This window comes from Flavobacterium sp. BFFFF1 (genome assembly GCF_002256285.1).
In the GTDB taxonomy this organism is placed as follows: domain Bacteria; phylum Bacteroidota; class Bacteroidia; order Flavobacteriales; family Flavobacteriaceae; genus Flavobacterium.
Genome location: NZ_NKJE01000026.1, coordinates 1 through 40,645 on the forward strand (window position 1 = coordinate 1; position 40,645 = coordinate 40,645).

36 protein-coding genes and 2 tRNA genes are annotated in these 40,645 nt (G+C 43.6%); 18 read left to right on the forward strand and 20 right to left on the reverse strand.

Annotated features, from left to right (window positions below; genetic code table 11):
• The 3 genes from CFE23_RS13595 to CFE23_RS13605 form a co-directional block, all read left to right on the forward strand.
• Positions 1-269 (forward strand): T9SS type B sorting domain-containing protein (locus CFE23_RS13595; protein WP_291088944.1); only part of this gene is annotated, 269 nt, incomplete at its 5' end.
• Positions 270-273: 4 nt separating this feature from the next.
• On the forward strand, positions 274-1,263 hold the full coding sequence (locus CFE23_RS13600; protein ID WP_291088947.1) for a type IX secretion system membrane protein PorP/SprF: 990 nt from the start codon (positions 274-276) through the stop codon (positions 1,261-1,263).
• Positions 1,264-1,322: 59 nt separating this feature from the next.
• Positions 1,323-1,841 (forward strand): gamma carbonic anhydrase family protein, encoded by a 519-nt coding sequence (locus CFE23_RS13605; RefSeq protein WP_291088950.1) that lies wholly within the window; start codon positions 1,323-1,325, stop codon positions 1,839-1,841.
• A gap of 5 nt (positions 1,842-1,846) precedes the next feature.
• Here the strand turns inward: CFE23_RS13605 and murI are convergent, their stop codons facing one another.
• The 8 genes from murI to CFE23_RS13645 all read right to left on the reverse strand — a co-directional run bounded on the left by murI (position 1,847) and on the right by CFE23_RS13645 (position 10,229).
• Positions 1,847-2,623, reverse strand: coding sequence for a glutamate racemase (gene murI / locus CFE23_RS13610; RefSeq protein ID WP_291088953.1), 777 nt, complete (start codon positions 2,621-2,623; stop codon positions 1,847-1,849).
• Positions 2,624-2,688: 65 nt separating this feature from the next.
• On the reverse strand, positions 2,689-3,189 hold the full coding sequence (locus tag CFE23_RS13615; RefSeq protein ID WP_291089068.1) for an OmpH family outer membrane protein: 501 nt from the start codon (positions 3,187-3,189) through the stop codon (positions 2,689-2,691).
• Positions 3,190-3,229: 40 nt separating this feature from the next.
• Entirely contained in the window at positions 3,230-4,261 is a 1,032-nt protein-coding gene (locus CFE23_RS13620; protein ID WP_291088956.1) for an OmpH family outer membrane protein, read from the reverse strand.
• Between the two features lie 33 nt (positions 4,262-4,294).
• On the reverse strand, positions 4,295-7,063 hold the full coding sequence (locus CFE23_RS13625) for a POTRA domain-containing protein (RefSeq protein ID WP_291088959.1): 2,769 nt from the start codon (positions 7,061-7,063) through the stop codon (positions 4,295-4,297).
• Positions 6,996-7,736 carry an isoprenyl transferase gene (locus CFE23_RS13630; RefSeq protein WP_291088962.1) on the reverse strand — a complete coding sequence of 247 codons (741 nt, stop codon included), beginning with the start codon at positions 7,734-7,736 and terminating at the stop codon, positions 6,996-6,998. Before CFE23_RS13630 ends, CFE23_RS13625 begins: the two co-directional genes overlap by 68 nt.
• A gap of 3 nt (positions 7,737-7,739) precedes the next feature.
• On the reverse strand, positions 7,740-8,423 hold the full coding sequence (locus CFE23_RS13635; protein ID WP_291088964.1) for a DUF6089 family protein: 684 nt from the start codon (positions 8,421-8,423) through the stop codon (positions 7,740-7,742).
• Between the two features lie 170 nt (positions 8,424-8,593).
• Positions 8,594-9,478 carry an NAD kinase gene (locus CFE23_RS13640; RefSeq protein WP_291088967.1) on the reverse strand — a complete coding sequence of 295 codons (885 nt, stop codon included), beginning with the start codon at positions 9,476-9,478 and terminating at the stop codon, positions 8,594-8,596.
• 91 nt (positions 9,479-9,569) lie between these two features.
• Positions 9,570-10,229: a CBS domain-containing protein gene (locus CFE23_RS13645; RefSeq protein WP_291088970.1), complete on the reverse strand. Its 660-nt coding sequence runs from the start codon at positions 10,227-10,229 to the stop codon at positions 9,570-9,572.
• A gap of 106 nt (positions 10,230-10,335) precedes the next feature.
• Here CFE23_RS13645 and CFE23_RS13650 point away from each other — a divergent pair, with 106 nt between their 5' ends.
• From CFE23_RS13650 to clpX, 6 genes are all read left to right on the forward strand, one after another.
• On the forward strand, positions 10,336-11,049 hold the full coding sequence (locus tag CFE23_RS13650) for a pyridoxine 5'-phosphate synthase (protein WP_291088973.1): 714 nt from the start codon (positions 10,336-10,338) through the stop codon (positions 11,047-11,049).
• 198 nt (positions 11,050-11,247) lie between these two features.
• On the forward strand, positions 11,248-12,012 hold the full coding sequence (locus CFE23_RS13655) for an alpha/beta fold hydrolase (protein ID WP_291088976.1): 765 nt from the start codon (positions 11,248-11,250) through the stop codon (positions 12,010-12,012).
• Positions 12,013-12,015: 3 nt separating this feature from the next.
• Positions 12,016-12,381, forward strand: coding sequence for a phage holin family protein (locus tag CFE23_RS13660; RefSeq protein ID WP_291088978.1), 366 nt, complete (start codon positions 12,016-12,018; stop codon positions 12,379-12,381).
• A 74-nt stretch (positions 12,382-12,455) separates the two neighbouring features.
• Positions 12,456-13,781 (forward strand): trigger factor, encoded by a 1,326-nt coding sequence (tig, locus tag CFE23_RS13665; RefSeq protein ID WP_291088981.1) that lies wholly within the window; start codon positions 12,456-12,458, stop codon positions 13,779-13,781.
• A gap of 142 nt (positions 13,782-13,923) precedes the next feature.
• A complete protein-coding gene (gene clpP / locus CFE23_RS13670) occupies positions 13,924-14,628 on the forward strand; it encodes an ATP-dependent Clp endopeptidase proteolytic subunit ClpP (RefSeq protein WP_291088984.1) in 705 nt (234 codons plus the stop codon).
• An 82-nt stretch (positions 14,629-14,710) separates the two neighbouring features.
• Positions 14,711-15,943, forward strand: a complete 1,233-nt coding sequence (gene clpX, locus CFE23_RS13675; protein WP_291088987.1) for an ATP-dependent Clp protease ATP-binding subunit ClpX — start codon at positions 14,711-14,713, stop codon at positions 15,941-15,943.
• A 105-nt stretch (positions 15,944-16,048) separates the two neighbouring features.
• On the opposite strand, the gene CFE23_RS13680 is transcribed toward clpX, so the two are convergent.
• The 3 genes from CFE23_RS13680 to CFE23_RS13690 all read right to left on the reverse strand — a co-directional run bounded on the left by CFE23_RS13680 (position 16,049) and on the right by CFE23_RS13690 (position 20,365).
• On the reverse strand, positions 16,049-18,502 hold the full coding sequence (locus CFE23_RS13680; RefSeq protein WP_291089014.1) for a TonB-dependent receptor: 2,454 nt from the start codon (positions 18,500-18,502) through the stop codon (positions 16,049-16,051).
• A 150-nt stretch (positions 18,503-18,652) separates the two neighbouring features.
• Positions 18,653-18,805 carry a hypothetical protein gene (locus tag CFE23_RS13685; RefSeq protein ID WP_291089017.1) on the reverse strand — a complete coding sequence of 51 codons (153 nt, stop codon included), beginning with the start codon at positions 18,803-18,805 and terminating at the stop codon, positions 18,653-18,655.
• Between the two features lie 51 nt (positions 18,806-18,856).
• Positions 18,857-20,365, reverse strand: coding sequence for a GH3 auxin-responsive promoter family protein (locus CFE23_RS13690; RefSeq protein ID WP_291089020.1), 1,509 nt, complete (start codon positions 20,363-20,365; stop codon positions 18,857-18,859).
• 135 nt (positions 20,366-20,500) lie between these two features.
• On the opposite strand from CFE23_RS13690, the gene CFE23_RS13695 reads away from it, so the two are divergent.
• Entirely contained in the window at positions 20,501-21,295 is a 795-nt protein-coding gene (locus CFE23_RS13695; protein WP_291089023.1) for a DUF2797 domain-containing protein, read from the forward strand.
• A 27-nt stretch (positions 21,296-21,322) separates the two neighbouring features.
• On the opposite strand, the gene CFE23_RS13700 is transcribed toward CFE23_RS13695, so the two are convergent.
• Together CFE23_RS13700 and sppA are read right to left on the reverse strand one after the other, a co-directional pair.
• Positions 21,323-23,926: an AsmA-like C-terminal region-containing protein gene (locus CFE23_RS13700; protein ID WP_291089026.1), complete on the reverse strand. Its 2,604-nt coding sequence runs from the start codon at positions 23,924-23,926 to the stop codon at positions 21,323-21,325.
• Positions 23,927-24,219: 293 nt separating this feature from the next.
• A complete protein-coding gene (sppA, locus tag CFE23_RS13705) occupies positions 24,220-25,983 on the reverse strand; it encodes a signal peptide peptidase SppA (protein ID WP_291089030.1) in 1,764 nt (587 codons plus the stop codon).
• A 159-nt stretch (positions 25,984-26,142) separates the two neighbouring features.
• On the opposite strand from sppA, the gene folK reads away from it, so the two are divergent.
• Positions 26,143-27,285, forward strand: a complete 1,143-nt coding sequence (folK, locus tag CFE23_RS13710) for a 2-amino-4-hydroxy-6-hydroxymethyldihydropteridine diphosphokinase (protein ID WP_291089071.1) — start codon at positions 26,143-26,145, stop codon at positions 27,283-27,285.
• Here folK and CFE23_RS13715 read toward each other — a convergent pair.
• The 3 genes from CFE23_RS13715 to CFE23_RS13725 are packed head-to-tail and all read right to left on the reverse strand — an operon-like array spanning position 27,269 to position 30,458.
• Positions 27,269-29,335, reverse strand: a complete 2,067-nt coding sequence (locus tag CFE23_RS13715; protein WP_291089033.1) for a T9SS type B sorting domain-containing protein — start codon at positions 29,333-29,335, stop codon at positions 27,269-27,271. The genes folK and CFE23_RS13715 overlap by 17 nt on opposite strands.
• Before the next feature lie 48 nt (positions 29,336-29,383).
• A complete protein-coding gene (locus CFE23_RS13720) occupies positions 29,384-29,908 on the reverse strand; it encodes an RNA methyltransferase (protein WP_291089036.1) in 525 nt (174 codons plus the stop codon).
• Positions 29,909-29,966: 58 nt separating this feature from the next.
• Positions 29,967-30,458 (reverse strand): DUF1573 domain-containing protein, encoded by a 492-nt coding sequence (locus CFE23_RS13725; RefSeq protein WP_291089039.1) that lies wholly within the window; start codon positions 30,456-30,458, stop codon positions 29,967-29,969.
• 164 nt (positions 30,459-30,622) lie between these two features.
• Between CFE23_RS13725 and mutS the strand changes: the two genes are divergently transcribed.
• The 4 genes from mutS (at position 30,623) to CFE23_RS13745 (ending at position 33,970) form a co-directional block, all read left to right on the forward strand.
• A complete protein-coding gene (mutS, locus tag CFE23_RS13730; protein WP_291089042.1) occupies positions 30,623-33,229 on the forward strand; it encodes a DNA mismatch repair protein MutS in 2,607 nt (868 codons plus the stop codon).
• A 138-nt stretch (positions 33,230-33,367) separates the two neighbouring features.
• Positions 33,368-33,440, forward strand: a tRNA-Gly gene (locus tag CFE23_RS13735).
• A gap of 11 nt (positions 33,441-33,451) precedes the next feature.
• Positions 33,452-33,540, forward strand: a tRNA-Leu gene (locus tag CFE23_RS13740).
• A gap of 85 nt (positions 33,541-33,625) precedes the next feature.
• Entirely contained in the window at positions 33,626-33,970 is a 345-nt protein-coding gene (locus CFE23_RS13745) for a DUF1508 domain-containing protein (RefSeq protein WP_291089044.1), read from the forward strand.
• Between the two features lie 69 nt (positions 33,971-34,039).
• Here CFE23_RS13745 and CFE23_RS13750 read toward each other — a convergent pair whose 3' ends face one another.
• The 4 genes from CFE23_RS13750 to CFE23_RS13765 form a co-directional block, all read right to left on the reverse strand.
• A complete protein-coding gene (locus CFE23_RS13750; protein WP_291089047.1) occupies positions 34,040-34,246 on the reverse strand; it encodes a hypothetical protein in 207 nt (68 codons plus the stop codon).
• A gap of 194 nt (positions 34,247-34,440) precedes the next feature.
• Positions 34,441-36,582, reverse strand: coding sequence for a S46 family peptidase (locus tag CFE23_RS13755; RefSeq protein ID WP_291089050.1), 2,142 nt, complete (start codon positions 36,580-36,582; stop codon positions 34,441-34,443).
• A gap of 18 nt (positions 36,583-36,600) precedes the next feature.
• Positions 36,601-37,047 carry a GNAT family N-acetyltransferase gene (locus CFE23_RS13760; RefSeq protein ID WP_291089054.1) on the reverse strand — a complete coding sequence of 149 codons (447 nt, stop codon included), beginning with the start codon at positions 37,045-37,047 and terminating at the stop codon, positions 36,601-36,603.
• Positions 37,040-38,275, reverse strand: coding sequence for a glycosyltransferase N-terminal domain-containing protein (locus tag CFE23_RS13765; RefSeq protein WP_291089056.1), 1,236 nt, complete (start codon positions 38,273-38,275; stop codon positions 37,040-37,042). The genes CFE23_RS13760 and CFE23_RS13765 overlap by 8 nt, the downstream gene beginning before the upstream one ends.
• Before the next feature lie 101 nt (positions 38,276-38,376).
• Between CFE23_RS13765 and CFE23_RS13770 the strand changes: the two genes are divergently transcribed.
• The 3 genes from CFE23_RS13770 to galE form a co-directional block, all read left to right on the forward strand.
• Positions 38,377-39,510 carry a DegT/DnrJ/EryC1/StrS family aminotransferase gene (locus CFE23_RS13770; RefSeq protein WP_291089059.1) on the forward strand — a complete coding sequence of 378 codons (1,134 nt, stop codon included), beginning with the start codon at positions 38,377-38,379 and terminating at the stop codon, positions 39,508-39,510.
• 1 nt (position 39,511) lies between these two features.
• Complete coding sequence (locus CFE23_RS13775) at positions 39,512-39,943, forward strand: hypothetical protein (RefSeq protein ID WP_291089062.1); 432 nt, start codon at positions 39,512-39,514, stop codon at positions 39,941-39,943.
• A gap of 5 nt (positions 39,944-39,948) precedes the next feature.
• Positions 39,949-40,645 (forward strand): UDP-glucose 4-epimerase GalE (gene galE, locus CFE23_RS13780; protein WP_291089065.1); only part of this gene is annotated, 697 nt, incomplete at its 3' end.

The window sequence follows — 40,645 nt, forward strand, 5'->3', positions numbered from 1 at the left end:
TTGACTATCCTAAGTATTTTACACCAAATGGTGACGGAATCCACGATACTTGGAATATTTCTGTATTAAGTAATCAACCTAACGCAAAAATTTATATATTTGACCGGTTCGGAAAATTGTTGAAGCAGATAAGCACAACAAACCCGGGTGGCTGGGATGGAACTTACAACGGACAACCGATGATAGCAGATGATTATTGGTTTGTGGTAAAGTATCAGGAACAGGGAGTCAATAAAGAATTTAGAGCACATATTACATTAAAACGTTAACCAAATGAATTTTAAAAAGAGATATTTAGTATTAATCTTATTGTTAATATCAAAATTTTCATTTTCACAAGAGGGAATTGCAGTTTACTCGGACTATTTATCAGACAATTATTATTTGATACATCCATCGATGGCCGGTGCTGCAAATTGCGCCAAGATCAGGTTAACAGCACGTCAGCAATGGCTTGGCCAGGAGGATGCGCCCGCATTGCAAACGTTGAGTTTTAATGGTAGACTGGGAGATAAGACTGGTGGGGGTTTGATTGTTTTTAATGACAAAAATGGATATCATTCACAAAAAGGTTTTAAAGCAACATTCGCTTATCATTTGATGTTTTCCAGGAGCGAAGTGGATTTGAACCAGCTTTCATTTGGTATTAGTGCTGGCCTTGTGCAGCAGGAACTTGACGAGACAAAATTCGTGGATTACGACCCGGTTATTGGAGGTGTAATACAGAAAGATTCCTATTTCAATGTAGACATCGGTGCTTCATACAACTACCTTGAGTTTTATGCACATCTTACCGTTAAGAACGCTTTGGCAAGCAAAAGAGATATTTACTCCGATGTTGAATCGGATAACCTAAGGAAGTTGTTGCTAAGTGCAGGTTATGTTTTCGGAGATAGCGAGCGCATTCAATGGGAACCATCATTCCTTTTTCAATTGGTTGACCAAACCAAAGAGAAAACAATCGATTTGAACTTAAAAGCCTATAAAGATTTTAATTTTGGAAAGCTTTGGGGTGGACTTTCATATAGAAGGAGTTTTGATGCCGCGCAATATGAGACGAATGGTGACGTGGCAACACAAAGGCTGCAATACATTACTCCAATCATTGGTCTAAACTATCAAAACTATATGTTCTCCTATACTTACACACATCTCGTAGGTGATGTTAAATTCGATCAGGGTGGTTTTCACCAAATTACTTTGGGAGTTAACCTGTTCTGTACCAGGGAGAAATATGATTGTAATTGTCCCGCTATTAATTAATTTTAGAGTTGATATTAATTCAGTCCCGATTTTATATCGGGACTTCTTTTTTTTAAGATATGCTGATAAAATCTGTAAATGGAAAGACACCTTCATATCCTGATGATTGTTACATCGCGGAGAACGCGACGATCGTTGGGGATGTTACGCTCGGAGATTCTTGTAGTGTTTGGTTTAACGCCGTTGTAAGGGGCGATGTCAATGCCATCATCATTGGCAATAAGGTCAATATACAAGATGGTGCTGTTATTCATTGCACCTATGAGAAGCATGCCACAATTATTGGAGACAATGTGTCCATAGGGCATAATGCCATTGTGCACGGTTGCACCATTCATAACAATGTATTAATTGGAATGGGCGCGATCGTGATGGACGGCTGTGTGGTAGAAAGCAATGCGATCGTTGCCGCTGGGGCTGTGGTGACACAAAATACCAGGATTGAATCGGGCACGATTTATGCCGGGGTTCCAGCAAAGAAAGTCAAAGACATTGATCAGTCGGATTTCGCAGGAGAAATTGCCCGCATTTCTAATAATTATGTGATGTACGCCGGTTGGTTCAAAGACGATGAATAAACTTCTTAAAAGTCCTTAAATAGCACTTCGTAGCTATTGTTCAGAATGTCGTTCAAAACCTTTGGAGCGGCATTGGTGTAGAATACGTTTTTAACCACTTTAGCATTACTGAATCCCACTTTCTCCTGGAGAATATTTCTGGTTTGGCGGGCAACTGCTTCTCCTGAATCAATGATTTTAATGTGGGCGGGAAGTATTTTTTTTATCTGAGGAATCAGATAAGGGTAATGACTGCATCCCAGTACAAGATAATCGATGTTTGCTTCAATCATCGGCGTGAGATAGGTTTGAAGCAGTTCATTCATCTCTGGCGAATCGATGTCGCCGTTCTCTATCAACTGTACCAATCCATGCCCAACCTGTTCAATGATTTTAGTCTGGTGATGTACCGCGACTGCTTTATTAAAAAGGTCGCTGCTTAGCGTGCCCCTCGTGGCCAAAACGCCAATCGTCTGCGTTGTGGAGTTCAATGCGGCCGGCTTAATTGCTGGTTCAATTCCGATGAAGGGTACGTCATATTTTTCGCGCAGTTCCTTTATTGCATTTGTTGTGGCTGTATTGCAGGCTACGACAATAAGCTTTGAATTCATATTGAGGAGATACTCGGTATTTTTTTCGCTTAGCGCAATAATCTCTTCTTTCGATTTCTGGCCATATGGCGCATTTTTACTATCTGCCAGGTAAATCGTACTTTCACCCGGTAGCAGGTGGTGTATCTCCTGCCAAATGGAAGTTCCACCAATGCCTGAATCAAATATGCCGATCGGATTATTATTTTGCATAAACAAATGTAAAAAAAAACTGCTCAGGAAAAATTGAGCAGTTTTGTATAATTCTGTTGGAAATTTTAGAATCCAAGTTCTTTTTTCACATCCGGTGTAATGTCCGGGCCGTCCGCCAAAAGTAGGCCTGCCGCGTTGAATACATATTGAAAGCCTTTTGCTTTTCCTACCTTTTGGATAGCCGCTTTTACTTTTTCTTCAATAGGTTTCATCAGGTCAGCCTCCTTGGTTTGCAGTTCTTTCTGCGCAGTCTGACCGAATTCACCGATTCTTTTCTCCATGTCGGCAACTTCTTTCTGGCGCTCTTCATTCATTTTTTGTGAAACCGAATCTACTTCAGCCGCATATTTTTTTAACTTGGCATTGTATTCGTCCCCCATGGTTTTATAATCAGCCTGGTAGGTCTGGCTTAATTTTTCCAGTTGTTTTTGCGCCTCAAGCATTGCAGGCATTTTCGACATCAATTCACTAACATCCACATGTGCTGATTTTGCCTGTGCAGAAGCGGCTTGCCCAGCGCTTAAAAATAGTACAGCAGCGATTAGTAAAGCTTTCAATTGTTTCATCATTTTAAAATATTAAGTAAGTAATTATTTGTTATTAGTGTTATTGTCCGGGTGCCGATGGCACCGTATCGTTCTTTTTCTTTTTATCTTCTCTTGCTTTTTTTGTGGCTTCGCGGTCAGCGAGTGCTTTTGCTTTTTTGTCGTCCAGCGCTTTTTTCCGATCTTCCAATGTTTTCGCTTTTGCTTCTGCTGCCGCCTGCTTAGCAGCCTCGCGGTCTGCAGCATTGGCATCGTTTGCCGCGTTCTTTTTTGCGGTGTCGGAAGTTACAGCGTCTTTTGTTTCATCCGTTGATGCTGGCTTTTCGGTGGAAGCTGTGGTTTTCTTGCCCGCTTTTGCGTCAAGCATATCCTGCCTTTTTTTTGCAGCTTCAGCTTTTTTCGCATCTGCAGCGGCTTTACGGTCGGCGATTAATTTCTCGCGGGCAATCTTCCGTTCATCAAGTTTTTTTTGCCGATCAGCAAGGGTGGGGTTGTCTTCAAGGCTTTCCTTGTAGTCCTGGATTTCCTCCTCTTTAAGTTCCTTTTTTGTTTTTTTATCGCGGGTCGCAGCCCTTGATAGTTTTCGAATGACCTGGTCGCTGATGTCAAATCTTTTGGCGGAGAAAATCATTGTCATGTCAGAGGATTTATCAAATACAAAATCGTATTTTTTGGCTTCGGCAATATCCTGTACTGCTGTAAAAACCTGATCCTGAATTGGTTTTACTAACACAGCTTTTTGAACCACCAATTCACCTGTTGGGCCAAATTTCTTTTGTTGGTAATCAGACAATTCTGTTTCCAAAAAAGCGATTTCCTCTTCGCGTTCCGCCAGAAGTTCCTTTGTAAGGAGTGCTCGCTCTGTTTTTAAATTCTCTTTTTGCTTATTGATTTCATTTTTTTTGGTCTCCATTTCCTGCTTCCATTTCTGGGCTTTTAGCTCCAGTTGGTTTTTGGCTTCAAGGTAGTCGGGAACATTTTGCAGGATGTATTCCATATCGATATAGCCGATTCGAATGCCTCGTGATCCTTGAGCATTCAAAGTGGTTGAAATCGTAAGAAGTAAAATCAATACTAAAAAATGTCTTTTCATAGTTTTAGTTGTATTAATTAAATGACTGGCAAATTAGAATTGCTGGCCAATGATAAAATGCGTTTCCCATCCATTTTTACCCGTTCCGCCTTCGACAGCATCAAAGCCGTGTCCGAAATCGATTCCAAGCAGTCCAAACGCAGGCATGAAAACCCGAAGTCCAAATCCTGCAGAGCGCTGCAGCACGAAAGGATTGTATCGCTTTCCGGCTTGTTTGTCATATCCTGCACCTGCTTCAAAAAACGTCAGCGCATAAATGGATGCCTGATTTTTCAAAGTTAATGGATATCGTAACTCAAACGAAAATTTATTATAAATTGTTGCACCGTTCTGGTTGCCATCTTTGTCAATCGGTGTAAGAGACTGATTTGGATACCCTCTTAACTGGATGGTTTCCCGTCCGTCTAAGGCAAAATTCGCCAATCCATCACCGCCAATATAGAAGCGCTCAAAAGGAACATTCCCCCTTTCGCTGTTGTAATTTCCTAAGAAACCGAATTCAGCCAATGAACGAAGTACTAATTTACCATAAATTTTGGTATACCAATCTCCCTTCAATTTAATTTTATAGTATTCAAGCCATTTGAATTTCTCCTGATCCACTTTTGACTGGTCAGCACTCGCTTGCGTATAATCATCTACTTTAGTATATACTCCTGAATTTTCAGTTGTTTCACGAATATAATCCCCAGCCTGCACTATACTACCATCAGGTCCTGTCGCCTGATCCAACGTTTGTACGCCCGGAGTATACTTAAGCTTGTTTTCTTTCTTATCGCCAAGGCTGCCATAATCAATACCGTTAATTAACGAATATGGCGGTGTGAACTTTAAGGAAAGGCTGAATTCTGATCCGTAAGTTGGGAAAATTGGATTCACACCTTTATTATTTCTCTTGACTTCGACGGTATAAGCCAGGTTTCTGGAAGAGCCGTTTCCGAACGTAAACAATCCCGTATTGTAGTTGTTAAGGTCGTAATACTGGAAACTTAACGACTGTGAAAAGTAAGACGAATTATCCGGGATAGAAAGCCTTTTTGCCAATCCGACAGATAACGAAATAATATTGAAGCTTCTACTTCTGTCTACAGAATTGGAGGCGTAGTTATTTAAAAATTGCTTACTGTATGATAACGAGGTGTTGAAACGAACAGGTTTTTTTCCGCCAAACCAAGGCTCAGCAAATGACAAACTGTACGTCTGGAAATAACTGCTTCCCTGAAGGCGCAACGATACCTGTTGCCCATCTCCCATTGGAACTGGCCTGTAAGCTTCTTTGTTGAATATGTTTCGCATCGAGAAATTGTTAAACGAAAGTCCCAGTGTTCCGATAAATCCGCCACCGCCATAACCACCCTGAAGCTCAATCTGACTGGATCCTTTTTCGACTACATTGTATTCGATATCCACGGTTCCTGCTGCAGGATCCACGTTTTTAAATTTCGGCTCAATGGCTTCCGGATCAAAAAATCCGAGCTGCCCAATCTCGCGAATGGTCTGTACGAGCGCTTCTTTACTGTATTTCTCGCCGGGATGCGTAAGCAACTCACGGTAGATGACTTTATCATTTGTCTTGTCGTTTCCGACCACGCTGATTTTATTGAAGTATGCCAACGGCCCTTCCATAATCCTGATCTCGAAATCAATGGTGTCATTGTAAGTCCTTGTCTCTACCGCATTAATGGTAGAAAACAAATAACCGTTATTTTGGTAAAGATTGGTGATGTCATCAGCGTCAGGTTTTGTCTTGTCGGCAATCCTTTTTTCAAGAAGTACGCCGTTGTAGGTGTCGCCTTTTTTGATGCCTAACATGCGGTTAAGCCCTTGATCGGTGTAAATCGTATTACCAAGGAATTTGATGTTCCCGAAATAATATTTATTTCCTTCTTCAAGCTTGACGTTGATCGCAATCTTATTCGATTTTTTGTTGTAAGAAACACTGTCTGAGATAATACGCGCATCGCGATAACCTTTCTCTTTGTATTTCGAAATCACGTTATCGAGGTCTTCCTGATATTTGTCACGAATGAACTTTGAAGCTTTGAAAATGCGTATTGGATTCTTGACTTTGGTATTTTTCATCGCTTTGCGAAGCTTGGCGTCTGAAAGTTTACTGTTGCCGGTAAAATTAATATTGCTGATCTTGACTTTGTCGCCTTTGTCAATGTTAATCAACATTTTCACCTCATTTGCAGTGGTGTCCGGAAAGGTTGTCACGGTAACTTTACTGTTGTAAAATCCATCCTTCCGGTATTTGTTCTCGATGTAATTTTTGGTCGTTGTGATCAGGTTCTCGTTCACAATCATTCCTTTTGTAAGCTTGGTGTCTTTAATCAGCGCTTCTTTCTTGGATTTCTTAACGCCATTAATTTTAGATTCGCTTAATTTCGGCAATTCGTTGATGTTGAGTTCCAGATAAATGCTGTCGCCTTCGATTTTATTCACATAAAAATTAATGTCACTGAATAGTCCGAGTTTTCCAAGTTTCTTAATGGCCTTGCTGATTTCTTCACCAGGAACCGTAATCCGTTGTCCTTTTTCGAGTCCTGTAAAAGTGACCACGGTTTGCTGGTTGTAACTGATTTTGCCCGTGACATCAATATTTGCTATATAATAAGGTGTGCCCTGTTCGAATGGAACCCTTTCTTCGTCCTCCTGAGCCAGCATTGGGGTTATGCTTCCAAGAAATAATATGGTGAAAAGTAGTTTTATGCTTTTGTTTAACACTAAAAAATTATTTAATTTGTTCACTTGTTTTTCCAAATCTCCGCTCTCGCTTCTGGTAGCTGATAATAGCTTCATATAAATCTTGTTCTGTAAAGTCAGGCCATAAGATATCCGTAAAATATAATTCTGCGTAAGCAATCTGCCAAAGCAGGAAATTACTGATACGGTGTTCGCCGCTGGTCCTGATTAATAAATCTACATCCGGTAAATTTTGCGTGTAAAGATGCTGATTAATAATTGATTCGTCAATAGCGTCAACTGAAATTATATTATTTTTAACTTTACTGCTGATATCGCGGACGGCTGAAATGATTTCATCCCTTGAACCATAGCTTAATGCAAGGGTTAAGGTCATCCGGGTGTTGGTTTTGGTTTTGTTAATTACTTCTAAAAGTTCACGCTGTGCCGACTTTGGTAGCTTGTCTAAATTCCCGATGGAATTCAATTTGATGTCGTTTTTTTGCAACGTGTCGACTTCATTCTTTAGGGAGTTAATCAGGATCTTCATCAAAGCCTGGACTTCGAGTTTTGGCCGGTTCCAGTTTTCTGTTGAAAAGGCATAAAGAGTAAGATTTTCTATGCCAAGCTTCGCAGCGGTTTCAACCACCACGCGCACTGATTTGGTGCCGCTTTCATGTCCCAGGGCTCGCATAAATCCCTGCTTTTTCGCCCAGCGGCCATTGCCGTCCATGATGATGGCAATATGTTTGGGTAAAAAATCCTTATTTATTGAGTCCTTTAAGTCCATAAATTATTCCTGGCAATAGCACGGGGAGTTCCCGAAAGTATAAGTAAGCGTAAATCCGGTAAAGACATACCAGTCATTGCTGTTGAGATTCCCGAATTTCAGCTGTTGGTATTGCGCGCTTTTAGGATTGCTGCCGTCAATATCATCTGCAAAAGTATACCTTGCGCCAATTTCGAAACCCAAAATCAGATTTGGAGTGATATTGCTTTTTACACCTGCAGTCATCGGGATGGCAAGTGCATTGCTGGCGTCATCAACTTCAGTATTTCCGTTTTGTACATATTGTGAATCGTACCGGAAATAACTCAGTCCACCATATAAATAAGGAGTTACCTGACGCCTCAGGTCATGAAGGTTAAAATCGAAAAAATTAAATTCAAGTCCCAATGATAATTCTTTTATGCTATTGTCGAACGAATATCCGCGGTCATGCCTCCCAGAAGCATTTGAATTGGCATCATCAGCTTTCAATTTGGCATAGGTAAAAGATGCTCTCCAGGAATGCCGGGGGCTGCGGTTCCATTTATATAAGATACCTAATGCAGGTTGGTTTGGATTGATGTAGTTCGTCGGTCCAACATCGCCTATGAAGTTACTGGCACCGGCAAATAAACCAACTTCATGGATTTGTGCCTGCATCAGTGAGAACATAAAAATGCCTATTAACGTCGGAAATAATCTCTTCATTCTTTTCAAAACAGCGTGCAAATATAATAATTATGAGTACTAATCAATGTCTTATGCCGGCAAAAGTGCCCTTTTATTTTTAACATAAAACTTCAGGGCATTGCCGGCAGCAGCAACTTAAACGGAAAGTAAAGAGGGATTCGTATAAACGACGGGGGAAATTAACTTTTTTAGTTTCTTTTGTCTTCGCCCCAAAGTAGTTTATTGCGTAAGGTTTTAAGAAAAGTTTCGCCTGGAATTTCAACCATGTTGATCATAAATGGCGTCTTTTTAATAATCAGAACGGATTCGTTTTTTACCGATGCGATGCGCGAGTCCAAAGAAACCAGGTATTGTTCTTCACGTCCCGATACTTTAAGCTTTATTTCGGTTTCATCAGGGATTACCAAAGGTCTGGCATTCAGGTTATGCGGCGCAATCGGGGTAATTACCAGGCTTTTTACGTGAGGCGTCAGGATGGGTCCGCCACAACTCATCGAATAACCTGTCGACCCTGTCGGTGTAGCGATAATCAAGCCGTCAGCCCAGTACGAATTCAGGAACTCACCGTCGAGGTAAGTCTCAATCGTAATCATCGAAGTGGTGTCTTTACGGCTTACCGAAATTTCGTTCATCGCAAAATTAATACTTGAAATATCACTGTTCACCGGATCAGAGGTCACGCTGAGCAGCGTTCTCGGCGAAATCGTGTATTCCTTTTTGATGACGAAATTCAGGAAAGCCGAAATGTTGTCTTTCTGTACCATCGCCAAAAATCCCAGCCTTCCCGCGTTGATCCCTAAAATTGGAATGCCGGAATCCCGCACCAATGTGGCCGCCCTTAATATCGTACCATCCCCACCAATGCTGATCATCATATCGAAACTGGAGTCCAGTTCAACATGCGAACTAAATGTTTTATATGATTTCTTGATCAGCTGTTTCTCATAAAGGATTTTCAGGAATTCTGCCTCAATCACCATCTCCACGTTGTTTTCATTAAAGAAAACGAAAATGTCACGGATAATGGGTTCCGTGCTGTTTTGATAGTATTGTCCGTAAATGGCGACTTTCATTTAATAAGATATTTCGTTAATCAGACAATTAGAAAATGTATAGGTGTGGGTGAACTCATTGTCTCATTTTCCAATTATGATATTCCCTAATTTATATATTAAGGTATTTATCCAAATAATCCGAACGCTCTTTCAAATTGGCCAGATAATTGTCTTCATTGTGCTCGGACACGATTTCATAATCATATCGCCGGAACGTCTGTATGATTTCGTTGATGCTGCCCATCGCAATTTTTACAGTGATTTGTATCGTGTCATTTGTGGTGCCGGAAACAAATACCCCAAGTACTTTTCCATTATTTCCTTCCACAATCTGTACAACCTGCCCCATCGAATAGTCCAGGATGGCTTTCTCAACAATGATAATACCGCCGGGATCTTTGAGGAATGGCGTGTCATTAAAAAATTTAATGATATCCGAAATCTCGTAGTAGCCCGTGTATTTGTTTTCAGCGTCTAAAACGGGAACGATATCGGTATGGTTTCTCGCAAAAAGTTCCAGGACATCAAACCAATTGGTCGTGACACGCGCAAAAAATACCTCAACGGCATAGCGGTATTGCGCCAGCGTCTTGTCTACGTCAAAAGTCTCGGCATCTTCAGCAGAAACGCTACCGATGTAAACGCCTTCATCCAACACAGGAAAATGCGAGAAATTCACCTCGGCAAAAAAATCCTGTATCTCGGCGATCGTATCCGTACTATCGATCGGCTTAAAATCGCGGTTTATAAAATCTGTAATGTCTGTCATAGCAATATTATTCAGTGCAAATTAATCAAAATTTAGTACAAAACGCCTTGTTTAACTTTGTATTTTTGTATGCCATAACGGCATTTAAAGCGCAAACAGTATCACAATGACAAAATTAAGCGTAAATATCAACAAGATAGCCACCCTTCGCAATGCGCGTGGCGGCAACGTTCCGGACCTGCTCAGGGTGGCAAAAGACATCCAGCAATTCGGCGCACAGGGCATCACCATCCATCCGCGTCCTGACGAGCGCCACATTCGCTACCAGGATGCGCGCGACCTAAAATCTATAGTATATACGGAATATAACGTCGAAGGGAATCCTGAAAAAAGTTTCGTCGATCTCGTGCTTGAAATCAAGCCGGATCAAGTCACTTTGGTCCCCGATGCCGTTGACGCCATTACCTCAAATGCAGGCTGGGATACCATAAAACACAAAAGTTTCCTGATTGAAATGACCCGCGAGTTTCAAAACCACGGCATCCGTGTGTCAATTTTCGTGGATCCCGTGGTGTCCATGGTCGAAGGCGCGAAAGCCATTGGCACGGACCGAATTGAATTGTACACCGAATCCTTTGCGCACCAATACGGATTAGGCAATAAAGAAGCGATACAACCTTATTATGAGGCCGCTTTGGTTGCAAATGAACTTGGCATCGGCATCAACGCAGGACACGATTTAAGCCTGGACAACATCCAGTTCTTTCAGCAGCATATTCCCGGATTACTCGAGGTTTCCATCGGGCACGCACTGATTTCAGAAGCGCTCTATCTCGGACTCGACAACGTCGTCAATATGTATTTACAAAAATTAAAATAATTCGGGCGTGTCCTCGTTGCGGAAATCATGATGTAAATATCACGATAGTTCTGCAACGAGGTCGGGCTGTCCGTTGCAATCTTTTTTGTTTTTTTGTCTCCCCGAGCCAGTCAAGGGGCTTTTCCCAAAACAAAAAAGGATTTCCACTCCCATCCCTCACGCAAACCAATACCCAATGCCTAAAACCCAATACCCAAAATGCTCTACTCCAAAACCGAAGGCTCCGGCAAACCACTTTTAATCCTCCACGGATTTCTCGGCATGTCTGACAACTGGAAAACACTGTCAGGACAATACGCCGCGGAAGGTTTCCAGGTGCACGCATTAGACATGCGCAACCACGGGCGCAGCCTGCATTCCGCTGACTTTACATACAAAGCCATGACCTCGGACATTGTAGAATATGTCCGTTTTAACAACCTGGGAACTGTCGATATTATCGGGCATTCTATGGGAGGTAAAATTGCGATGTTCTTTGCGACGCAAAATCGGGAAAGCACCGGCAAACTGATTGTCGCCGATATTGCGCCACGCTATTATGCGCCCCACCATCAGGATATTATGAAGGCATTAAACTCAGTTGACTTTTCAAAAAAGCCTTCGCGCCAGCAGGTAGAAGCCATACTTTCTGAATACATTCACGACTTCGGTACCAGGCAATTCCTGATGAAAAGCCTGTATTGGGCCACACCCGACCAGCTCGATTTTCGGTTTAATCTGGGCGCTTTTAACCAATCGATTGACAATATTGGAGAAGCGTTGCCCGCAGATGCTGTTTTCGCTAAGCCCACTTTGTTCCTGAAAGGCGAAAAGTCCCACTACATCTGCGAAGACGATTATCCAGCGATAAAGCACCATTTCCCCAATTCGGAAATTGTGACCATAGAAAATGCAGGACATTGGCTCCACGCTGAAAACCCAAAGGATTTTTTCGAAGAAACGCTTACATTTCTAAAATCATAAACCATGAAATACATCCTAAGACTATTACTTACGGCAGTATTGGTGCTGCTGTTGTCAAAACTTCCGGGAATCCATGTGCAGGATTTCAGGACCGCGCTGACCGTCGCTTTGGTGTTGTGGCTGCTCAATTTATTTGTAAAACCCATCCTTGTTTTGTTTACGCTTCCCGTTACACTACTGACTTTAGGTTTGTTCCTGCTTGTAATCAATGCGCTGATGATTATGCTTTGCTCACGTCTCTTCCACGTTTATAACTTAGGCAATTTCCATGTAGATGGTTTTCTGGATGCCTTCATTTTCAGTATACTGTTGTCAATTTGCCAGTCGATCCTGTTTCGCATGACAGAAGAAAAAGACGGCAAACGATAACCGCGCCGGAAAATAAAAACTTGGCAGGCTGACAAAAATGTGCTAATTTTGCGCCCAATTTTATGACTAAAGCGATGAATATTACAAGAAGAAATATCGACGACCTGAATGCTGTCGTCACGGTTGAAGTAAACAAAGAAGATTATGCTCCGAAAGTAGAGGCTGTTCTGAAAAATTATGCCAAAACGGCAACGATTCCAGGCTTCCGTAAAGGCACTGTGCCCATGAGCATGATCAAAAAACAATATGGAAAAGCCATCCTGCTTGAAGAAGTAAACAAAGTGCTTCAGGAAAACCTGAACAAATATTTGCAGCAGGAAAAACTGGATATCCTCGGAAATCCGCTGCCTAAAGTGGACGAGCATTTCAATTGGGAGGCTGAGGATTATAAATTTGATTTTGAACTGGGACTGACACCAACATTCGAGGTAGACCTTTCAAAAGCAAAGAACCTGACACAGTACAAAATTGTCGCTGATGATAAAATGCTGGAAGACCAGGTGATGCGGATCCGCAAACAGTATGGTAAAATGATTTCCAAAGATACCATTGAAGCTGGAGATGATATCGCGGGGACGTTCAACAACGAAGAAAAAGGGATTAATAATCCGGGACAATTTACTTTGGACGTTTTCAACGACAAAAAACAGGCTGATTTGTTTATTGGTAAGAAAGTTGGTGATGTCGTTACTTTAAACACAAAAGGGTTGTTCGCGGACGACCACCAGCTGATGGACTACCTTAAAGTATCACATGACGATGTTCATGGCCTTGACATCAATGTTGATTTTACGATTGAGGAAGTAAACAATGCAGAACCGGCAGAGTTAAACCAGGAGTTGTTTGACAAGCTTTTCGGTGAAGGCAATGTATCATCAGTTGAAGAGATTAAGGAAAAAATCAAACAGGATGCAGAAACGCAATTCGAATCGCAGGCAAATCAGAAATTTCTGAATGACGTGACAGAATACCTTCTGACCGACACCAAGTTCGATCTTCCTGCGACGTTCCTGAAAAAATGGATCCAAACGGTAGGAGAGACGCCGTTAACTCCGGAACAAGCGGAAGAAGAATATGCAAGATCTGAAAAAGGGCTTCGTTACCAGCTGATCGAAGGAAAAGTAATGTCGCAGAACAACCTCCAGATTACTTTTGAGGAATTGAAAGACTACACGGCACAAATGATCCGCAAGCAAATGGCACAATTTGGACAGATGAATCCTACTGATGCAGACGTGGACGGAATCGTAGCGCGCGTGCTTTCAAACCAGGAAGAAGTGAAAAGGCTTTCTGACCAGGTGATGAGCGAAAAGATGCTTAACCTGTACAAAGAAAAGGTAGCCCACGAAGTAAAAGAAGTAAATTACGAGCAGTTTATCGCAGCTTCTTACGGAGAATAATTTTAATAAATTGATTATATTTGAGCGTCAGAATGTCATTCTGGCGCTTTTTATCGTTATTGGGAGCAGTGGAATACAATTTGATAAAGCAACGTCATTCCAACTTTTGGATCCTAAATTTAATCTATAACAAAAAATCAATATGAATTACGGAAAAGACCCAAGAGCTGCGCTCGAACAGGCGAAGCAATTCAAAAAATTCGCCACGAAACACCAAGGCGTGAACGCGATGTATTATGACAAAATTGTCGGGGCGATGACACCCACCAATATGACACCTTATATCATTGAGGAAAGACAATTGAATATTTCACAGCTTGACGTTTTTTCAAGGCTGATGATGGACAGGATAATCTTCCTGGGTACGGGAATCGACGACCAAATCGCTAACATCGTACAGGCGCAGCTGCTGTTTCTGGAAAGTGCTGATGCGTCAAAAGACATTCAGATTTATATCAATTCTCCGGGCGGAAGCGTCTATGCAGGACTCGGAATTTACGATACCATGCAATACATCAAGCCTGATGTAGCGACGATCTGTACCGGTATGGCCGCTTCAATGGGCGCTGTCCTGCTTTGTGCGGGTGCATCGGGAAAACGTTCCGCATTGCCACATTCACGAGTGATGATTCACCAGCCTTCAGGTGGGGCACAGGGTGTGGCGACAGATATGGAGATTAATTTGCGCGAAATGCTGAAATTAAAAGAAGAACTTTACCATATCATCGCCAACCATTCAGGGCAGACTTATGATAAGGTACACCGGGATAGCGAACGCGATTACTGGATGAAAGCGGATGAAGCCAAGGAATATGGCATGATTGATGAAGTGTTGAGGAGAAGTTAATTAGTCAAAAGTCAAAAGTCGAAAGTCGAAAGTTAAGCGCTTTAGACTTTTGGCTTTCAACTTTCGACTTCAAATAAATAAAATGGCAAAAGAGGTATTAGAATGTTCGTTTTGCGGAAGGAAAAAGCCAGAAACAAACTTATTGATTGCGGGAATTAATGCCCATATATGCGATCGCTGTATTGAACAGGCCCACGGTATTGTGCTTGAAGAGCTGAAGTCGTCAGGCGGCGGGAAGCTTATCGGTGACCTGATCCTGAAAAAACCTAAGGAAATCCGCGCGTTTCTGGACCAATATGTAATAGGGCAGGACCAGACCAAGAAAGTAATGGCCGTTGCCGTATACAACCACTACAAAAGGTTGATGCAGCAAAAGCAGGATGACGATGTAGAAATTGAAAAAAGCAACATCATCATGGTGGGTCAAACCGGTACCGGGAAAACCCTGGTGGCAAAAACGATTGCAAAGATGCTGGACGTACCATTGGCGATTGTCGATGCGACAGTTTTGACTGAAGCAGGATATGTCGGTGAGGATGTTGAAAGTATTTTGACGCGTTTGCTCCAGGCCGCTGATTATGACGTCAGCAAAGCGGAACGTGGTATTGTTTTCATTGATGAAATTGACAAGATCGCCCGCAAAAGCGACAATCCTTCAATCACCCGCGATGTTTCCGGTGAGGGCGTACAGCAGGCATTGTTGAAGCTTTTAGAAGGAACCGTGGTAAACGTACCGCCAAAAGGAGGCAGGAAACATCCTGACCAGAAGTTTGTCGAAGTCAATACGCAAAACATCCTGTTTATTGCAGGAGGTGCGTTTGACGGCATCGAGCGTATTATCTCTAAAAGGCTCAACCGCCAGGCAGTGGGTTACAGTACTTCGAAAAATTCAGATAACATCGATAAGGACAATCTCTTGCAGTACATTATCCCGAAAGACATTAAGGACTTTGGATTAATTCCTGAAATCATTGGAAGGCTTCCGGTACTGACGCACATGGATCCGCTGGACCGCGAAACCCTTCGCGCCATCCTGACAGAACCAAAAAATGCGCTGATCAAACAATATAAAAAGTTGTTCCTGATGGATGAAGTGCAATTCGTTATTACAGACGAAGCACTGGACTTTATTGTCGATAAGGCGTTGGAATATAAACTTGGTGCCCGTGGCCTGCGTTCGCTTTGCGAAGCTATCCTGACCGATGCCATGTACGACCTTCCTGGTTCAGACGACAAACACCTGGAAATTGACGTAGACTACGCCAGAGAAACGTTAAACAAGAATTTATTAAAGCGATTGGAAATAGCATCTTAATTGGATGTGCGTAACATAAAACTCCCGTTTGATCTTGTCAAACGGGAGTTTTTTTGTATACCTGGATCAGGTCTTTCAACGTTCCGATTTTTTTGGAGTTCTAACTTACTTCAGCATTCCGCCACCCTGATTTTTCTTATCAACGTTTATATCCGTGTTTTCTTTCTGCAGCTTTTGGTTTCCGAAATTCCAGGTGAGCGACACCCTGAAAGTACGTGAATCCGTTTTCTCATAAAAGCGCGTGTCGATGTTGCGTCCTGTAACAAAGGCATTCACCTCATTTGCATTGAAAACATCAAAACAGTGTAGTCCTAGTTTCAGCTTCTTGTCCATGAAATCCCTATTGAACGAAATGTCAAACTGCTGGATTGGCTTGTCAATACGGTAGATTTCATAAATCCCTTTAGGAAGGATAAAGTAATTCATATTATTCGTAATGCCCCATGGCAGTAGGATCTGGGACTGCGCGCCATACGTCATCAAACCACGATTGCGGAATCCGTTGCTATAACCTTCTGTAATGGTTTTGCCATAGTTGATGTTTACAAAAATATAGTTCATCTTATCAATTGTATTCATGCGTTTCATAAACTCGGCACTGCCTTTGAAAATGTAATCCAGCGGAATAGGAAAATTGATATACGCGTTAAACACATCTGTTTTGTCTATTGAAATGAATGCCCGATTGCTTACCAGTTCTCCTGGTTCAGCTTCAAAAATAAACTGTGTATTGTCTTTAATCACACTATAATTGGCGCCCAATTGTACATAATCAAAGGCAGAAAATTTGAGTTCATAATTGTCAAAGAAAATTGGACTCAAGGTAAGGTTTCCTTCAGAGGTATTGTATTTGTTGAAAATGTTGCTGCTGTTAGGGTCCAGCATAAAGTATCCCGGCTGCGAAATCCTGCGGCTGTATGATGAAGTGATATTCATGTATTTATTGACCTCATACATCACATTCAGGCTGGGAAAAAAATTGGTGTTGTTAAAAGTAATTTTGTCCGCAACGGTGCTGGCAGCCCTTTCCACCCGATAATCCTCAAACCGCAGCCCTGCTGTGAAGTTAAACCGCTTGATTTTCTTGCGTACCTCCCCGTAGAATGCAAGATTCTTCTCGCTGTAATCAAAATCAATCAGCGTTGCAAAATTCCCGCTCTCAAAAATATCGTCCGTGGGGCTGTCAAAGTTGTAACGCCCAAGATCGCGTACTTTTGTCGTATTGTACTTTCCGCCGGTGGTGATCGAAAAGTCGTTTTTTAACGGCAGATTAAAGTCATATTTGAGGTAGTAATTGTCGAGGTCAAGGTTTGCGGTGTTGTTATTGTAGCTGCGTACGTCGTTTTCGAGTACGGTGAACTGCCGGTCGCGGGATTGGCGCAATAAATTCCCATAAGCAGTCACATCCAGGCTGCTCCCGATGGTGTCGAGTTTCAGTTTGTATTGCAGGCTCAGCTCATTATTTGTGTTGCGGTTCGGGGAATATCCCCTGCTTGTGAAATTGATGTCGGTAGCCTTCGTAGACTGGTATTCATCAAAACGATCATTGCTTAGGTTCAGGTTGTAGTTCACCAGCAGATTCGATTTCTCGTTGATTCTGTAGTTTGTTCCGGTCCTCCAGTAGAAATTGCGGAATGTCATGACCACTTTATTATCATTGTCCAGTATTTTCGCAGGATTGAATGACGTGAATTCGGTGATCGTCCGGTTTCGTGTTTCGGTCTCAATATAATTGTACCCTACCATGGTCTGCCAGCTGACATTGCCCTGTTTCCCATTTAGTAAGATCTGTGGGCTCGGTTTTTGGTATTTGTTGAAGTTGTAATTGATGTTAAAACTCGCATTGATACCTTTCATCTTTTTTGAAGAAGTAATGATGTTGATGATGGATCCACTTGAGTTGGCATCATACGCCGCGCCGGGGTTATAGATTAACTCGACTTTCTCAATGGCATTCGCGGGGAGCGTGGCAAGGTAGTTTTCAAGGTCGGTGCCTGTCAGGGAGCTGGGCGCGCCGTCAATATATATTTTGACGCCTTTTCCATTTAATGCCAAATTCCCTCCCGGGCCTTTCACGACACCAGGCAGTCTTTTGACCGCATCCAGGCTGCTGCCGCTGTTGAGCATTCCGTTTTCACGCACGCGTACGGTTGTCTTGTCGGATTCTACTTTAATGTATTGTTTGCGTGCACCAAAAATGGTTACCTCGCCCAAAGCGGTAGATTTTTGTTTTAACAAAAAGCTTACGGTAATATCCCTTGTCTGCGCATTTACTTCGAACACCTGCGTTGCCGTTTCAAAGTTCACTCCGGAAACCGTTACCAGGTACATGCCCGCCTGCAGCGCCTTGGTGGACGTAAAAGTACAGCCGGTGGTTTCGTAGGTTCCAATCTGTGTGGATTTACCACCGTCGGTTTTTTCCAGAAGTATGTTCCTTGGATCCTTGTCCGATTCACAATTTGTAAAATCGGAAGGGCATTTTACTTCGAGGTTAATGGAATTCTGGGCAGAGACAAAAATGCCCGTGAGCATGATGAGTGCTGTAATGATTGATTTCATTCGTTAAAGGTTTTATTCCATGGCACACAGGAACGTCCTGATGTGCTTCCGGGTGATTGATGATAGGCTAGTAGACTACCCACCCGAAAAATTGTTACACCTTTCTTATAAATTTGTTAAAAAAAATCCTGCCGAAGCAGGAATGACTATTTAACTCAGTGGTTTCTCATTGGGATTGTTTGTCTTGAGAACTTTGACTTTCTCATTGCTGCCGTACCTTTTGCAGCAACTCCATCCGCTGCTTGCGCACGACGCTAAAAGCAATCCCGAAGCCATTAAGAACAATGCAGTGGTTTTTTTCATAGCTTTTTTTACATAAGTTATAGCAAATACCATGCCAGTCAGTAGTTTAAGTTACAGTTGCTTGAGTTGCTCTACGTAATGACGTTCATTGGAGAGACGCGGAATCTTATGCTGCCCGCCCAGTTTATCGTGGTGTTTCAACCAGTCGTAGAACAGGTTCTCGCGGGCAATATTCACTACCGGCGCATTGAGTGTCATATTGTTGTAGCGTTTGGCCTCATAATCGGAGTTCAGCGATTGCAGGGTTTCATCAAGCACCTTATTGAAAAGCGCCATGTCATCAGGTTGTTTCCTGAATTCGATGATCCATTCGTGCGCGCCTTTTTCCTTTCCCTGCATAAAAACCGGCGCTACCGTATAATCAATCACTTCGGTTCGTGTGATGCTGCATGCTTTGGCAATGGCGTTATCTGAATTCTCTATGATCAGTTCCTCCCCAAATACATTAATATGGTGCTTTGTCCTGCCGGTTACCCTTATACGGTAAGGTTTTAGGGATGTGAACCGAATCGTATCCCCAATCTGGTACCGCCACAACCCCGAGTTGGTTGTAATGATCAAAGCATAATTTTTGTCCAGCTCCACTTCGGAAAGCCGGATCACCTTCTGTTCCGGCGTGCCGTAGGTTTCCATTGGGATAAATTCGTAGAAAATACCGTAGTCCAGCATGAGCAGCAGGTCATTCGAGTGGTTTAGGTCCTGTATGGCAAAGAATCCCTCAGAGGCGTTATAGATTTCGTAATACTGAAAATCTGATTTCGGAATGATTTTTTTGTACTGCTCGCGATAAGGATCAAAGCTGACGCCTCCGTGGAAATATACTTCTGCATTTGGCCAGATATCCGTAAGTGCGTCGCGTCCGGTTTCCTCCAGTACCTTGTTCAGCAATACCAGCATCCAGGAGGGGACCCCCGCAAAGCTTGTAACGTTTTCAAGGCGTGTTTCACTAACAATCGCTTTCAGTTTTACTTCCCAGTCACTCATCAGTGATACGCGGTTGCTGGGTGTGCTGCTGAATTCTGCCCACATCGGCATGTTTTCAATCAAAATCGCAGAAAGATCACCAAAAAAAGAGTTGTTGTCTTCATACAATTGCTTGCTTCCGCCAAGACGCAGGCTCTTTCCCGTAAACAATTGGGAATCCTCATTGTTGTTCAGGTATAGACAAAGCAGGTCCTTAGCCGCTTTATAATGACAGTTTTCCAGTGATTCACTACTGACAGGGATAAATTTGCTCTTTGCATTCGTTGTGCCACTCGATTTGGCAAACCACTTGATTGGGGTGTTCCAGAAGATGTTCTGCTCGCCCTTGCGCGTCTGCTCGATCATGGGTTCGAGATCTTCATAGGTAGCTACGGGCAGGCGCTCCGCAAATGTGTCGTATGACCGGATCGATTCAAATTCATAATTCTTACCCACCGTCGTGTTTTCAGCGCTGCGCAACAGGTTGAGCAGTAGCTCTTCCTGTACCTCGTTTGGGTATTTTTGGAATAGCTCGATCTGGTGGATGCGTTTCTTAAGGATCCAGGAAGCGACAGAATTTATTATTGGTAGTGGCATACTTTGATTTTAGGTGTATGATTTGAAATTGAATGAACAAACCCTACCTTTACATCGATTCCAAAAATAATAAAAAAAAGCCCGAAACCTGCCTACAATTGCAGAAAATCTGGCGCATTTAATCCCGCAGCTCAAATGAATTATCAGGGTGTACTTACAAAAATGCAAACCGAATTCGGAAGTCCTATACAATATTATCTCGTCTTTGAAGATGACTTCCTACACATGAACCAGCTTTTAGGCAATGAAATGTCCATCGCGTTTTCAGGACACCAATGCCTGAACTGCGGCAAAGCCAAAAAGATTTACCGCCAGGGATTTTGTTATGATTGTTTTTACGCCAGTCCCGCTGTCGGCGACTGGATCATGAAACCGGAACTCAGCACCGCCCATCTCGGAATTGCCGACCGGGATTTGGATTACGAGGCACAGGTACAATTGCAACCCCATATCGTCTACCTGGCGCTTTCCAGTGAGGTAAAAGTTGGCGTGACGCGCAAGACTCAGGTTCCCACACGCTGGATTGACCAGGGCGCGGAGAAAGCGCTTGCCATCGTTGAAGTGCCAAACCGTTACCTGGCAGGTATCACGGAGGTAGCACTTAAAGCCCATTTTTCTGACAAGACCAATTGGCGGAAGATGTTGACCAATGAGATTGCATCACTCGACCTGCTTTCGTACAAAGCGAATATCGTGGAAAAGCTTCCTGAGGAAGTGCGCGGATATTTTAATGCGGACCAGGCGAATTTGTACGAACTGCAATACCCCGTGCTCGAATATCCTAAGAAAATCACAAGCCTAAGCCTCGACAAGGAAAGCAGTTATAAGGGCAAGCTGTCCGGCATCAAAGGGCAATACCTTATTTTTGCAGACGGCACCGTGTTCAATATTCGGGCGTTTGAAGGATACAAAGTAACGATAGAAGTATAAAGAAAGCCTGATGATTCGGGCTTTGTTTTATTGCTTTGGCTCTTCCGTCTTCTTTTTCTTGTTGAATAAGCCATTGAGCACATCCTTGGCTTTTGTTTTCACCTCGGACTTAATCTCTTCTTTTGTTGTTGGAACAGTAGCCTTGGTAGAGTCTTTCTTTCCGCCGATGAGGTTGCCCAATGCCTTGGTGCCCTGGTTCAGCAGTTTGTCTTTTTGCTGCTTTACCAGTTGCGATGCGAGGTTAGAAACCGCCTGCTTAACATCGGTAGTGACCTTAGGATTTTTGAACGTTCCGGTGACCACGGCTTTTATCGGAATATTATCGAGTTTTGCGGCATCAGCAGGAGACAGTTTCGCAAGCAATTGGTTCGCCTCGGTCCCCAGGTATTTTGCCGGTACGTCAAAACCAATGTTGTACACCAGCGACTGATCAAATCCGTGCTGCCCTTCAAGGTTGATTTTCACATCCTGGTATTTCAGTGTAATCGGTTTCAGACTCACTTTCCCATTATCGAAGGACAAATTGGCCTTCAGGTCATTTAGGTTGATTTTCTTCAGGTCGATAAACTTAATGTTGTTGCCCACCGTATTCAGCAATCCTGAATTGCTGGCATTGACTGTCGTGGACAGAAATTGCCCGAACAAATCTCCGGACAGCGATTTCAGATCCGGTGTCATTGCTTTGGCATCCAGTTTTCCGGAAAGCTTGATCGTAGAATTCAGTTTTCCGTTGATTACACCCGCAATAGGCGCGATGTTTTTCATCATGTCCAATTGGGTAAACGTCTGCTGTATGTCCACTTTATTCAGGGCGAGGTTCATGTTGAATACCGGCGTTTTTTCTTTGGTCGATACATCGCCGTTTACAGCAATCATACCGCCGAAGATATTCGACTTCACGTTGTCCAATGTTACCTTTTGGTCTTTGATGATGACTTTTCCACTGACATCCTTCAGTGTGAGGTTATCGTACAGCACCGTATTCATCTTTGCTGCAAGCGTACAGTTCAGGAATGCCGGAATCTTGATGGCTTCCGATGCCGGTGCAGTGGTTTTGGTGTTGGGCTCTTCGGTGGTCATGAAATCAGATACCGCAAATTGGTTTGAGTTGAGGTTGAAATTCCCTTTCAGTTCCTGGTTTTTGAACATATATCCATAGAAATTATCCAGCGTACCCGTCACGCTCAAATCTGTTTTGCCGGTTTTGGCATTGAATTGCTGCAGGTTCACGCGGCTTGGGTTAAAAGCCACCACGGCCTGGCTGATGTCAAGCGCCTTACCCTTTTCATCAACATAGCGGAAGCCCGAAAGGCTCACGGTACCTTCATTCCTGATATTTTGGTATTGGCTTGTCTCTACCGACTTCATGTCGAATTTCGTTGTGACATCGGCTTTCAGTATTCCGGATAGTGGTTTGTCGAGCTTAATCGGGTAAGCCTTAGACAGGTTTGCAAGATTAATCGTCCCTTTCACCACAGCATCCACCAACGGATTGACCGCTACGTTCTTAATGCTCGCGTGTGCATCGAACACATCCTGATCAATACGGAATGCCAGTTTATCGAGATTGACATAAGTATCATTTAGGATGCCTGTTTCGTTGATGATTTTAGTGTCAATAACGATATTCTGTACGGATTTAGGGAGATTTGGATATTGGAAAGAAGCATTATCAGAAGCCAGCTCGATATTGAACCTTGGTACGGTAGTATCGGTCAGCATTCCCTTTGCAAATCCCTTTACACTAAAGCTTCCCGTGGTTTTTACATTGGCCAGGCTCCCGGAATACGCAGAAGGAATCAGCCCCAGGAAGTTTTGGAAATCTGAGGTTGGGGTTTTGAATTTCAGGTCGTATTCCTGTCCTTCGTCCGCCAGGCGGATGAACCCGTCGAATTCCATCGGCAGCTTGTTGATCAGCGCCTTGTTGTTCTTAAACGTGTATTTGCTTTGGTCTAAATCGATGCCCAGCACCGCATCCAAAGACAGTGCTACGTTTTTCATGTAGTTTACTTTATCCATGTCCAGTGAGATCCTGGCCGTAGAGGTTGTCGTTAAATCGAGCTTCGAGTTGCTGAAGTCGCCCATACCCTTGTGGTTCAGGCTGTCGATGACCATCTTGATCTTTGAACGGGCGTCATAGTATTTGAAGCGTAGGTTTTTCACCTCATATTCCTTTATTTTAAGCGAAAGTGGATCGCTTTTCCCGCTTTTTTCTTCTTTGTTGTCTTTTAAGGCAATGTCAAAATTTCCAACCCCATCCTTGTTAAACAGGATGTTTACGATGCCATTTTCTGTAGATATGGCTTCAATATTCATCGATTCATCTTTGCCTTTGAACAGCTCCTTTACCGACATCTCGAGGCTCAATTCGCCCATTGATACCAGCGTATCGCCTTCAAACGGCGCCTTGTTTAAGATCAGCAGTTTTTCTACCGTCACCGTGGCTTCAGGGAAATTCCGGAACAGGCTCAGGTCAGCATCGGCAAATGACACTTTCGCATCAACCTTCTTGTTAATCGCCTCGGCAATTTTAGCCTTGATCTGATCTTCGAATAGGTACGGAATCGCAAACAGCGCTACGACAAGCAGCAAAAACAGGATACCGACAATCTTCAGGATTTTCTTAAGCATAAAGGGGAATTTAAAAAGTATGACAATGTATGTTTACAAAAATAGGTTATCTGCTGAATATGTGTTTTAATGTTTTCATAAAAATGAGAAATTTCCGCATACCGGCGGATGTTATCAGCGTAAATTCTGGGAATCCTGCTAATGCCTCACTGGTATTGCCTTCAGGAGTATTAAAGCATGGCGTCCTTCAAACTAAGGTTGATCACTATTTGCAATATGAGCATAATTTTCAATGGAGCGTGGCAAATCCTCCTGCAAAAAAAATCCGCCCTTTTGGAGCGGATGTTTGTTTTTTAGTGGATTTCAAGTTCAAATGGCATCAGTGCCTGTACGCCTTTGCGCGAATTGGCCTGCTTAATTTTTTGCAGCAATTCATAATTTTCTTCGCCTACCTCTTCCTTGATCAATGTGGCTTTTGTTTTCGCAAAAGGAAGGCCTGATAGCATATCGCTCAGGTTCTTGTCGTATTCAGGGAAGTTTTCCGTACGGTATTGTTTCAGGTGCGCCATTTTCGCAGCCGCCTTCAACGCATCGTCCATTCCGCCGATTTTATCGACCAGCCCAATCTTAATGGCTTCAGCACCTGACCAGACCCTGCCTTGCCCAATGGCGTCGACCTGCTCAAATGTCATTTTCCTTCCGGTAGCTACCCGCGTCACAAAAGTACGGTATACACGCTCGACGCTTTCAAGTGTTTGTGCGCGCATGTCGTCACTGAGTGGTCGGAACGGACTGTACTCAGCTGCATTCTTATGCGTTTGGACCACCACCGTATTGATGCCCGCCTTGTTTGCCAGGCCGGTGAAATTCGGGAGCATACCGAATACCCCAATAGAACCTGTGATGGTGTTTTCTTCTGCAAAAATCTCATTGGCATTACAGGCGATGTAGTAGCCGCCGGAAGCCGCATAGTTGCCCATGGAAACGACCACAGGCTTGACTTTTTTAGTCACTTCAATTTCCCTCCAGATCAGTTCCGACGTCATGGCATCACCACCAGGACTGTCCACGCGAAGTACGATCGCTTTAATATTTTTGTCTTTTCTTGCTTTTTGCAATGCGGTCCTCATCGCTTCTTCACCGATATAGTCGACATCACCTTTACCACCTTTGATTTCGCCTTGGGCATAAATGATGGCGATCTTATCGGATCCTTCACCGAAAGCACCGATCGTATTGAGACGTTTTGCGTAATCCTCAATCTTAATGCGGTTGTAGTCCTTGTCTTTTTTAACCTTAAGGGCTTTGCGGATGCCGGCATCATATTGGTCTTCATAGCCAATCTTGTCAATGAGTCCCTGCGCCTTTGCCATTTCCGGGGTTCGGGCAAGCAAGCCGTCTGCAATCGCGTTCAGTTTATCTACGGGCAACTTCCTGCTTTTGGAAACGTCGGTCACGATGGTATTCCACACCGAATTAAGCAATGCCGTAAGTTGTTCCCGGTTGGCATCACTCATCTTATTGTCCAGGAATGGTTCGACCGCGCTTTTGTACTTGCCGTGGCGGATCACTTCCATCTTGATTCCGGTCTTGTCCTGAAAGTCCTTGAAGAACATCACTTCGGTAGCAAGTCCTTTAAATTCCATATCGCCGGCAGGATTAAGGTATAGCGTGTCTGCTACCGAGTTCAGGTAGTATTCTTTTTGGGAATAGCCGTCTGCATATGAAACGATAAATTTTCCGGATTTTTTGAAGTCGATCAGTGCATCGCGGACCGCTTTGGTTTGTGCCATCCCAAGACCGCTATTGTTGTTGACAATCGATATCCCTTTGATTTTATCGTCTTTCTTGGCTTCCACAATGGCATTGACCACGTCTGAGACCCCCACCGAAGCGCTTTCTGTAAAAATAGTTACCCATGGATCTGAGTACTTGCCCGCATAGTCGTGTGTGATGGCGCTAAGGTCTAACTCGATGACCGAATTTTCCTTTACGTGGATTTCGTCTGAGCTGGTGCTTCCTACAATCAGGCCAATGATCAGCACAAAAAAGAATGACAATACCATGAAGATGAAGATACCTACCACGGTCGCGAGAACATTTCCTAAAAATTTCATTGATTTTATTTTTCGGGATTAGTAATAATTGTACCTGATTTGTTACACCAGGAGGGAATTTTATGAAAAAGGCGCTGCTTAGAAATCATCAGAATTTATCAACACTCTTCTCAAAGATAACTTTATTCTTGATTTCTTTTACTTAATTTGTAGATGAATATGAGTCTGCAACACCAAGCCATTTTATCTATCGGGAGCAATCAGGGAAACCGCCTGCAGCTCATTGAGAACGCCCTTTCCTTACTGCACGATGCGGTGGGGACAGTCATCCGGGTTTCTAAACTTTACGAAACGCCGGCCTGGGGGTTTGAAAGCGATCCTTTTTACAACTGTGTAGTACTCGTGCATACGCACAAGTCGCCCGCCGCTTTACTCAAGTCATTGTTGATCGTCGAGTCGACCCTCGGGCGTAAGCGTGATAGAAATGCGGGCTATCAGTCGCGCACCATTGATATTGACATTGTCGCCTACGACTCTGAAATCATCAACAGGAAACAGCTTCAGGTACCGCATCCGCAGATGGCGAACCGTTTGTTCGTGCTGCTTCCGATGAGGGATATCGTTCCGGACTTTGTGCATCCGGTAGATTCAAGATCGCTCGCCGAGTTGATCGCGGGTTGTGCCGATAAGGGGGCGTGCACTTTGGTTCAGCCGTTGAATGCGCCGTTACATTCGCTGCGTCTCGATACGTTCAACTACATCGCGATTGAGGGAAATATAGGTGCAGGAAAAACAACGCTGGCTACAAAAATTGCGGAGGACTTTAATGCAAAAACGGTGTTGGAGCGGTTTGCGGACAATCCTTTCCTGCCGAAGTTTTACAAAGACCAACCGCGGTATGCGTTTCCGTTGGAAATGTCGTTTTTGGCAGACCGGTACCAGCAACTTTCAGACGACCTCGCGCAGTTTGACCTGTTTAAGGATTTCATTGTCGCCGATTACCACATCTTCAAGTCATTGATCTTTGCCAAAGTCACGCTAAGCGATGACGAGTACCGACTATACCGGAAACTTTTTGAGATTATTTATAAAGAGATGCCGAAACCGGATTTGTATATTTACTTATATCAGAACACGCCGCGATTGCTGGAAAACATTAGGAAGCGCGGCCGTAGCTATGAGCAGGAAATTCCGGCGGCTTACCTGGACAGCATCAACCGCGGTTATTTGGATTATATCAAATCACAAACAGGCCTGAATGTGCTGGTGATTGATGTTTCCGAGAAGGATTTTGTAAAAAACCAGCAGGACTACCTGTTCGTTCTTGATGAAATCAAAAAAAAGATTACCGGTATAAGCTGAAATGTCCCTTGATTTCAGGTTGGGTATTGCTGACTTTCATCACATACCAATAATCATCAGCCGGCAGCGGCCTGCCCTTCAAGGTGCCGTTCCATGCTGTATTCCTTGGATTCAGTACGGCGATAAGTTTTCCGTAACGGTCAAAGATCGACATACTGGATTCGGGCAAAAGCGCCATGCCCGGAACAATCAGCATATCATTTACATTGTCACTATTTGGCGTAAAAAATGTCGGGACAATTACGATGATGAAATCACGGCTGTCCTCGCCGCAACCATCCACCTGCCTGACATGCGCGGTGTGCAATCCCCCTTGGGTAAAAGTAAAGTTGTTGGAAGCCTGAAAGCTGCCGTTATCGACGGCATACTCGAAAGCACCGGTATTGGCGGTTTTGATCGTTGCGGTATTGTTGAGTACCACTATCTCGCTGATGACGGGCGCCTGTTTTTGAATAACAGTAAATGTTTTGACACTGCTGCATCCGGCCGGGTTTGTAACGGTTACGGTGTAACTTCCTTCGGTATCTACCGTAATTTGGCGGGCAGTGCTGCCGGTAGACCAGAGGTAGGTTACGTTAGAAATACCAGCATCCAGTGTTGCTTCTTCTCCTTCGCAAATCGCTGTTTGCTCGTCGGCGACAACTGGCTTTTGGTTGATGTTGACAAGAACTTCCTGTCGTGGTCCTGAAGTACAGTCGTTGTTTTTTGCATCCACGTAGTAGGTAGTGTCCTGTGTCAGTATAGGCGTCGTAAAACTTTCCCCCGTTGCCAGCAGCGTCCCATTGGTTTGCTGGTCGTACCAACGGATTTGCCCTGCGTTTACGGTCGCGTGCAGCGTTACCGGGCCTTCGCAGGCCGGTGCAGGCGGACCTACCTGGAGTACCGGGATGTCATTTATCGTTGCGGTTACAGCGACGCGGGAAGCGGTAAGGCATCCAGGTTCAAACGCGTCTACATAGTAGGTTGTGGTTGCGGTTAACAGTGGCGTTGTAAAATTATTTCCTGTGGCAAGCAAATTTCCTCCTGTAGCGTTGTCGTACCATTTCATATTGCCCACACCGCCGACACTAAGGTTCAGGATTGCCGGTCCGCAGCTTGAGCTTACTGTAGTTGTTGAAATACCTGGGATCAAAATCGTGCTGCTAGTGGCAATATGCAACTCCGGATCACCAGGCATACCGCCGTACTCCACGATGTAGCCTTTGGGTTGATAGTCACCGCTTGTGGAGCCTTCATTAGAAAGGTCGTTCCAGGCGCCTGGGGTACCTACGCCGGGCGCTGTAACGTGAGCGTAGTTTTCATTACCCAGGTTATTGGGTTCGCCTGAATTCCAATTTGCGAAATTCGGTGAGCTGCCATTGGCACCACCATTCCAGAAAACTGTTCCGTTTTCGGGCCCTGTCATCCATTTCCAGGTGCCTTCTGATTCGACATCGCTGCCTCCAATCCATCCGGCGCCGGCGGCCTGTTCCCCGGAAAGTTGGGCTTCATCAGCGGCGGTAATCGTTGCAAGATATCCCTGCAATCCATAGTATGTAGTGAGTGAGGCTGCGTTTTTGGCATCATTCCAGGTGATTCCCAATACGGGGACATACGCATAGTAATGCTCATTGGAAGGCAGGTAATTTGCCTGTCCTACGCTGATTGAGAATTCTCGTGTTCCAGATGGATTTGGAATACTGCTGGTGTATACGACGTCTTCAATGGCGTTTTTAAACTCAGAGTAAAGGACGGGCATGAAGCTTGGACTGCGAAGGGTTAATTTTCCTTCGGAGGCATTCCATGTCGCTGCTATGGTGGGATGTGTACCGGTTAAGATCAATTGGTCCTGCCCTAATTGGTAGCCGGAAGAGATCTGGATATAAATCGCGTCAATACTGTTGTCATCGGGATCTGTGATGTCCATGTTGGTCACGATGTTCAGCGCAGTACCCGGGCAGTAAACCTGGTTGCCGGTGGCAGTCAATACCGGCGGCTGGTTCTGGGCTGTCACGTATAATGGGAACAACAATAGTGATAAAAGGCCAATATAGGTTTTGGATAAATTCATTCTCCCCTGGTGAAATTTTATTATGGTTGGTTTAGCTGGTCTTTAAATTTAAAATTTTTGAAAAATATCCCAAATTACGATTCCTGCACTGACAGCGATGTTCAGCGAATGTTTTGTTCCTGACTGTGGAATTTCGATGGTTCCCTGGCATAAGCTGATGGCTTCCTGGCTTACGCCAAAAACCTCATTGCCAAAAACCAGTGCGATTTTTTTATTTTTATCGGGAACAAAGTCATTTAGCATCACACTGTTTTCTACCTGCTCCACGGCGTAGACAGTGACATCCTGGGATTGCAGCGTGGCAATCAAAGCCGTCACCGATGGATGGTATTCCCAAGCGACCGTTTCAGTCGCTCCGAGTGCGGTCTTATGGATTTCCTTATTCGGTGGACAGGCAGTAATGCCACACAAATAGATTTTTTCTACGAGGAAAGCATCTGCCGAACGGAATACAGAACCAATATTGTGAAGGCTCCTGATATCATCAAGCACAATCATGATTGGCGTTTTTTTTGCTTCCTTAAAATCGGATATGGATTTGCGCCCTAATTCGTTGTTGTCAAGTTTTCGCATTGTACTATAAAAAAAGCTTCCTGTTAAGGGAAGCTTTTAATTTTATAAAAAAAGCTGATTAGCTTTTTGTTGGAGTTTCTTTTGGTGCTGGATCAGGAAGAACATTTCCTTTGATCGTCAAAACCTTTGGAGTTTCAGAAGCATTTGACGTAACCGTTACTGTTTTAGTAAACTGGCCAACCCTGTCTGTAGCATATTTAACGCCAATAACCGCTTTTGCTCCCGGAGCAATCGGTTCTTTTGGCCAGCTTGGGACAGTACATCCGCAAGAACCTGTACATTGAGAGATTACTAACGGCTTGTTGCCATTGTTTACAAAAACGAACTCACGTTTACCGTCAGCATTGTGCTCTACAGTTCCGTAATCAATTGTTTCATTTTCGAAAACCATACCTGCGCCTTCAATGGCAGGGGTAACTACTTTCTTAGCCTCAGCTTTAGTAGTAGTAGTTACTGTTTTCTTAACAGACTTCTTTGAAGTCTCTTGTGCGAAAGCGCCGCCCATTGCGAAAAGCGCCATAGCAGAAAATACTATCAGATTTTTTTTCATTTGTATAATAAATTAAATTAGCGAAAACAAATGTATAAATTTAAATTACACTGCATCAACAAATTTTCTTAAATTAAATTTAAAATTTAACATAGTCTAATCAGGCGCAAATGGTTAAATTCGCAACGCTGTACTAATACCGTAAAACAATAAACTCCAAAGCATTGGCCACAAAAGAAAAATCCCCGAAGGAAACGCCCTTAATGAAACAGTATAATGAAATTAAGAGGAAATATCCTGATGCATGCCTGCTGTTTCGGGTTGGTGATTTTTACGAGACTTTTGGGGAAGATGCGGTGCGTGCTTCAAAAATTTTAGGTATTGTACTCACTAAGCGTGGCGCAGGGTCTGAAACTGAAACCGCTTTAGCAGGCTTTCCACACCATTCCCTGAATACCTATCTTCCCAAGCTGGTAAAGGCGGGATTGCGCGTAGCGATCTGTGACCAGCTTGAAGATCCTAAAATGACAAAGACGATTGTCAAGCGCGGTGTTACGGAGCTTGTGACGCCCGGTGTATCCATGAATGATGAGGTACTACAGTCAAAATCGAACAACTTTCTGGCCTCGCTTTACTTCGGGAAAAAGAATATTGGGGTCGCTTTCCTCGATGTGTCCACCGGTGAGTTCCTTACCGCTCAGGGGAATCAGGAATATATTGACAAATTGCTGCAGAATTTTAATCCCAGCGAAGTACTGGTTCCCAAACAGGCCAAGGCGGAATTTAAGGATGCGTTTGGGGAGGATTTTCATAACTTCTATCTCGAAGACTGGGTGTACAAGGAAGATTATGCTCTGCAAACGTTAACCGGACATTTTAAAACCATTTCGCTAAAAGGATTTGGGATAGAGGAACTGCCGGAGGGGATTATAGCATCAGGTGCGATACTGTTTTATCTTTCTGAAACGCAGCATGACAAAATCCAGCACATAACTTCAATTCAACGTATTGCAGAGGATGCCTATGTTTGGATGGACCGTTTTACAATCCGGAATCTCGAACTCTACCACAGTTACAATCCAAACGCCGTTACTTTGCTGGACGTTATTGATCGTACCCTTTCGCCAATGGGGGGCAGGCTGCTGAAGCGATGGCTGGCACTCCCTTTAAAAGATATTAACAGGATTCGCGGTAGGCATGAAGTGGTTGCTTATTTGAAAGAGCATCAGGAGGTACTGAAAAGCATACAGCACCAGATCAAACAAATTTCCGATCTGGAACGATTAATTTCCAAAATCGCCACCGGTAAGGTGAGTCCGCGTGAGGTCATTTATCTAAAAGAATCGCTGGATGCCATTATTCCGATTAAGAATCTCGCGCTTGAGAGTCCATTGGAAGCGGTGAAAACGATTGGCGACAGCCTGCACAGCTGCGATTTGCTTCGCGAGAAAATTAAAACGACGTTAAATCCGGATGCGCCTGTGGCTATTGCGAAAGGGAATGCGATTGCTTTTGGCGTTAATTCCGAATTGGATGAGCTTCGTTTGATTTCGAATTCTGGAAAGGAATTCCTGGAAGGCATTGAAAAGCGCGAGTCGGAGCTGACGGGCATATCCTCATTGAAGATATCATTCAACAATGTCTTTGGATATTATATCGAAGTGCGGAATACCCATAAAGACAAAGTGCCTGCTGAGTGGATCCGTAAGCAGACGCTTGTGAATGCGGAACGCTACATTACGGAAGAGCTTAAAGAATATGAAACAAAGATTTTAGGAGCGGAGGAGAAGATCCATAAATTGGAATCGGAGCTGTTTGAGCAGCTGGTGGGATGGATTGCAACCTATATTAAGCCGGTACAATTGAATGCCAATTTGGTCGCACAGTTGGACTGCCTGACCTCTTTTGCGCAATTGGCTATTGAAAACAACTACGTTTGCCCGGTATTGGATGAAACTTTTGAGCTCGAGATCTCCAATGGGCGCCATCCGGTTATTGAAAAGCAACTGCCGTTAGGCGTTCCTTATATTGCGAATGATGTGTTCCTGGATCGGGAATCACAACAACTGATCATGATAACGGGACCAAATATGTCAGGTAAGTCAGCTATTTTAAGACAGACTGCCCTGATTGTCCTGCTCTCACAAATGGGCAGTTTTGTGCCGGCTGACAGTGTCCGAATGGGAGTTGTTGATAAGATTTTTACCCGTGTAGGCGCTTCTGATAACATTTCGATGGGTGAGTCGACATTTATGGTCGAGATGAATGAAACCGCTTCGATCCTGAACAACATTTCAGACAGAAGCCTGGTGTTGCTGGACGAAATCGGCCGCGGGACGAGCACTTATGACGGAATATCCATCGCGTGGGCTATTGCAGAGTATTTGCATGAGCATCCGTCGCAGCCCAAAACCCTTTTTGCAACGCATTACCATGAGCTGAACGAAATGAGTGATATCTTATCGCGGATTCAAAATTACAACGTGTCAGTAAAGGAACTGAAGGACAATGTGCTTTTTGTGCGAAAGCTCGTGAAGGGCGGCAGCGCACACAGTTTCGGAATTCATGTGGCAAAGATGGCCGGCATGCCGCAAACCGTAATATTGAAAGCACAGAAGCTGTTGAAGAAACTGGAGAAAGACCATTCCGGAGAGACTTTGAATGGCATTAAGGCTGCGAAAGAGGAAATGCAGCTGAGTATTTTTAACCTGGATGACCCATTATTGGAAGAAATCCGGGATGAAATCATCAGCCTTGATATTAATACGCTGACGCCAGTGGAGGCTTTGATGAAGTTGAATGAGATCAAACGAATGCTTTCTAAAAAATAGTTTTTAATTTAGGATTTGGATTTCAGGGGGTTATCAGTTCGGAAGCATTTTTTTGTAAAAAAGCCTTGCGTAATTGAATTAATGTTTTAAATTTGCCTCCGCAATACACAACAAGTATTGGTGTTCTTAAAAATAATTGCGAAAATAGCTCAGTTGGTAGAGCGCGACCTTGCCAAGGTCGAGGTCGCGGGTTCGAATCCCGTTTTTCGCTCAGGTTATCCAGCTCGGATGGTGAAATTGGTAGACACGCTGGACTTAAAATCCAGTGAACAGTAATGTTCGTGCGGGTTCAAGTCCCGCTCTGAGTACCACAAAAAAGAGGCGTCAATTGTATGGCGCCTCTTTTTTTATTTGTAGCCATTTGTAGTTCGGACTTTAATTTTATAAAACAGGATTGTGGGTGCGTTTGTAATCAGTAAAAGGTTTAACGGAGAATATAAGTTTGCATTTACCTCGCGAAAAGGGAAAACGATATTCAGCAGTCAGGGTTATGAATTAAAATTTGAATGCGAAGAAGCGATTGAATTGCTGAAATCAAATCTTGCTGATGCGGTTTATTCGCGCCACAAGGCTTCCGGTGGAAGGTATTATTTCAGGATGAAAGTAGGAGAGGCATTGCTTGTGACCAGCAGGAAATATTCTACGGAGCTTAAATTGCAAAAAGGGATTGATGAAATTAATCAAAGCGCAGTGGCTGCTGAGGTTTTAGATTTCTCCCAAAACGACGTCATCTTCAATTAATCGAATAAAAATAATAAGCCATAAAAAAAGCCCCGCATGCGGGGCTTTGATTTTTTTCTGAACAACTAATTACTTAGCTGGAGTTTCAGCTGGAGTTGCAGCTTTAGTAGTGTCAACAACAGTTGTATCTACAGTTGTAGTAGTTGTAGTAGTTTCTACAGCTGGAGTTTCAACAGTAGTTGAATCTGTAGTTGTAGTAGTTCCTTCAGCATCTTTTTTGCAAGAAACAACAGACAATACAGCGATAGCAGCTAAACTTAAAAATACTTTTTTCATCTTACTTAATTATAAAAGGTTAATTATTAATTCGAGGCAAAGATATAAATTTTTTAATATGTAAAATTATTTTTCAATTTTTTTTTGAAAAAAAGTAAACTTTTTAATGCTTTGTAAATCAGTACCCCCGTAATAAACCATCCCTTAAACGTTGTAGTTTGGTTTTGCGCGTTTGAGGCATGAAACACAAGGGGTTATCTTTTTTTCTTCGGATGGACTAATTTAAGTTCGTCAATGATATTTTGCGCGCCTGCAAATTTGTCAATAATGAAGAGCACATACCGAATGTCCGTCATCACATTCCGACAAATCGCGGGATCATAATAAATGTCACTCATGGTGCCTTCCCAGACCCTGTCGAAATTCAACCCGATCAGGTTTCCTTTGGCATCGATCGCAGGACTTCCAGAGTTTCCGCCGGTGGTGTGGCTGGTTCCAATGAAGCATACGGGCATTTTACCGCCTTCGCCATATGGACCATAATCCTTCTTGTTGTATAAATCGATTAATTTCGGGGAAACATCAAATTCATAGTCGCCCGGAATATATTTTTCCAGTACGCCGTCGAGGTATGTCCTGGACTCATAAATCGTCGCGTCTTTCGCTTTATAACCTTTCACTTTGCCATAAGTCACACGCAATGTACTATTGGCGTCCGGGAACATTCTTGCCTTCGTCTTCAATTCAAGCAATGCTTTGATGTAAGTGCGTTGCAACGCGGTAATTCGCAGGTTGATTTCATCATATTTGGGAGCAACCTTATTCAGGTAGGTATCCGCCATACTTTTGACCAATTGATATCCTTTGTCGTTATTGATTTTGTTTAATATCGTCTGCGTGTCGCCGGTCAATAATTTTTGTATTTCCCCATAACTTGTCAGCTGTGTCGCCGCATAAACATCCGATGTTAATTTTTTAGTGTCGACATTTGTAAGCGCAGGCGGGATAAATTCTGCAGGAACTTTACGCGCATAAATGTCAATCAGTTCGCCAAAAACTTTTTCGTCTACAGCCTTGTTGTAGTCCTTATAAAACTCGCCAAGGCCATTGTATAATACATTTTTTCGTTCGGTAAATGCCTGCTCGCCTTTTGTTTTATACAATTGCTCGAGTTGGTATAGTTTGTAACCCACGCTTAGCAATTCTGTGTTTCTGACGACAACCTCGTTAAAGTAATCCCTGGCCAGTGCGTAGGGAGCAATTTCTTTATAATTGGTCTCAAAATCAACAATCAGTGACCCATAAACTGCCGTTTTTCCTTTTTTAGCAACTTCTTCGTTGAATCTTTGTTCCTCCGCTCTTTTTACGTTAACTGCGTTTGATTTTTTTAATCCAAGCGACTCGCCCATCCATTTTTTCCAATAGTTGGCAATACTGGCATATTTGGAAGCGTATTGTATTTTGATCGCATTGTCCTTCCGCATAAAGCCATCTTCTATTTTCAATGCCCTGTCACGCACTTCGATTTTCGCAGGGTTTAGCGTATTGACAATCTGCTCTACGGCCACCGCGGGAAGGTATTCTGTAGTCCTACCGGGATAACCGTATACCAGATTAAAATCATTTTCCTTTACGCCGTCAAGTGAAATGGGCAGGAAATGTTTTGGTACATAAGGCACATTCTCTTTGGCATATGCCGCGGGATGGTTGTTCTTATCGGCGTAAATCCGAAACAACGAAAAATCCCCGGTGTGTCGCGGCCATACCCAGTTGTCGGTGTCGGAACCAAACTTTCCGATTGATGAGGGCGGCGCACCCACCAGCCTGATGTCCTTGAAGTTTTCCAAAACAAAAAGGAGGTACTGATTGCCTTCGTAAAACGTGCGGATGCTGTTTTCCTGCCAGCTTTCTTTTGGGAAACTGCCTGAAACCGCCGCAATGTTTTCTTTGATTTTTTTCTGTTTTTCCGCTTCCGGAAGATCTGCTGTGTTCGCCAAAACCTGTGCTGTTACATCTTCGATTTTTATGACGAAGGTCACTACCATGCCTTCATTGGGAAGTTCATCCTCCATTTTATAGGCCCAAAAACCATCCGTCAGGTAATCGTGGTCTACTGTAGAATGGGACTGTATGGCGTCAAATCCGCAGTGGTGGTTTGTCAGTAACAGCCCTTTTGGCGAAATGACCTCCGAGGTACAGCCGCCGTCAAATTGAGGCACAGCGTCCTTTAAGCTGGACTTATTGGCATCGTATATATCAGAAGCCGACATTTTCATGCCCAAATGTTTCATTTCCTGTTCGTTCATTCCGCTCAGCAACGAAGGAACCCACATGCCGCCCTGCTGTGCGCTGACTTGTACAACAACGAATAAAAGGAATAATTTTAAGAATCTCATGGTTATCATTTAAGGTGTTTATTCAAATTTGTGCCGCATTAATAAACGGTTGTGCATGGAAAATCCCGCGTCGAAATACAATTGTTGTGCACGGGAATTGTGTTGTTCCACTTCAAGGTACAGCAACTTTAGCCCGAGTTTAGTCGCCTGCTGCATGGCATATGTTACTGCGGCTTTACCAATTCCGTGGCCGCGAAAACTATCTTTGACGAACAACTCGTCGATAAATGCAATGCGGCCGCCGTATTCAAAACTGAAAATGAAGGTCATGATCATATAGCCAGCGATTTCATTTTCATGATAAATCAACCACGCCCGGCCAAGTTTTTCATCGGCGATGAACGTTTCGAACAGCGCTGTCGACCGCTTTTTATCGAGGGGATAATGGTCAATGGCGTAAAATTGTTCCATCATCGCCACCGCCTCCGGAATGTCATTTGCGGTTAAGTATCTAAAATCACCCATGAGTAATATTTTTCATAATGATTTCGGCCGCATTTTTATTCATCTGTACGAAAGTGCCGCAAATATGGCCTTTTTCATATCGAATGTCCTCATTTTGAATCAATTCAGAAAACGTCTCTTCCAATTCGGCTTTATTTTTTACCGAAATACAGCCGCCAAGACCAACAAGCGCGACCGCTTCCGAAAATTTGGCGTAGTTCGGGCCAATGACTATCGGTATCCCGAAGGTGGCCGGTTCCAGAATATTGTGCAATCCCGAAGTGCCAAATCCGCCTCCGACATAGGCAATATCGGCATAACTGTAGATCTTTGTCAGCAGTCCGATGGTATCAATAATAAAGACGTTGTAATCAGCGAGGTTTTTACCTTCTTTTTCGGAAAATAACAGCGTATTCTTTGTGAAACTGTGCTTTAGCTCCTGCATTTGTTCCGGCTTCGTGGTGTGTGGAGCGATAATGTATTTGATGTCAGCCTGAGAACCGTTGATAAAATCCCGGTATTGGCTTTCATCTTTCGGCCAGGAACTCCCTGCAACAAAGCACATTTTCCCGTCAATGAATTCTTCAATGAAATCCACGGAATTGTCGCGCTCTAGAATTTTGGAAACCCGGTCGAATCGCGTGTCGCCACTGACTAAGACGTTCTGGTATCCAATACTTTGAAGCAGTCTTTTAGAGCTTTCATTCTGTACAAAGAATTTGTCAAACGTCTTCAAAGCGTTCCTGTAAAAACCGCCATACCATTTAAAGAAAACCTGGTTGTCGCGGAAAATCCCCGAAATCAGATAGGTGGGAATGTTTCGCCTGCCGAGTTGGTGAAGGTAATTGGGCCAGAATTCATATTTAACAAAGAATACCATACTGGGATGAACAGCATCCAGGAAGGCTCTTGCTTTGTGGGAAGTGTCGAGTGGCAAATATAGGGTAAGGTCTGCGACGGTGTTGTTTTTGCGTACTTCATAACCCGATGGCGAAAAGAACGTGACGACGATTTTGTGGTTAGGATAATCGGCCTTCACGGCTTCCATCACAGGAAGTCCCTGCTCAAATTCGCCGAGTGAGGCCGTATGAAACCAAATCGTTTTGTCTGACTGCTGTATTTTTTCCCGGATTTTGAGGGAAACATCCTTTCTGCCGTCCACAAAGAGCCTCAGCTTCGGATTAAATAATGCCAGCAGCTTTAGGAATCCTGAGGCAATCACGACCACAATGTTGTAAATGAAAAGCATGGCTGGAATTTGTGCTTCCAAAAATACATCAGATTAAATTAATTTCATTGGTTGCCTCTTATTAAATTGCTATTTTTGCATGTTTTTTAATAAGAAATCCAATGAAAAAAATTCAGATGGTTGACCTGAAAGGGCAATACGAACACATCAGGGAAACCGTGAATGCTTCAATCCAGGAAGTGCTTGATACCAATACTTATATTAATGGGCCGCAGGTGCATGCTTTTCAGAAAAACCTGGAAGAATATCTTGATGTGAAGCACGTCATTCCTTGTGCTAACGGTACTGATGCTTTACAGATCGCGATGATGGGACTTGACCTAAAGCCCGGCGATGAAGTCATTACTGCCGATTTTACGTTTGCGGCGACAGTAGAGGTTATTGCGTTGTTGCAGCTGACCCCGGTTTTGGTTGATGTTGATATGGTTAATATGAATATTTCAATTGAAGCGATCAAAAAAGCGATTACACCCAAAACCAAGGCCATTGTCCCGGTACACTTGTTCGGCAGGGCAGCCAATATGGAGGCCATCATGGCGATTGCCAAAGAACACGATTTGTATGTCATTGAAGACAACGCTCAGGCCATCGGTGCCAACTGCAGGTTTTCAGACGGCACCAAAAAGAAAGCCGGAACCATTGGGCATGTTGCCTCTACGTCATTTTTTCCGTCTAAAAATCTAGGCTGTTATGGAGATGGGGGTGCTATTTTTACAAATGACGATGCGCTGGCACATAAAATCAGGGGAATCGTAAACCACGGCATGTATGTGCGTTACCACCATGACGTTGTAGGCGTAAACTCTCGCCTTGACAGCATACAGGCGGGTGTGTTGAATGCAAAGTTGCCGTTTCTGGATGCCTATGGGAAAGCGCGACAGGATGCCGCGAGAAAATACACTGCCGCGCTCGGCAATCATAAAAAAATCGTCGCGCCAGGCATATGTGACATTTGCGATTGTCACGTTTTCCACCAATATACCTTGAGAATCATCGATGCGGACCGTGATGGTTTGATGCAGCACCTTTTGGATAAAGGGATTCCTTGTGCGATTTATTACCCAATTCCGTTGCATTCCCAAAAAGCATACCTGGACATCAGGTATAAGGAAGAGGATTTTCCGGTAACCAACCAATTGGTGAAGGAAGTCATTTCGCTTCCGATGCATACAGAACTTGACGACGAACAGATTAAGTTCATCACTGACAGCGTCCTTGAATTCTTAGACCAATAAGATGCAGCCGAAAAAAGACAACAAAAGACCCATATTTCTGGTTGTGACCTTTATTATGGCGTTTAGCCTGGCGTATTATGTTACGAGTAAAGTACTGGCTGGTGGATCGGTAAATAAAAAAGTGAAAGCCGAAATCGGAGCGCTGAACAGCAAGTGTCCCATCAAAGTGAACGAGTTTACGATTTTGGATAGCATCAGGCTTAAAGATTCCAAAATGGTAAACCAATACCTTACCATTACCGCAGATATCGACCTGGTTAAAAATAAACTTTCGGACATCAAAAAAGAAACCTACGAAAGCACCCAGCGGGAGTTTGAAACAAGCCCTAAAATGAAGACTTTACGGGAAAAATCATACAGTATTCATTGCTACTACAGCAACAAGGAAAGGGCGGCACTTTTTGATTTTATAATCCAAAATAAAAACAAGTAAAACACATGAAAATAGCAGTAACCGGCGGACTTGGATTTATTGGGTCGCACACCGTTGTCGAGTTGATGGCCAAGGGTTTCGAAGTAGTTGTTATTGACAATCTTTCAAATGCTTCTGTGGAAGTATTAGACGGCATCGCTGCGATTTCCGGCGTCAAGCCACAGTTTGAAGAGATGGATTTACGGGACAAGGCTTCGGTAGCTGCATTTTTTAAGCAACATACGGACTTGAAGGGCATGATTCACTTTGCCGCATCGAAAGCAGTTGGCGAAAGTGTGGAAAATCCATTGCTTTACTATGAGAACAATCTCGGATCGTTAGTATATCTACTGCAGGAGTTGCAACAATTGCCGGAAGCCAATTTTATTTTCAGTTCGTCTTGTACGGTATACGGACAGTCGAAAACATTACCGATTACTGAAAACGCTGCCATACAGCCGGCGATGTCTCCTTATGGCAACACCAAGCAGGTTGGCGAAGAAATTATCAAGGACGCCGCAAATGTCAGCAACATCAAATCGGTAATATTGAGATACTTCAATCCGGTTGGTGCGCATCCATCCGCAAATATTGGCGAATTGCCTCTGGGCGTTCCGCAGAATCTGGTGCCTTTCATCACACAGACCGCTGCCGGATTAAGAAAGGAATTGTCGGTGTACGGAAATGATTATCCGACATCTGACGGGACCTGTGTCCGCGATT

Bases quoted from the DNA above. Each gene is read 5' to 3' on its own strand.
- CFE23_RS13600 (WP_291088947.1), top strand. From the start codon at position 274: ATGAATTTTAAAAAGAGATATTTAGTATTAATCTTATTGTTAATATCA.
- CFE23_RS13605 (WP_291088950.1), top strand. From the start codon at position 1,323: ATGCTGATAAAATCTGTAAATGGAAAGACACCTTCATATCCTGATGAT.
- murI (WP_291088953.1), bottom strand. From the start codon at position 2,623: ATGCAAAATAATAATCCGATCGGCATATTTGATTCAGGCATTGGTGGA.
- CFE23_RS13615 (WP_291089068.1), bottom strand. From the start codon at position 3,189: ATGAAACAATTGAAAGCTTTACTAATCGCTGCTGTACTATTTTTAAGC.
- CFE23_RS13620 (WP_291088956.1), bottom strand. From the start codon at position 4,261: ATGAAAAGACATTTTTTAGTATTGATTTTACTTCTTACGATTTCAACC.
- CFE23_RS13625 (WP_291088959.1), bottom strand. From the start codon at position 7,063: ATGAAGCTATTATCAGCTACCAGAAGCGAGAGCGGAGATTTGGAAAAA.
- CFE23_RS13630 (WP_291088962.1), bottom strand. From the start codon at position 7,736: ATGGACTTAAAGGACTCAATAAATAAGGATTTTTTACCCAAACATATT.
- CFE23_RS13635 (WP_291088964.1), bottom strand. From the start codon at position 8,423: ATGAAGAGATTATTTCCGACGTTAATAGGCATTTTTATGTTCTCACTG.
- CFE23_RS13640 (WP_291088967.1), bottom strand. From the start codon at position 9,478: ATGAAAGTCGCCATTTACGGACAATACTATCAAAACAGCACGGAACCC.
- CFE23_RS13645 (WP_291088970.1), bottom strand. From the start codon at position 10,229: ATGACAGACATTACAGATTTTATAAACCGCGATTTTAAGCCGATCGAT.
- CFE23_RS13650 (WP_291088973.1), top strand. From the start codon at position 10,336: ATGACAAAATTAAGCGTAAATATCAACAAGATAGCCACCCTTCGCAAT.
- CFE23_RS13655 (WP_291088976.1), top strand. From the start codon at position 11,248: ATGCTCTACTCCAAAACCGAAGGCTCCGGCAAACCACTTTTAATCCTC.
- CFE23_RS13660 (WP_291088978.1), top strand. From the start codon at position 12,016: ATGAAATACATCCTAAGACTATTACTTACGGCAGTATTGGTGCTGCTG.
- tig (WP_291088981.1), top strand. From the start codon at position 12,456: ATGAATATTACAAGAAGAAATATCGACGACCTGAATGCTGTCGTCACG.
- clpP (WP_291088984.1), top strand. From the start codon at position 13,924: ATGAATTACGGAAAAGACCCAAGAGCTGCGCTCGAACAGGCGAAGCAA.
- clpX (WP_291088987.1), top strand. From the start codon at position 14,711: ATGGCAAAAGAGGTATTAGAATGTTCGTTTTGCGGAAGGAAAAAGCCA.
- CFE23_RS13680 (WP_291089014.1), bottom strand. From the start codon at position 18,502: ATGAAATCAATCATTACAGCACTCATCATGCTCACGGGCATTTTTGTC.
- CFE23_RS13685 (WP_291089017.1), bottom strand. From the start codon at position 18,805: ATGAAAAAAACCACTGCATTGTTCTTAATGGCTTCGGGATTGCTTTTA.
- CFE23_RS13690 (WP_291089020.1), bottom strand. From the start codon at position 20,365: ATGCCACTACCAATAATAAATTCTGTCGCTTCCTGGATCCTTAAGAAA.
- CFE23_RS13695 (WP_291089023.1), top strand. From the start codon at position 20,501: ATGAATTATCAGGGTGTACTTACAAAAATGCAAACCGAATTCGGAAGT.
- CFE23_RS13700 (WP_291089026.1), bottom strand. From the start codon at position 23,926: ATGCTTAAGAAAATCCTGAAGATTGTCGGTATCCTGTTTTTGCTGCTT.
- sppA (WP_291089030.1), bottom strand. From the start codon at position 25,983: ATGAAATTTTTAGGAAATGTTCTCGCGACCGTGGTAGGTATCTTCATC.
- folK (WP_291089071.1), top strand. From the start codon at position 26,143: ATGAGTCTGCAACACCAAGCCATTTTATCTATCGGGAGCAATCAGGGA.
- CFE23_RS13715 (WP_291089033.1), bottom strand. From the start codon at position 29,335: ATGAATTTATCCAAAACCTATATTGGCCTTTTATCACTATTGTTGTTC.
- CFE23_RS13720 (WP_291089036.1), bottom strand. From the start codon at position 29,908: ATGCGAAAACTTGACAACAACGAATTAGGGCGCAAATCCATATCCGAT.
- CFE23_RS13725 (WP_291089039.1), bottom strand. From the start codon at position 30,458: ATGAAAAAAAATCTGATAGTATTTTCTGCTATGGCGCTTTTCGCAATG.
- CFE23_RS13750 (WP_291089047.1), bottom strand. From the start codon at position 34,246: ATGAAAAAAGTATTTTTAAGTTTAGCTGCTATCGCTGTATTGTCTGTT.
- CFE23_RS13755 (WP_291089050.1), bottom strand. From the start codon at position 36,582: ATGAGATTCTTAAAATTATTCCTTTTATTCGTTGTTGTACAAGTCAGC.
- CFE23_RS13760 (WP_291089054.1), bottom strand. From the start codon at position 37,047: ATGGGTGATTTTAGATACTTAACCGCAAATGACATTCCGGAGGCGGTG.
- CFE23_RS13765 (WP_291089056.1), bottom strand. From the start codon at position 38,275: ATGCTTTTCATTTACAACATTGTGGTCGTGATTGCCTCAGGATTCCTA.
- CFE23_RS13770 (WP_291089059.1), top strand. From the start codon at position 38,377: ATGAAAAAAATTCAGATGGTTGACCTGAAAGGGCAATACGAACACATC.
- CFE23_RS13775 (WP_291089062.1), top strand. From the start codon at position 39,512: ATGCAGCCGAAAAAAGACAACAAAAGACCCATATTTCTGGTTGTGACC.